Source organism: Actinomycetota bacterium, from assembly GCA_018830725.1.
Taxonomy (GTDB): Bacteria; Actinomycetota; Humimicrobiia; order JAHJRV01; family JAHJRV01; genus JAHJRV01.
On record JAHJRV010000094.1, the window covers coordinates 1 to 57,671 of the forward strand.

General features: G+C 31.0%; 46 protein-coding genes, 3 tRNA genes and 2 rRNA genes (1 of these 51 running past the window's edge). 5 read left to right on the top strand and 46 right to left on the bottom strand.

Annotated features, from left to right (window positions below; translation table 11 throughout):
• From KKC53_04255 to KKC53_04275, 5 genes are all read right to left on the bottom strand, one after another.
• Positions 1-2,223: ribosomal RNA gene (locus KKC53_04255) — 23S ribosomal RNA — on the bottom strand; the annotation flags it as partial.
• A gap of 297 nt (positions 2,224-2,520) precedes the next feature.
• Positions 2,521-4,093: ribosomal RNA gene (locus tag KKC53_04260) — 16S ribosomal RNA — on the bottom strand.
• 427 nt (positions 4,094-4,520) lie between these two features.
• Positions 4,521-5,147 carry a DUF47 family protein gene (locus tag KKC53_04265; GenBank protein MBU2598378.1) on the bottom strand — a complete coding sequence of 209 codons (627 nt, stop codon included), beginning with the start codon at positions 5,145-5,147 and terminating at the stop codon, positions 4,521-4,523.
• An 18-nt stretch (positions 5,148-5,165) separates the two neighbouring features.
• Entirely contained in the window at positions 5,166-6,152 is a 987-nt protein-coding gene (locus KKC53_04270; GenBank protein MBU2598379.1) for an inorganic phosphate transporter, read from the bottom strand.
• A gap of 63 nt (positions 6,153-6,215) precedes the next feature.
• Complete coding sequence (locus tag KKC53_04275; protein MBU2598380.1) at positions 6,216-7,472, bottom strand: tyrosine--tRNA ligase; 1,257 nt, start codon at positions 7,470-7,472, stop codon at positions 6,216-6,218.
• Positions 7,473-8,023: 551 nt separating this feature from the next.
• Between KKC53_04275 and KKC53_04280 the strand changes: the two genes are divergently transcribed.
• On the top strand, positions 8,024-10,843 hold the full coding sequence (locus KKC53_04280; GenBank protein ID MBU2598381.1) for a PBP1A family penicillin-binding protein: 2,820 nt from the start codon (positions 8,024-8,026) through the stop codon (positions 10,841-10,843).
• Between the two features lie 50 nt (positions 10,844-10,893).
• Here KKC53_04280 and argF read toward each other — a convergent pair whose 3' ends face one another.
• The 7 genes from argF to thrS form a co-directional block, all read right to left on the bottom strand.
• The gene (gene argF / locus KKC53_04285; GenBank protein MBU2598382.1) at positions 10,894-11,820 is read right to left on the bottom strand and encodes an ornithine carbamoyltransferase; all 927 of its coding nucleotides are present in this window, start codon (positions 11,818-11,820) and stop codon (positions 10,894-10,896) included.
• 22 nt (positions 11,821-11,842) lie between these two features.
• Positions 11,843-14,251 carry a phenylalanine--tRNA ligase subunit beta gene (gene pheT / locus KKC53_04290; protein MBU2598383.1) on the bottom strand — a complete coding sequence of 803 codons (2,409 nt, stop codon included), beginning with the start codon at positions 14,249-14,251 and terminating at the stop codon, positions 11,843-11,845.
• Between the two features lie 51 nt (positions 14,252-14,302).
• Positions 14,303-15,316, bottom strand: coding sequence for a phenylalanine--tRNA ligase subunit alpha (pheS, locus tag KKC53_04295; GenBank protein MBU2598384.1), 1,014 nt, complete (start codon positions 15,314-15,316; stop codon positions 14,303-14,305).
• 242 nt (positions 15,317-15,558) lie between these two features.
• Complete coding sequence (gene rplT / locus KKC53_04300; GenBank protein ID MBU2598385.1) at positions 15,559-15,918, bottom strand: 50S ribosomal protein L20; 360 nt, start codon at positions 15,916-15,918, stop codon at positions 15,559-15,561.
• 26 nt (positions 15,919-15,944) lie between these two features.
• On the bottom strand, positions 15,945-16,139 hold the full coding sequence (gene rpmI / locus KKC53_04305; GenBank protein MBU2598386.1) for a 50S ribosomal protein L35: 195 nt from the start codon (positions 16,137-16,139) through the stop codon (positions 15,945-15,947).
• The gene (gene infC, locus KKC53_04310; GenBank protein MBU2598387.1) at positions 16,096-16,704 is read right to left on the bottom strand and encodes a translation initiation factor IF-3; all 609 of its coding nucleotides are present in this window, start codon (positions 16,702-16,704) and stop codon (positions 16,096-16,098) included. Before infC ends, rpmI begins: the two co-directional genes overlap by 44 nt.
• 259 nt (positions 16,705-16,963) lie before the next feature.
• A complete protein-coding gene (thrS, locus tag KKC53_04315) occupies positions 16,964-18,934 on the bottom strand; it encodes a threonine--tRNA ligase (protein ID MBU2598388.1) in 1,971 nt (656 codons plus the stop codon).
• Positions 18,935-19,262: 328 nt separating this feature from the next.
• On the opposite strand from thrS, the gene KKC53_04320 reads away from it, so the two are divergent.
• Entirely contained in the window at positions 19,263-20,459 is a 1,197-nt protein-coding gene (locus tag KKC53_04320; GenBank protein MBU2598389.1) for a hypothetical protein, read from the top strand.
• 37 nt (positions 20,460-20,496) lie between these two features.
• Here the strand turns inward: KKC53_04320 and KKC53_04325 are convergent, their stop codons facing one another.
• The 13 genes from KKC53_04325 to KKC53_04385 form a co-directional block, all read right to left on the bottom strand.
• Positions 20,497-21,291, bottom strand: coding sequence for an HAD-IIA family hydrolase (locus KKC53_04325; GenBank protein MBU2598390.1), 795 nt, complete (start codon positions 21,289-21,291; stop codon positions 20,497-20,499).
• Between the two features lie 23 nt (positions 21,292-21,314).
• Positions 21,315-22,070 (bottom strand): cobalamin-dependent protein, encoded by a 756-nt coding sequence (locus KKC53_04330; GenBank protein ID MBU2598391.1) that lies wholly within the window; start codon positions 22,068-22,070, stop codon positions 21,315-21,317.
• Positions 22,071-22,099: 29 nt separating this feature from the next.
• A complete protein-coding gene (locus KKC53_04335; GenBank protein MBU2598392.1) occupies positions 22,100-23,614 on the bottom strand; it encodes a lysine 5,6-aminomutase subunit alpha in 1,515 nt (504 codons plus the stop codon).
• Positions 23,615-23,756: 142 nt separating this feature from the next.
• Positions 23,757-23,830: transfer RNA gene (locus tag KKC53_04340), tRNA-Cys, on the bottom strand.
• 191 nt (positions 23,831-24,021) lie between these two features.
• Positions 24,022-24,096: transfer RNA gene (locus KKC53_04345), tRNA-Val, on the bottom strand.
• 136 nt (positions 24,097-24,232) lie between these two features.
• Positions 24,233-25,177 carry a P1 family peptidase gene (locus tag KKC53_04350; protein ID MBU2598393.1) on the bottom strand — a complete coding sequence of 315 codons (945 nt, stop codon included), beginning with the start codon at positions 25,175-25,177 and terminating at the stop codon, positions 24,233-24,235.
• A gap of 295 nt (positions 25,178-25,472) precedes the next feature.
• Complete coding sequence (locus KKC53_04355; GenBank protein MBU2598394.1) at positions 25,473-26,297, bottom strand: energy-coupling factor transporter transmembrane protein EcfT; 825 nt, start codon at positions 26,295-26,297, stop codon at positions 25,473-25,475.
• Between the two features lie 39 nt (positions 26,298-26,336).
• Positions 26,337-27,221 carry an ATP-binding cassette domain-containing protein gene (locus KKC53_04360; GenBank protein ID MBU2598395.1) on the bottom strand — a complete coding sequence of 295 codons (885 nt, stop codon included), beginning with the start codon at positions 27,219-27,221 and terminating at the stop codon, positions 26,337-26,339.
• Positions 27,203-28,030, bottom strand: coding sequence for an energy-coupling factor transporter ATPase (locus KKC53_04365; GenBank protein MBU2598396.1), 828 nt, complete (start codon positions 28,028-28,030; stop codon positions 27,203-27,205). Before KKC53_04365 ends, KKC53_04360 begins: the two co-directional genes overlap by 19 nt.
• A gap of 70 nt (positions 28,031-28,100) precedes the next feature.
• Positions 28,101-28,646 carry an ECF transporter S component gene (locus KKC53_04370; protein ID MBU2598397.1) on the bottom strand — a complete coding sequence of 182 codons (546 nt, stop codon included), beginning with the start codon at positions 28,644-28,646 and terminating at the stop codon, positions 28,101-28,103.
• A 291-nt stretch (positions 28,647-28,937) separates the two neighbouring features.
• A complete protein-coding gene (locus KKC53_04375) occupies positions 28,938-29,225 on the bottom strand; it encodes a hypothetical protein (GenBank protein ID MBU2598398.1) in 288 nt (95 codons plus the stop codon).
• 120 nt (positions 29,226-29,345) lie between these two features.
• Positions 29,346-30,461, bottom strand: coding sequence for an alanine dehydrogenase (gene ald / locus KKC53_04380; protein ID MBU2598399.1), 1,116 nt, complete (start codon positions 30,459-30,461; stop codon positions 29,346-29,348).
• Positions 30,462-30,716: 255 nt separating this feature from the next.
• The gene (locus KKC53_04385) at positions 30,717-30,932 is read right to left on the bottom strand and encodes a dodecin family protein (GenBank protein MBU2598400.1); all 216 of its coding nucleotides are present in this window, start codon (positions 30,930-30,932) and stop codon (positions 30,717-30,719) included.
• Positions 30,933-31,549: 617 nt separating this feature from the next.
• Between KKC53_04385 and KKC53_04390 the strand changes: the two genes are divergently transcribed.
• The 3 genes from KKC53_04390 to KKC53_04400 all read left to right on the top strand — a co-directional run bounded on the left by KKC53_04390 (position 31,550) and on the right by KKC53_04400 (position 34,586).
• On the top strand, positions 31,550-33,244 hold the full coding sequence (locus tag KKC53_04390) for an APC family permease (GenBank protein ID MBU2598401.1): 1,695 nt from the start codon (positions 31,550-31,552) through the stop codon (positions 33,242-33,244).
• 327 nt (positions 33,245-33,571) lie between these two features.
• On the top strand, positions 33,572-34,066 hold the full coding sequence (locus KKC53_04395) for a hypothetical protein (GenBank protein ID MBU2598402.1): 495 nt from the start codon (positions 33,572-33,574) through the stop codon (positions 34,064-34,066).
• A gap of 88 nt (positions 34,067-34,154) precedes the next feature.
• A complete protein-coding gene (locus KKC53_04400) occupies positions 34,155-34,586 on the top strand; it encodes a hypothetical protein (GenBank protein ID MBU2598403.1) in 432 nt (143 codons plus the stop codon).
• A gap of 1 nt (position 34,587) precedes the next feature.
• Here the strand turns inward: KKC53_04400 and KKC53_04405 are convergent, their stop codons facing one another.
• The 21 genes from KKC53_04405 to uvrC all read right to left on the bottom strand — a co-directional run.
• Positions 34,588-35,535, bottom strand: a complete 948-nt coding sequence (locus tag KKC53_04405; protein ID MBU2598404.1) for a metallophosphoesterase — start codon at positions 35,533-35,535, stop codon at positions 34,588-34,590.
• A 2-nt stretch (positions 35,536-35,537) separates the two neighbouring features.
• A complete protein-coding gene (locus KKC53_04410; protein ID MBU2598405.1) occupies positions 35,538-36,308 on the bottom strand; it encodes a hypothetical protein in 771 nt (256 codons plus the stop codon).
• A 197-nt stretch (positions 36,309-36,505) separates the two neighbouring features.
• The gene (locus KKC53_04415; GenBank protein ID MBU2598406.1) at positions 36,506-37,147 is read right to left on the bottom strand and encodes a class II aldolase/adducin family protein; all 642 of its coding nucleotides are present in this window, start codon (positions 37,145-37,147) and stop codon (positions 36,506-36,508) included.
• 117 nt (positions 37,148-37,264) lie between these two features.
• Positions 37,265-37,352 (bottom strand) — tRNA-Leu (locus KKC53_04420).
• A 35-nt stretch (positions 37,353-37,387) separates the two neighbouring features.
• Entirely contained in the window at positions 37,388-39,031 is a 1,644-nt protein-coding gene (locus KKC53_04425) for a peptide ABC transporter substrate-binding protein (protein ID MBU2598407.1), read from the bottom strand.
• 146 nt (positions 39,032-39,177) lie between these two features.
• A complete protein-coding gene (locus KKC53_04430) occupies positions 39,178-41,010 on the bottom strand; it encodes a peptide ABC transporter substrate-binding protein (GenBank protein ID MBU2598408.1) in 1,833 nt (610 codons plus the stop codon).
• 152 nt (positions 41,011-41,162) lie between these two features.
• A complete protein-coding gene (gene secG, locus KKC53_04435) occupies positions 41,163-41,396 on the bottom strand; it encodes a preprotein translocase subunit SecG (protein ID MBU2598409.1) in 234 nt (77 codons plus the stop codon).
• Between the two features lie 647 nt (positions 41,397-42,043).
• A complete protein-coding gene (locus tag KKC53_04440; protein MBU2598410.1) occupies positions 42,044-43,789 on the bottom strand; it encodes a hypothetical protein in 1,746 nt (581 codons plus the stop codon).
• A 130-nt stretch (positions 43,790-43,919) separates the two neighbouring features.
• The gene (locus KKC53_04445; protein ID MBU2598411.1) at positions 43,920-44,891 is read right to left on the bottom strand and encodes a dipeptide ABC transporter ATP-binding protein; all 972 of its coding nucleotides are present in this window, start codon (positions 44,889-44,891) and stop codon (positions 43,920-43,922) included.
• 16 nt (positions 44,892-44,907) lie between these two features.
• Positions 44,908-45,885 (bottom strand): ABC transporter ATP-binding protein, encoded by a 978-nt coding sequence (locus KKC53_04450; GenBank protein ID MBU2598412.1) that lies wholly within the window; start codon positions 45,883-45,885, stop codon positions 44,908-44,910.
• Between the two features lie 14 nt (positions 45,886-45,899).
• On the bottom strand, positions 45,900-46,772 hold the full coding sequence (locus KKC53_04455) for an ABC transporter permease (protein MBU2598413.1): 873 nt from the start codon (positions 46,770-46,772) through the stop codon (positions 45,900-45,902).
• A 99-nt stretch (positions 46,773-46,871) separates the two neighbouring features.
• Positions 46,872-47,825 (bottom strand): ABC transporter permease, encoded by a 954-nt coding sequence (locus tag KKC53_04460; GenBank protein ID MBU2598414.1) that lies wholly within the window; start codon positions 47,823-47,825, stop codon positions 46,872-46,874.
• Positions 47,826-48,094: 269 nt separating this feature from the next.
• The gene (locus KKC53_04465) at positions 48,095-49,876 is read right to left on the bottom strand and encodes a peptide-binding protein (GenBank protein MBU2598415.1); all 1,782 of its coding nucleotides are present in this window, start codon (positions 49,874-49,876) and stop codon (positions 48,095-48,097) included.
• Between the two features lie 348 nt (positions 49,877-50,224).
• Positions 50,225-51,856 (bottom strand): glycosyltransferase family 39 protein, encoded by a 1,632-nt coding sequence (locus tag KKC53_04470; protein ID MBU2598416.1) that lies wholly within the window; start codon positions 51,854-51,856, stop codon positions 50,225-50,227.
• Positions 51,857-52,027: 171 nt separating this feature from the next.
• A complete protein-coding gene (gene tpiA, locus KKC53_04475) occupies positions 52,028-52,819 on the bottom strand; it encodes a triose-phosphate isomerase (protein MBU2598417.1) in 792 nt (263 codons plus the stop codon).
• Between the two features lie 28 nt (positions 52,820-52,847).
• Positions 52,848-54,032 carry a phosphoglycerate kinase gene (locus KKC53_04480; protein ID MBU2598418.1) on the bottom strand — a complete coding sequence of 395 codons (1,185 nt, stop codon included), beginning with the start codon at positions 54,030-54,032 and terminating at the stop codon, positions 52,848-52,850.
• Between the two features lie 90 nt (positions 54,033-54,122).
• Complete coding sequence (gap, locus tag KKC53_04485) at positions 54,123-55,127, bottom strand: type I glyceraldehyde-3-phosphate dehydrogenase (GenBank protein MBU2598419.1); 1,005 nt, start codon at positions 55,125-55,127, stop codon at positions 54,123-54,125.
• Between the two features lie 231 nt (positions 55,128-55,358).
• Entirely contained in the window at positions 55,359-56,297 is a 939-nt protein-coding gene (gene whiA, locus KKC53_04490; GenBank protein MBU2598420.1) for a DNA-binding protein WhiA, read from the bottom strand.
• Positions 56,297-57,166, bottom strand: coding sequence for an RNase adapter RapZ (gene rapZ / locus KKC53_04495; GenBank protein ID MBU2598421.1), 870 nt, complete (start codon positions 57,164-57,166; stop codon positions 56,297-56,299). Before rapZ ends, whiA begins: the two co-directional genes overlap by 1 nt.
• Before the next feature lie 17 nt (positions 57,167-57,183).
• The gene (locus KKC53_04500; GenBank protein MBU2598422.1) at positions 57,184-57,555 is read right to left on the bottom strand and encodes a phage holin family protein; all 372 of its coding nucleotides are present in this window, start codon (positions 57,553-57,555) and stop codon (positions 57,184-57,186) included.
• A gap of 89 nt (positions 57,556-57,644) precedes the next feature.
• Positions 57,645-57,671, bottom strand: the end of a protein-coding gene (gene uvrC, locus KKC53_04505; protein MBU2598423.1) for an excinuclease ABC subunit UvrC. 1,881 nt of this gene lie beyond the right edge of the window; only the last 27 of its 1,908 coding nucleotides appear in the window; the start codon falls outside the window, past its right edge — the gene reads right to left on this strand; it ends in the stop codon at positions 57,645-57,647.

Consider the following 57,671-nt stretch of genomic DNA (forward strand, 5'->3'; position numbering starts at 1 on the left):
CCCACCTATGCTACACATGATGAACTCAGACTCAGTGCCAAGCTATAGTAAAGCTCCACGGGGTCTTTTTGTCCTGTCGCGGGTAACCCGCATCTTCACGGGTATTTCAATTTCGCCGAGCCCCTCGTTGAGACAGCGTCCAAGTCGTTACACCATTCGTGCGGGTCGGAACTTACCCGACAAGGGATTTCGCTACCTTAGGACCGTTATAGTTACGGCCGCCGTTTACCAGGGCTTAAATTCAAAGCTTCGCATCCGAAGATGCTAACCTCTCCTCTTAACCTTCTGGCACTGGGCAGGTGTCAGCCCCTATACATCGTCTTTCGACTTAGCAGAGACCTGTGTTTTTAATAAACAGTCGCTTGAACCTGTTCGCTGCAACCTCTTCGTGCTTAAGGAGCAAGTCCTTTCACACTAACGAGGCACTCCTTCTCCCGAAGTTACGGAGTTAAATTGCCGAGTTCCTTAACCAAAGTTTTCTCGATCACCTTAGCATTCTCTGCCTGCCTACCTGTGTCGGTTTTGGTACGGGCACCTAGTTACTCACTAGAGGTTTTTCTTGGCAGTATAGGGTTTACCACTTCTCCAAAAAAGGATCGACATCACATCTCGGGCTTCATGTTTCCCGGATTTACCAAAGAAACACCCTACATGCTTGTTCGCGGACAACCATCGCCGCGTAGGTATACCTTCCTGCGTCACCCCATCGCTCAAACATAACTCGGTGGTACAGGAATATTAACCTGTTATCCATCGCCTACGCCTTTCGGCCTCGGCTTAGGTCCCGACTGACCCTGAGCGGATTAGCCTTCCCCAGGAAACCTTAGGCATTCGGTGGACAAGTTTCTCGCTTGTCTTTCGTTACTCATACCGGCATTGTCTCTTCTGTGCAGTGCACCAGATTTCACAATCTGGCTTCAACCCACACAGAATGCTCCCCTACCACTTAAGATGTTAAAAAATTAATATCTTAAATCCGTAACTTTGGTAATGAGCTTGAGTCCCATACATTTTCGGCGCAAAATCACTCGACCAGTGAGCTGTTACGCACTCTTTAAATGGTTGCTGCTTCTAAGCCAACATCCTGGTTGTCTGAGCAGTTTTACTTCCTTTACCACTTAGCTCATATTTAGGGACCTTAGTTGACGGTCTGGGCTGTTTCCCTCTTGTCTAACAAGCTTATCCCTGCTAGACTGACTCCCAAGTTCTAAAGTTATGGCATTCGGAGTTTAATTGGAGTTGGTAACCTTGTAGGGCCCCTATTCCATTCAGTGCTCTACCACCATAACCAAACACTTGAGGCTAGCCCTAAAGCTATTTCGGGGAGAACCAGCTATAACTGAGTTCGATTGGTTTTTCGCCCCTACCCACAGTTCATCCTCCAGATTTTCAACTCTGGTAGGTTCGGGCCTTCACGATGTCTTACCATCGCTTCACCCTGACCATGGGTAGCTCACTCAGCTTCGGGTCTATAACATGCAACTAAATCGCCCTATTAAGACTCGCTTTCGCTACGGCTCCAGTTTCCCTTTAACCTTGCTGCACATCATAACTCGCCGGTCCGTTCTTCAATAAGTACGCCGTCACTTCCGAAGAAGCTCCGACTACTTGTAAGCATACGGTTTCAGGTTCTATTTCACTCCCCTCCCGGGGTGCTTTTCACCTTTCCCTCACGGTACTAGTTCACTATCGGTCGATAGTTAATATTTAGCCTTACGAGGTGATCCTCGTTACTTCCAACAGGGTTTCTCGTGTCCCGTTGTACTCAGGTAGTTACCAGGAGATTAGGATATTTCGCTTACAGGGCTATTACCTTCTGTGGCTGAACTTTCCAGTTCAATTCTGCTATAACCTAATTATTGTAACTCCTTGATATCCCTACAGAGATATCTGGTAACCCCTATGACCTTTATCTAACAACATCTGTAGATTATTACGTTAGATAAGTTTAGGCTATTCCCCTTTCGCTCGCCACTACTAAGGGAATCTCTGACTTGATTTCTTTTCCTCAGGTTACTGAGATGTTTCACTTCACCTGGTTCCCCTCCATATCCTATATATTCAGATATGGATATCAGTGTATTAATACTGATAGGTTTCCCCATTCGGACATCTCCGGATCAAAGGCTGTTTGACGCCTTCCCGAAGCTTATCGCAGCCAACCGCGTCCTTCATCGGTTACTATCGCCAAGGCATCCACCATATGCTCTTAATAACTTGATTATGACTATTTCCTCTACTATCACTATGAAGTTTTCAAAGTACAAATTTATGATTAATTAATAATTTTAAACAAATTAATAGATGTAAAAAAAATACCCATCTTTTTATATTTTTTAATATTCAAATTAAATATTAAAAATACATTATTTTATTCATTATAGTTATATTTTATCTATAATAAATAACCTTGATTATTTGGATATATTTTTTTATTATGGATTCTTTTTATTATTTATTCCTTCAAAACTAAATAGCGCAATAGCATAGATCGACATTTAATCTAGAGAAACTCCCTAGAAAGGAGGTGATCCAGCCGCACCTTCCGGTACGGCTACCTTGTTACGACTTCACCCCAATCATCAAGCCCACCTTCGACAGCTGCCTCCCTTACGGGTTAGCACACTGGCTTCTGGTGTTCCCAACTTTCGTGGTGTGACGGGCGGTGTGTACAAGACCCGGGAACGTATTCACCGCGGTATAGCTGATCCGCGATTACTAGCGATTCCGGCTTCATGAAGTCGAATTTCAGACTTCAATCCGAACTTAGGCTTACTTTTTGAGATTTGCTCCACTTCACAGTCTCGCATCTCATTGTATAAACCATTGTAGCACGTGTGCAGCCCAGGACATAAAGGGCATACTGACTTGACGTCATCCTCACCTTCCTCCGGTTTAACACCGGCAGTCTCCCAAGAGTCCTCAACTTAATGTTAGCAACATGGGATAAGGGTTGCGCTCGTTGCGGGACTTAACCCAACATCTTACGACACGAGCTGACGACAGCCATGCACCACCTGTTCTGGCTCCCCGAAGGGTCGTTCACCTTTCAGATCACTACCACCAGAATGTCAAGCCCTGGTAAGGTTCTTCGTGTTGCATCGAATTGAGCCACATGCTCCACCGCTTGTGCGGGTCCCCGTCAATTCCTTTGAGTTTTAACCTTGCGGTCGTACTCCCCAGGCGGGGCACTTAACGCGTTAGCTACGACACAGGAAGAGTCGATATCTCCCTACATCCAGTGCCCATCGTTTACAGCTAGGACTACCAGGGTATCTAATCCTGTTTGCTACCCTAGCTTTCGCACCTTAGTGTCAGTATCGTTCCAGAGAGCCGCCTTCGCTAATGGTGTTCTTCTCGATATCTGCGCATTTCACCGCTACACCGAGAATTCCACTCTCCTCTCCCGACCTCAAGCAATCCAGTTTCGGATGCAATTTCTTAGTTTTTCTAAGAGATTTCACACCCGACTTGAAAAGCCACCTGCGTGCGCTTTACGCCCAATAAATCCGGAAAACGCTTGCCCCCTACGTATTACCGCGGCTGCTGGCACGTAGTTAGCCGGGGCTTCCTTACAGAGTACCGTCAATATTATAAGCTATTCACCTATAATACCTTCTTCCTCTATTGACAGGAGTTTACGATTCGAAAACCTTCATCCTCCACGCGGTGTCGCTGCGTCAGGCTTTCGCCCATTGCGCAAGATTCCCTACTGCTGCCTCCCGTAGGAGTCTGGGCCGTGTCTCAGTCCCAGTGTGGCCGACCGTCCTCTCAGACCGGCTACCCGTCTTAGCTTTGGTGAGCCTTTACCTCACCAACTAGCTGATAGGACATGAGCTCATCCAAAAGCAGAGGCTTAAAAAGCTACCTTTGAAAATCAAATCATGCGATCTGATTTTATTATCCGGTATTAGACTTCCTTTCGAAAGCTTATCCCGGTCTTTAGGGCAGATTACTCATGCATTACTCACCCGTTCGCCACTATTCTTTCAACGAATCTGCCGAAGCTTCATCAAAGAAAGAACCGTTCGACTTGCATGTATTAGGCACACCGCTAGCGTTCTTCCTGAGCCAGGATCAAACTCTCCGTGGTATTTAAGTTATCGAGATCCGAAAACCTCGTTAACTTACACGTATTAGAATTTAATCATCTTATTGTTTTATTTGGAGCAAAATGCTCCATCCTAGCTATGCGCTATTTAGTTTTCAAAGAACATAAATTTCAAAAGGTTATATAGTGTAAACAATTATATATTATTTTGTCAATACTTTTTTAAAATTTTTAATAACTCAATAGAAATGATCTTTTTTTAAAATAAAAATTGCCACCAAATATAGTGGCATGAGTTCACAAGATTTTTAAATGTATTAAAAATCCCTTTTCATCGCCTCCCATATTCAGTTTTATTTCTTGCAATTATGTATTTTATCATAAACATTTTTACCTTCAGTAACTATAGTATAACAGAAATTTTAAAAATATGTCAAGAAAAAAAAATTTTTTTAAAAAATTTTTAAAATTATGTCATTTTTACTACTATATCTGCTATGATATTTGCTGCTTCATCGCCCCTATCTGCAGCATTACTTAAATGTCTATATACCTCTCTCAACTTCAACATTTCAACTATATGTTCGACATCTTTAGGACCATGAAACAGATCTGAAATAGCTTCCCTATAGACTTTTTCAACCTTATTCTCTAAAGATTTTGCTCTATATGCATGTGTAGATGCAACACCTGGATTTTTTTCTAACCTCATTACACCTAAATGTATTTCATTCGCTGCCATTTTTAATAAGGTTGCCATTTCTTGAAGATAATTATTTGGTTCTACATCGAGAATAGACATTTCATCCACTGTACTAAATGCATAATCTATAACATCATCAATTGCTCTTGATAAGGCATAAATATCCTCTCTATCAATTGGAGTTATAAAAGTTTTTAAAAGTTCATCTATTAATATCCTTCTGATTTCATCAGCTTCTTTTTCTTTTTTATTTACTTCATCAGCATTTCCCTCACCTTTTTCCGTCATGAATTTCTCAAGAGCTTGCATCCCTTGTAAAGTTGCTTCAGCCTGTTTAATTAGCAATTTTAGAAATTTATCCTCTTTTCTTTTAAATAAGTTTTTAATTCCCACTTTATTTACTCCTTCTTTTTACAGATAATTATTAATTATATAATATAAACCTGCAGCTATTAAAGATGAAAAGGGAATTGTAATTATCCATGTCATTGCAATATTTTTTACAACACCCCACCTAACTTTTGATAATCTTTCCGCAGAGCCTACGCCTAATATAGATGAACTTACAACATGGGTAGTGCTAACAGGTCCTCCTAATAAAGCTGCCCCTAAAATTATAAAAGATGAGCTTAATTGAGCAGCAAAGCTGTGTACTGGTCTAATTTTATAGAATTTACCTCCTAAAGTTTTTATTAATTTCCAACCTCCAAAGAAAGTTCCCAGTGAAATAGCTAAAGCTGAGATAAATATTACCCATCCTGGTACAATAAATTCCTGTAGTTGCTTCGCTGTAACTAAAGCCATTGTAATAATTCCCATTGTTTTTTGCGCATCATTAGTTCCATGACTTAGAGATAATGCGGTTGTTGTTACTATTTGAATTTTTTTAAAGAATATGTTTATCTTAGAAGATGCTCCCTTTGATAAAAGGAGTATAATTCTCATGAAAAGATAACCAAAGATCAAGCCTAAAATTGGTGAAATCATTAGGAAAATCAAAATTTTTATAATACCTTCTGTTTTGATCATATCAAATCCATATTTAATTATCACAGAGCCTAAAAAACCTCCCACTAAAGCATGTGATGAACTTGATGGAATTCCAAAATACCATGTTATTAAATTCCAAATAATTGCTCCAAGCAATGCAGCTAATATTATCTTTAAAGTAATAGTTTTAGGATCAACAATATCTTCTCCAATAGTCTTTGCAACAGATACTCCAAAAATAAACGGTGCAACAAAATTAGCAATTGAAGCCAAAAATAGAGCACTTTTAGGACTCATTGCTCTTGATGATATCGTCGTTGCAACCAGATTGCTACTATCATGAATGCCATTTGATAAGTCAAATATTATTGCTAATATTATTAATACATATAATAGATTTTGATCCATAAATTTATCCAATCTTAAAAGCTAATTATAAAAATTATATTTAATCATCTTCAATTACTTATTTTAAATAAATATAATATATTCCCTTTTTCCTCGCTGCAATATTTTACCTTTTATTTCGTCAATGCTAAATTCTAAATCTATATTAGAGAGAATCTCGCCATCCAATCTAATACCACTTTGTTGGACTAACCTCCTCGCCTCACCATTTGTTTTTGCAAAACCAACTTCTCGAATTAATTTTATTAACCAGATTTTTTCATTTTTAAACAAGCTTGTTTTTAATTTAAAAGGTCGAGAAATTTTAGTTATCATTTCTTTGTCGAAAAAGTCAGATTTGAATTTTAAATTAAAAATTTTTTCAGCTTCCTGTCCTGAACCTTTTCCATGATAAATTTCAACTATATCTCTTGCCAACTTTCTTTTAACATTGCTGGGGTTTACCTTTCTTTCATTCACTTCTTTTTCTATTTTTTCTATCTCACTAATATCAAAAGTTGAAACTAATCTGAAATAGTCAAACATTATATCATCTGAAATTGACATAATTTTAGCAAACATAATATCTTTTTCCTCTGTAATTCCAATATAATTACCCAAACTCTTACTCATTTTTTCAATCCCATCCATTCCTACTAATAAAGGATATGTTATTACAACCTGTGGTTCCTGATTAAACTCCCTCTGAATATCCCTTCCAATTAATAAATTGAAGGTCTGGTCTGTTCCTCCTAATTCAATATCAGCTTTTATTGCAACTGAATCATATGCCTGCATCAATGGGTATAGTAGTTCCATTATGCTTAAGGGTAAATTATTTTTAAACCTATTAGAAAAATCTTCCCTTTCTAACAGTTGAGCTAAAGTATATCTTGAGGTTATATTTATTATGTCTTCTAATTTCATCGGTTCAAGCCATTTACTATTATTTACCATTTTAGTTTTTTTAATATCCAATATTCTAAAAGCCTGCTCACGGAATGTTTCAGCATTTCTTTCAATTTCCTCAATAGGAAGTTTAGGTCTCACTTTTGTTCTCCCACTTGGGTCCCCTATCCTTGTTGTGTAGTCACCAAGAATTAATATTGCAATATGACCTAAGTCTTGAAATTGCCTTAATTTATTTAAAACAACAGTATGACCTAAATGAATATCTGGGGCTGTTAAATCAATTCCCAATTTGACTCTTAAAGGTTCTTTTTTATTTATTGATCTGCGAAGTTTTTCTTTCAGTTCCTCTTTTGTAATTACATCAACAGATTTATCTATTACAATATTAAACTGTTTCTCTACCTCTTTTTTTAAAATATTATCTATCATTAAGAATCCCCTTACTCTAAGAATTATTTTTAAGAATGAAAATGGTTACTTCATTATATATAAAAAATATTTTGATTTTTTATTTTACAACTAATTTTTGCTTTTATAAAATGTACTATAAGCAAGACAAGTTTTCAGTTCACCCTTTTAAAAATAATATTATAAAATTTCCTCCCCCTCGATAGTGAAGGTTAAGGTTGTGGGTGATTAATTAAAAAATAATATTAAAAGTGTTAACCTAACTCGTTTATAATACATATAAAATATATAAAAATGAACAAAAAAGTAATATTTTTCGTCTAATAGGAAATATTATTAAGAATTGATATTGAAATTCCATAAAAATTAACACAATTTAATATAAAAAAGATTAATCAAGAATTTCATGTATAAAAAAGAGTGAAATCTCTTGTAAATAAATTATAAAATTATTTCTTAAATGCCATATTCACTCATTTTTAGAAAAATTTTTATAAATATATTATATTTAAAGCAAAATGTAAATTCTAAACAAGCTTAATGCTGATATAATATAACAAAAGGATGAAAAAATGACAAAACATAGAAAGAAAGTTGTAAATAGAAGAAGAAAAATCGCAAATTTTCTTAGAACTTTTAGTATAACAGCGTTATTACTTCTATTTGTTTCTCTCATCGCTAGTATAGTTATAATTGCTGGTTGCATGACCGACTTACCAAAATATGAAGACTTACAACCATCTATTCCAGATCAAACATCTAAAATATATGATATTAATAATAGGCTTATTACAACACTTTATGCTGAAGAAAACAGAGAACTAATACAATTTGAAGATATGCCAGTGAATCTTAGAAATGCTATTGTAGCAACAGAGGATAAAAGATTCTATCAACATCACGGAATAGATATAAGATCGATACTTAGAGCAATGTGGGCAAATATAAGACATAGAAGTATTGTTGAAGGAGGAAGCACCATAACTCAACAGTATGCTAAGAATGTATATTTTTCCCCCGAAAGAAAATTGGATAGAAAAATAAAAGAAGCAGCAATAGCTTATCAATTAGAAAAACATTTTACAAAAGACAAAATATTGGAAATGTATCTTAATACCATATATTTTGGAGGTAATGCTTATGGAGTAGAAGTAGCATCCCAAAACTATTTTGGTAAAAGTGCAAAAGATTTAAATTTGCAGGAATGTGCAATGCTTGCTGGTCTGATAAATTCACCAAATTTAAGTTCACCATTTGGAAATATTGAGCTTGCAAAAGAAAAAAGGGATATTGTCTTACAATTAATGTATGACCAGGGTTATATAACTAACCAGCAGATGATAGATGCAAAAACAACTCCTATTGAACTTAATCCTGCAACAAAACCCATTACAGATGCACCCTATTTTGTCGAATATGTAAAAGAATATTTAATAGATAAATATACATACGAACAGATTTTTAAGGGTGGATTTGAGATTTATACGACCTTAGATTTAGACATGCAAAGAGCTGCAGAAGAAGCTATAAATGAAGTTCTATTTGAGCCTACTGATCCATCTGCTGCATTAGTAGCAATTGATCCAAAAACTGGTTATATAAAAGCTATGGTTGGTGGAAGTGATTTTTCTAAAAACAAATTTAATATTGCAGCCCACGGAAAAAGACAGCCAGGATCAACCTTTAAACCTTTTGTTTTAACTACTGCAATTGAACAAAATATAACTCCAAGCAAAACTTTTAATCCAAATGGTCCCATTATATTGAAGAATCCGGGTGGACCTGATTGGCAGGTAGATAACTATGGAAATGCAAAATATGGAGAAAAAATGAGTGTTATTGATGCAACTATTCATTCTGTGAATGTTGTTTATGCTCAGTTGACTATGGAGGTTGGTCCTGAAAATGTAGCAAGAACTGCAAATAATATGGGTGTTTTAACTCCTCTTGAGTCAAATCCAGCAATAGGTTTAGGTGGTATAGGTGGCGTTTCTCCACTTGATATGGCGAGCTCCTTCTCAACTTTAGCTAATAATGGAACTTACTATAAACCAGTTTCTATTTTAAAGGTAAAAGATTCCGATGAAAATATTATTGAAGAGTATCAACAAGAACTCAAAAGACCTATAAGAGATTCTACTGCACATATGGTAACTGAAATTTTAAAGAGAGTTATTACAAGTGGGACTGGAAAAAGAGCAGATATCGGTAGACCAGCTGCTGGAAAGACAGGGACAACACAAGAATATACAGATGCATGGTTCGTTGGATATACCCCAGATCTTACAGCTTCTGTTTGGGTAGGTTTACCAGAAGAAACAAAACCTATGAGTAGAATAAGAGATACAATTGTAGTAGGTGGAACCTTCCCAGCTGATATATGGAGAGTATTTATGACTGAGGCATTAAAAGATATACCTGTAAGCGATTTTCCAAAACCCGAAAAACAACTTATTGAAGTTGAAGTTTGCAGCAGTTCTGGATTAATGCCAGGACCATTCTGTCCAGATAGTGAAAGACAATTTTTCTTATTTTTAGAAGGTACGAAACCAAAAATCTATTGTGATAAACATGATAAAATTACTATGCCCAATCTAATAGGTTTAGGTAAAGATGAAGCTATAAAAATCTTAGAATCCCTAAAATTAACAAATATTGAGATAATTGAGGAATTCAATTCAGATTATCCTAAAGGAAAAGTCTTCAAACACGAGCCAGCACAAAACGAATTGGCAGTTTCTGTTAATGGAGAGATACCAAAAGTTATGATTTTTATAAGCAAAGGTCCAGAAGAAAAGATGATGCCAGGCATTATTGGATTATTAGAAGCTAGCGCTTTAGAAAAACTTCAATCTTTAGGTTTTACAAATATAATTTCTACTTATGAATATAACAATGAAGTAGAAAATGGAATTGTTTTTGGTCAAACACCAAATCCAGGAGAAGTAATTAAATTAGGACAGGAGATTAATATAATAGTCAGTCAAGGTCCAAATCCTAACCAAGGACAAGTTCCAAATGTAATTGGTGAAAATATTGAAGACGCAAAAATTATTCTGCAAGAAACAGGATTTTTAAATATAGTAATAAATAAGATTCCAAGTCAGCAAAAAATTGGAACTATAATTACACAGAATCCAGCACCTGAACAATGGGTAAACTATGAAAGTGAGATATACCTGGAAGTAAGCAAGGGAGTTGAAGTTCCTAATGTAATCGGATTAAAGGAAAATAAAGCTATAAAAACACTTGAAGGACAAGGATTTGTTGTATATATCCAATATGGTAATTCAACTGAACCTGTTGATCAATCTTTAGTATATACACAAAAGCCTGATCCATTGACTTATGTAGAATACAACTCAACTGTTATTATATATGTCCAGGAATAGACTTAAAGTGTCCTCCTAAGAATTTTAAATGAGATTCTTTGTCTTGAAGTTTATGACCACATGTAGATAAGAAGAGCTATTTGAGTATGAAGTCTATTTTCTGCTTGATCAAAAACAACTGAACTTTCACCATCAATGACCTCAGAGATAACCTCTTCTCCCCTATGGGCAGGTAGGCAGTGCATAAAAATAGCATCATTTTTGGCAATAGACATTATATTGTGATTTACTTGAAATGGTGAAAAGGCTCTTTCTTTTTCTTCTCTACTCTCTTCCTGACCCATACTTACCCATACATCTGTATATATTACATCGCTATCTAATGCTGCAATTTTTGGATCATAAGTTATAGTTATTTTGCATTTATTATTAGCAGCAATTTCTTTTGCAGCTTCATAAACTTCTGTTTCTGGCTCATAACCGTGAGGACATGCTATATCTATATCAGCTCCAGACATTACTGCACCAATCATTAAAGAATGACAAACATTATTACCATCTCCTAAATAACCAATTTTCACATTTTTAATTTCTCCCTTCTTCTCCTTTATAGTAAATAGGTCAGCAAGGGCTTGGCACGGATGATACATATCTGTTAGTGCATTTATAACTGGAATAGAAGCATTATTTGCTAATTCTTCGACATCAGAATGAGAGTATGCTCTTATAACGATACCATCCAGATACCTTGAAAGAGTTTTTGCTGTATCAGATATGGTCTCTCCTCTTTTAAGCTGTAAATCTCTTGAACTAAGATATAATGATTTTCCATTTAACTTACTGATTGCTACCTCAAAAGAAACTCTGGTTCTTGTAGATGGTTTCTCAAAGATCATTCCAATATTTTTTCCAGAAAGAATATTCTTATATTGAGAGATATCTTTCTTCTTCACTTTTTCAGTTAAATGCAATATTTTACCTAATTCTTCACTATCAATATCAAGTAAAGTAAGAAAATCTTTGCCTTTCTTTAACATATTCTCTCCCTTTAATGATTTTTTATTCTCTTATTTTTGCACCTATTTTTTCTTTTAAAGCTTTTATAATTCTATTTGTAATTATATTTACCTCTCTATCAGTTAATGAACCTTTTGGGTCTCTGAAAGATAGGTTAAATGCCATGCTCTTCTTCCCTTTTTCTATCTGCTCGCCTCTATATATATCAAATAATCTTAATTCCTCAAGTTTTTTCTCACCTTCCTCTTTTACTATACCTGATATTTGAGACCAACTAACCTGTTCATCAACTACAATGGCTAAATCAATTACACTTTTAGGATGTTTTATGTTCTCTTGAAAGTACATACATTTCTGACTTTCTTCTATCAAAATATTACAATCCAGTTCCATTATATATATAGGCTTATCTAAATGAAAATTATTTTGAACCTCTGGATGAATTTGACCCAGTATTCCTAACTCTTTATTACCAATTAATATCTTTGCACTCTTCCCAGGATGAAAACTTGGATGAGTAAGTGGTAAAAATTTCAAATCCTTAATATAGAGTGATTCACATATCTTTTCCAATAATCCTTTTATTAAATAAAAATCTACTTCTTCAGCTTTTTCTAACCAATGAGATTGTTTTATTAAACCACACGCTACTACCCCTAAATATAAAGGTTCATCAGGAAGAAATTGACCTTCTTTTGGACGGAATTTCTTTGCTAACTCAAATATATAAATACTTGTCTCACCCCTAAAAAGATTTATCCTTACAGTATTTAAAAGACTTGGAATAAGTGTAGTTCTCATTATTGTATGTTCCTTAGTAATTGGATTCTGAAGTTCTATGGCATTTCTCAATTGATCTTTTTCATCTAAACGAAGTAGATCAAAACTTTTTGGATGGTCAAATGAAAAATTCCAAACTTCATAAAAACCCTGTGATATCATTACACTTTTTAAGTTTCTAACTATGTTTTGCTCTCTATTTAATCCGCCTTTTTGACTATGTACTGGTAAAATAGCTTGAATATTATCAAAATTATGCATTCTGGCAACTTCCTCTATTAAGTCTATTTCACTTCTTAAATCAGTTCTAAATGTAGGTATCTGAACTTCTATCACTTTCCTATTAACTTCTTTTAATTTTTTCACCTTTAATTCAAGAGAGTTAAGTATCTCCTCCATTCTTTCTTGTTTAATATCTATTCCAATAATTTTATTAGCTCTTTCAGGTCTGAGTTTAACAGACCACTGAGAAACTGGATCGGGATAGATATCTATCACTCCTTTAATAATATTCCCATCTGTATAATTATTTATTAATTGAGCACATCTATTTAATGCAAATATTGTTGAATTCGGATCCAGTCCCTTCTCAAATCTATTTGAAGCTTCAGTTCTAAGTCTTAACTTTTTGGAAGTTCTCATAATATTAGCTTGATTAAAATTGGCAGATTCTATTAATACTCTTTTAGTTGAATAAGTAACTTCAGATTCAAGTCCTCCCATTACTCCAGCAATAGCTATGGGATATTCTTTATCAGCAATTACCAGCATCGATGAATCCAGATTTCTCAAATTGCCATCTAAATTTAATATCTTTTCTCCTTCTTTAGCTTTTCTAATTACAACCTTTTTCCCACCAATTTTTTCAAAATTGAATATATGTAAAGGTTGACCCATTTCCCACATCACAAAATTAGAAATATCAGCTACACAATTTATTGGTCTTATTCCAATTGATTTTAGAAGAACTTGCATCCAGAGAGGTGTCTTCTTCATTTTAATATCATCAACTATCTTAGTACTATATCTTGAACAAAGTTTTTTGTCTTCAACTATAACCTCAACAATATCATCAATTTTTGGTCCTTTTTCCTCCAAGATAACCTCTGGAATTTTTAACGAACTATTAGAGAATGCAGCAACTTCTCGAGCAATACCAATTACTCCTAAACAATCAGGTCTAATAGGTGTTATTTCCAAATCATAGATATAATCGTTTATCTCTAATATATCTGCTAAATCCTGACCTATTTTAAATGTATTATCTAAAATTAGTATAATGTCTTCTTCCTCACCTAAGTCTAATTCTATCGAGGAACATAGCATTCCTTGTGAATTTATACCTTTTACCTCTCTTTTGTTGATATTTTGGTTCTTTATTTTTGAACCTACAACTGCAACTGGTACAAGATCTCCTTCCTTTATATTATGCGCTCCACAAACAATGGATAGCTTCTCTTTCCCAATATCTACTTCACATAAAAGTAATTTTTCACTATTGGGATGCAGCTTTATTTTTAGAATCTTTCCAACCAATACATTATTAAAAGTCGCTTTACGTAAAGTTACTGTTTCAACTCTTGTTCCTGATACATTTAATGCCTCTGAAAGTTTTTGAGGTGATAAATCAAAATCTACATATTTTTTTAACCATTTATAAGGTATCTTCAATTCAAACTCCCATTTTATATTTAACTAACTTTTAAATATTTATATTTATTATTAAAATTGCTTTAAAAATCTTATGTCATTTTCAAAAAATAGTCTCACATCATTTATTTTATATTTAAGCATAGCAATTCTTTCCACACCCATTCCAAATGCAAAACCGGTAAACTCTTCTGAATCAATCCCTACATTCTCTAAAACATATGGATGAACCATTCCTGAACCTAAGATCTCAATCCATCCAGTTTTTTTACAAACTGAACAACCTTTTCCAATACATTCTTGACACTGTACTAATACTTCAGCACTCGGTTCCGTATAGGGAAAATAGCTCGGAAGTAGCCTTACTTTAGTACCCTCTCCAAATACTTTTTCAGCAAAAACTTGTAATGTGGCTCTTAGATGAGACATAGAGATACCTTTATCAACTGCAAGTCCCTCAATTTGTGTAAACATTGAAGAATGGGTTGGGTCAATATCATCTCTCCTGAAAACCCTGCCTGGTGAAATAATATATAAAGGAGGTTTATGTTTTTCCATAAATCTAACCTGAACTGGTGATGTATGGGTTCTTAAAGGCATTTTTTCTGTAATAAAAAGTGTATCCTGTAATGTCCTTGCTGGATGATCTGGTGGTATATTTAATGCTTCAAAATTATAATAATCCGACTCGACTTCTGGACCCTCTACTACTGTATAACCCATTCCAATAAAAATATCGATTATTTCATTAATTGTTTTAGTTATTAAATGAAGTTTTCCTAATTGTAATTGCCTTCCAGGAAGAGTTATATCTATTTCTTCTTTAAGAATCTTTTCCACTACTTTTTTCTTTAAGTTATTTTTTTTCTCTTTAACAATTTCTTCTATCCTTTTACTTGCTTCATTTGCCTTTTTCCCAACTAATGGTCTTTTATCTTTGGGCAGAGAACTGAGTGATCTTAAAATGTATGTTATTTTACCCTTTCTTCCTAAATATTGATAATATATTTTCTCAAGTTCATCAATGGTTGATGCTTTCTCTGTTTCAATTAAACTATCTTTTAAGTATTTCTCTATATCCTTTATATAATTATCATTACTTTTTTCAATCATAAATTACCCCCTAAATCTTTAAATCTATATCCCTTTGCAAGTTTCAGTATCTTTTTTTCTTCTTATGTTTAAGTATACCTCTTTTTACTCTGACCATTTATTTTATTTATTATTAAAAAACCCCTCGCCTTAGGACGAAGGGTATTTCTCCGTAGTACCAACCTAAATTGGTTATTGAATAACCCACTCAGTGCTAAGTACTTAACTGTAAAAAATTATGCTGAAATTTTTTCCTTTGCAATATCTACAAGTTTAGAAAAAGCTTTTGGATCATTTATTGCAATCTCAGACAAAACCTTTCTATTTATATCTATTTCAGCAAGTCTAAGGCCATTTATAAATCTTGAATAACTCAACCCATGTTCTCTAACAGCTGCATTAATTCTCATTATCCATAATCTTCTAAAATCCCTTTTTCTTCTTTTTCTATCCCGATATGCATATTTCATAGATCTTAAAACTTGAGTCTTCGCTACCCTATAATTCTTACTTTTTGAACCTCTATATCCCTTTGCAAGTTTCAGTATCTTTTTTTTCTTCTTATGTTTAAGTACGCCTCTTTTTACTCTAGTCATGTTAACTCCATTAAATATATAAAAAGTCAAATACCTAATTTTTGTCTTGTTACTTTAGTGTCACACTTATTTAGGGTTTTTTCCGTTTTTAAACGCCTTTTTCTTACAGATGACTTTTTCATCAACTTTTTACTCATTGTTGGACTTTTATGCACAATTTTTCCACTACCACTAATTTTAAATCTCTTTGCTGACCCCTTGTGAGTCTTCATCTTTGGCAATTTCTTTCTCTCCTTTGCTTTTTTTTCTGGTGGGAGCTAATAACATTACCATATTCTTTCTATCTATAGCCGGAGAAGATTCTATCTCCCCTAATTCTTCAACTTCAAGAGCCACTCTATTTAATAATTCCCAACCTATATCAGTATGAGCTAACTCTCTTCCCCTAAATATCACACTTATCTTTACTTTAGCCCCTTTATTTAAAAATCTTTTAACATGTTTTATCTTTGTTTTTAAGTCATGATCATTAATTTTAGGTTTTAACTTGATCTCTTTAATTACTATCTGTGTCTGCTTCTTCTTAGCCTTCTTCTTCATCAAATCCTGTTTGTATTTATACTTTCCAAAATTCATTATTTTACAAACTGGTGGTTTTGCATCTGATGCTACTTCTATTAAATCTAAACCCATCTCATGTGCTGTAACCAGAGCTTGTTTTAATGAAACTATTCCCATCTGCTCTTTATCTGGTCCTATTAACCTAACAACATCAGCTCTTATTTCATCATTTATTTTTGGGAGCTTTATAATGTCTTTACCTCCATAATTTACGAATTTAATTATTTAAGTTTTAGTACTAATTACGATTAGTAATTTTTATTCCTTCTGAACTTTTTTTGTTTTTACCTTTATCCTTTTTAATTTTAATATTAAAAATGGCGGCAGAAGCCGCCCTTTAACTTAACTACCAAACTAATAACAATTATGCATTGTTTGGTGAGAAGATTTTTAGCTCCTGCTTAACAAATATAAAATTGTAGGTATTATACATATATTTTTTATTTTTGTCTACTAAAAAAAATTAATTGTTGTTACTACTTATTTAATCATCTTTATGACATACTTTACTTTTTGTAGATCTGTTTTTTAGTTCTAAGTCAATTTCTTCTAAAAATTTCTCAACTGGAATTGGTCCCAGATCTAATTCTGATCTGCATCTTACCGCTACACAATTTGTGCTAACCTCTTTATCTCCAATAACCAACATATATGGAATTTTCATAACCTGTGCATCTCTAATTTTTTTACTAACAGTTTCCATCCTGTCGTCTAAATCCACTCTTACACCTGTTTTTTGTAAATAATCCATTACTTTTAAAGAAAAGTTTTTATGTTCATCAGTAATTGGAATTAATATAACTTGAACAGGTGCAAGCCAGGTTGGAAAAGCTCCCTCATAGTGTTCAACTAATATACCTAAAAATCTTTCAATACTTCCTAATATAGTTCGATGAATCATAACTGGGCGATGTTTTGCGTTATCCTCTCCAGTATAATGTAGATCAAAAGCTTCAGGCATAGCGAAATCCAATTGTATAGTTGCACACTGCCAGGTTCTTCCTAAATTATCAAATATGTGAAAATCTATCTTTGGACCATAGAATGCACCTTCACCAGTATTTATTGTATATTCAACATCTTTATGGTCTAATGCATCTTTTAATGCAGCCTCTGCTCTTTCCCATATATCCAAAGAACCCATATAATCATCTGGGCGAGTTGAAAGCTCTATTTTATATTCCTTAAATCCAAATTTATCGTAAATATAAATTACAAAATCTATTGTCTCTATTAATTGCTGTTCAATTTGAGAAGGTAAACAAAAAATGTGAGCATCATCCTGAGTAAAACCTCTTACTCTAAATAGACCATGAAGAACTCCTGACAATTCATATCTATGAACTATCCCCAACTCAGCCCATTTTAAAGGCATATCTTTGTATGAACGGGGTTTAGTTCTGTAAATTAATACACCCCCTGGACAATTCATTGGTTTTACAGCAAATTCTCTACCACTTTTCTCTAAAAAATACATAAGTTCTTTGTAATGATCCCAGTGACCTGACATCTGCCAAAGATTTTTATCTAAAAGTATTGGAGTTCCTACTTGCTCATATCCCCTTTTTAAAAGTTCTTCTTTCAAAAAATCTAAAATACTGTTTATTACAATCATTCCTTTAGGATGAAAAAATGGAAAACCGGGTCCCTCTTTATGAAAACTATATAAATCAAGTTCCCTACCCAATTTTCTGTGATCTCTCTTTGCTGCTTCTCTAAATTTTTGCAAATATTCTTCCAGTTCTTCTCGAGTAGTAAATGCAGTTCCGTATATTCTCTGAAGCATAGGATTTCTTTCGTTACCTCTCCAATATGCTCCAGCTATACTTAATAGTTTAAAAATTTTAACCTTTCCTGTTGATGGTAGATGTGGTCCCCTACAGAGGTCTATAAAATCACCCTGTTCATATAAACTAACAATATCTTCCTCAATATCATTTATTAAATGCTGTTTATAAGTTTCACCGGAAAAAATATTTTTTGCTTCCTCCTTGTTGACTTGTTTTCTTATTATTGAGATATCTTTTTTTACAATCTCCCTCATTCTTTTTTCAATTTTTTCTAAATCTTCAGGTATAAAAGGTTTTTGGGGATCAAAATCATAGTAGAAACCATTTTTTATTGTTGGACCTATAGCTATTTTAACTCCAGGAAAAAGTTCATATACTGCATTCGCCATAACATGAGCTGTAGTATGTCTTAAAATGTTTAATCCATCCTCATCTTTATATGTAACTGGTTCTAAGACTGCATTTTCTGTTATTATGTGAGATAAATCCAATAATTTATCATTTATCCTTATAGCTACAACCTCCTCAAGATTTGCTATATCAAATGACTTTAAAACCTCAATTGCACTCACATTCTTATGAAATTTTTTAACATTGTCTGGAGAAATTTTTATTTCTATTAACTCATTATTATCTCTTCTATCTTGTTTATTTCCTGTTCTCATAATTTATCTTCCTTAAACTTTAATTTAATTTATATATTTTAATTATAAATAATACCAAATTAGTTGAATTATAAACAAGTTAAATTAACACTTTGTTTATTGTTCTTTATTTTTTCAACCTAACCTTAGCTTCACTAAGAGTAAGTTTTACCTTCTCCCCATTAAGAGGAAGGAAAGGAAATTTTAAAATTAATAATTCACCAAGAGAAGATGAAAATTTTAATTAACAATCTATTATAATATACTCAGATTTTTTTATATTATAATGTATTAAATTATTACTAAAAAAATACTAATTAACTAGATTAAAAAATATTGTGAAACTAAATTGGAAAATAATTATTATGTTTTAGGTATAGATGAGGCAGGATATGGACCAGATATTGGTCCACTTGTTGTAACATCTTCACTTTTTAAACTTAGTGAAAAATACCATTCAGAGAAATTTTGGGAGACTCTTTCTGAAATAGTCTCAAAAAAAACAAAAGAGTTTCCAGAAAAAGTAATAGTTTCAGATAGTAAAGATATATTTAAAAATCATCCAAAAAACTATTTAATAGGTGAAATTACTGCTTTGTGTTCTTACTGTCTCTTATATCCTGTGCCACTTAATTTTCAAGAATTCCTACAAAATATATTCTTAGATAACTTAGATTTATTTCAAAAAAGATGCAAAACTTTTAGCAAATACGCATATAGAATGTGTTGGGGTAATAACAATTTTTTTTCTGAAGATCCTTTAAATTCTAAAAATTTAAATCCAAAACCCTATATTAATGATTTATTCCCAAAACTAAAAAAAGTTATAAAAAGTTCAGGAATTGATTTAATAGATATAAAAAGTATAGTTTTATGTCCACATTTATGTAATGAATCAATTACTAAAAAGGGGAAACTTTTTTTAAATTACTTACAATTTGAGAGATTAATAGAAAATGCTTTAAAAATGATTTTGATAGAAAATATTTCAGTTAAAGATAAAGAAGAGACAGTAAAGTTAGAAAAAAAATATAAAAAAGAAACTATAAATTTTAAAAAGAATGAGCAAAAGAATAATTTAAATTCAATTTTTGTAATTGCTGATAAGCTTGGATCAAAAAAATATTATATTAATTATCTTAAAAGTGGATTGCTTGGAAATTTCAAAATAAAAATTTTGGAACAAGACAAAAATATATCAAATTATAGAATATTAAAAGATAGTAAATTATCAAGTAATCTATTAAATAGTTTAGATAGAATATTAAATAATTTAGAAATAAGAATATCATTCATAAAGGAAGGCGACAAAACCCACTTCCCCATTGCTTTATCTTCTGTTTTTTCAAAATACATTCGTGAGAGATTCATTAAAAATATAAATGAATTCTTTGCAACAAAAATTCAAAATTTAAAACCAACAAAGGGGTATGCATATAAAATAGAAAAATTTATTGAAGTTACAAATGATGTAAGAAAAAAATATGATATTGCTACAAATTGTTTTTTAAGAAAAAGGGATAGTCTCTTGCGCTTATTTGATTAATTAGACTCTTCCACTCCACTTAGATTGACAATCTGATTTATTCTTTAAGGAAGGACCAGATTCCATCTAAAATCCAATCAGGTTTTATTTCTGATTTACTTACTTCTTCCCTGCTAACTACTCCTGTAAGTACTAATGCAGTAGAAATACCTGCTATTTTACCTGCTAAAATATCTGTTTCTAATCTATCTCCAATAATTAATGTTCGTTCTTTATTACTATTAAATTTGGAAATAGCAATTTCCATAATATAAATATTTGGTTTTCCAATAACTTTTGCTTTTACTTCAGATGCGGTTTCAATAGATGAAACTATTGCTCCTGCTCCTGGAATTTCTCCTTCTGGGGTTGGAAATGTAGCATCATAATTTGTAGCAATAAAAATTGCGCCATTTCTAACGGCAAAATTGGCAATTTTCATCATTTCATAATTAAAGTTTGGGTCTTTTCCTACAATAACAAAATCAGCTAAATGTGCATCCTTACCATCGATTAAATTCAACCCTATTTTTCTAATCTCATCCTTTAAAGCTCTGGCTCCAATAACATATGCTTTTTTACCTTCGATATTGTAGTTTTCATAAAGGTATTTTGCTGTAGCTGTTGATGATGTTATTATTTTGTCATCATCCACTATTATATTCATAGACTTTAATTTCTTCCTATAACCTTTGCTATTTCTTCCAGAGTTATTAGTTAAAAAAATAAAATCTTTATCTCTTTTTTTTAACTCATTAATAAATTCCTTGGCTTTATGGATAGGTTCATCTTGAATATATATAACTCCGTCTAAATCTATTATAAAATTTTGAAATTTTTCTATTAATTTCATCCTTAATAATCCTTTTATATGCATTACAAATCAGATAGAAATTTTCTTTTTTTCTTCTTTCTATTTAGAAATTCATTAACTATATAACTGGCAACCATTGTTGGGGTTGTGCCAGAACCAAATCCAGAATCATATCCTAATTCTTTTGCAAGAGCATTAGAAATTCTTGGACCACCACAAATTAAGATAATCCTGTCCCTTACACCCTCTTCTTCAAGTAATTCCAGAAGTTTTGATAAATTATATATATGAATATTTTTTTGAGTGATAATCTGAGAAATCCCAACTACATCTGCTTTTATGCTCAATGCTTTCTTTATAAGCTCCTCTGATGGAACCTGGGAGCCTAAATTGATTGCATTGAAGAAATTATAACTTTCCAGACCATGGTCTCCTGCAAAACCTTTTGCACTTAAAATAGCGTCTAATCCAACTGTATGAGCATCAGATTCAATTGCAGCTCCTACTATAGTTATCTTTCTTCCTATTTCATTTTTAACAATTTTCTCCATCTCTTCATGACTTAATATTTTGTGTTCTTTAGCTTTAATCTTTATTTGGTCTATTTCTATCTTATGTTTGCAACTTCCATATATAACAAAAAAAGTAAAATCGGGATCAAGACTTTCCTGCTTAACAATTTTTGGTTTTATTATCCCCATTTTCTCACAATATTGAGTAGCTATAGCTGTAGCTCTATCATCATTCTTTATCGGAAGCGTAAAACTAATTTGGACCATTCCATCATTCAAACTATCACCATATGGCCTTATCTCCATAACAGATTACCCCCAGATTTAATAGCTAATTAAACATTTTTAAGCTCTTTGAAGAAAGGATTAAAGTAGTCTTCTTTCTTTTTTATAACGCCATCTAATCCTCTCCCGGAATTTGTATCCCTTTTTATATCTGCAAAAATACCCTTTTCTATTGCTTTAAAAAGTCCAATATCATCAATCTCTTCAAGAAGATTAACTGCATTTTTCAATACCTGATTTGCTCTTTTAACAATCTTGCTATCTTTATTAAAACTTATTTGTTCTCCAAGATTTTTAGCACAGTTAAAAATGTATTTTGCATTTTTTATACTAATAAATCTATCCTGTAAAAATGGTGTATGAATAGCTTCAGTAGACATACCTAATAACTGAATTTCCTGATTAGTTAAAATACCTGTAAAATTGAACATTCCATCTAAAAGATTTGAGAAGAATATATCACCTGTTTTATAAACTGTTGGTGGCATATATTTTATTGGATAATCTGGAAACAAGTCTCTTACAAGTTGCGCATGAGCTATTTCATAAATAAGAGAATCCTCTAAATGTGGATTTATCTGAAATGCATGACCTAATCCTATCTGTTCAGCTTTCAATCCGGAGAAAATAGCAAATTGTTCATTTATTAATTGTGATGCAATTACAGTATGAGCAGCTTTATAAGCATTGGCTGTTGTCAAATAGTTGTCTTCACCTGTATTAATAATCACACCTGCAGCTGCATTTATCATTCTTGAAAAATATTGGTCTATAAATGTTCTTTTTGTATTTATCCCTCTAAAAATGATTCCGTATAGACTATCGTTTAGCATCATGTCTAATCTCTCAAATGCTCCCATCACTGCAATCTCTGGCATAGCCAACCCTGAACAATAATTTACCTGTCTTATATACCTTCCTACCTCATCAGCTACTTCATCAAGAGCTTCTCTCATTACCTTAAAGTTTGCTTGAGTTGCATATGTTCCACCGTAGCCAGTTGTTGTTATACCATATGGAACATAATCTAATAAGCTCTGAGCTGTGGAGCGAATTACTGCTATAACATCTGCTCCCTCTCTAACTGCTGCTTTTGCCTGTACTACATCCTCATATATATTTCCAGTGGCTACAATGACATACAACCAGGGTTTTTTAGGATCTCCTAATTTTTTAATGAGTTCAGTTCGCTCATCTCTTTTCTTTTTGATTAACAAACATGAATTTTTCACTACTTTGTTAATTTCAGGAATTACCTTTTCCTTCTCAAGCTTTGATACTTTTTCTAAATCAATTTCTTTTTGTGAAATCATCTCAGATAATATTTGAGCATTCACATCATAAAAACACATAGCATTAACAAAGGGATATAATATTCCAGAGCCAAGCTCGTTTATAAAACTATCTACCACTACATTTAGTAATGGAACATCATCTTTATTAACTCCATCAACACCTAAAAGTCTAATTGTTGCTCTTTCAATTGTAGTTGTAGTATTTTTATCAATAAAATTCTGAACTTTAGAAGCTATTCTGTTTGCATAATCCCTAGCTTTTTTCACCATATTTTTGTCCAAAATTAATTTAGCCAATTTAAACTCCTGATTTATGATAGATATTGAATTTAGAATTTAAACTTATGTAATTTTTATTTTAAAAGAATAACAATAGCATTGTTAAGAAAATAAAGAATATTTTGAGCAAAAATGGAGGCGGCACCCAGATTCGAACTGGGGATGGAGGTTTTGCAGACCTCTGCCTTACCACTTGGCGATGCCGCCTTCAAAAATATCAATTTTTTTCATATATTAAAATTATTTTAACATTTTAATACTAAATTTGCTATTTTTGTCTTTAGTAAGAGAAATTAATTTCCTATATTTTAATCAATTTCAATTGTTAATCAAATCGTAGTTACAAAATTTAAATCTATCTCATTAATAGTATTATTTAAAAGTTTCACTCATAAAAATGGTGGGCGTTAGAAGATTTGAACCTCTGACCCCTTCCGTGTCAAGGAAGTGCTCTCCCCCTGAGCTAAACGCCCACATATATTCCAAAATATTTTAGCACTAATTTATAAGACAATTCAACTAATATAACTATCATTCTAAACTAATTTCTATTGTGTCGTTCTGAATGAAGCGAAGCAAAATGAAAAATCTTAATAAAAAATATTTTTGTTATTTTTTTAGAATTTGGTGTATGTCTTTTACTCCCCCTAAGCTTTTTGCTTCCTTAACAGCATTTCTAATAGCTCTTGCTGTAACTTCTGCTGCTGCTGTTCCTATAACAACTGTAGGAGCTTTCTTTTTGCCAACAGACAATACAAAGGTTGTATCTCCGTCATATTCAGTATGGACAGGCGAAATTGCTCTTGCAAAACCATCATGTGCCATCTGTGCAACTTTTGTTGCAGATGCTTTGTCAAGAGAAACATTTGTAGTTATTACAACAATAGTTGTGTTTTCGCCAAATTTTGATACTATTTCTTCTCCCTCTAATACAATAGACTTACTATTTAAAAAGCCTTTTTCTGGATGATAAGCACCTGCTAATATTGAACCATTTTCTCTTATTATATCCCCAAAAGAATTTACAACAGCTATTGCAAAGATTTCGATACCACCTGATAAATTAAGTATAGCCTTTCCAACTCCGGATTTCATCATAAATGAATTTCCTAAAATTTTTCCTACAGTGGCACCAGTACCAGCACCAACACTTCCAACTTCAAATCCTGATGATGATGCATTTTGACAGGCAAAATAACCTTCTTTTTTTCCAGGACGAACTTTTTTATTACCTATGTTTAGATCAAATAATATAGCAGTTGGAACAATGGGAACTTTTCCATAGGGTGTTTCAAACCCAATATTCTTCTCTTCTAAATATTTCATAACCCCATCAGCAGTAGAGAGACCAAAAGCACTCCCTCCAGAGATGCAAATAGCATTTATTTTTTCAACCATACATGTTGGTTTTAAAAGATCAGTTTCCCTGGTTCCAGGAGCTCCTCCTCTTACATCTACTCCGCAAACTGCACCAGCTTCTGGAAGTAAGACTACAGTACAACCCGTAATTGCATTTTTATCTGTATAATGCCCCACTTTGATTTTAGATAGCATTTTTCCTCCTCTCCTAACATATTGTAAAGCTCTTTTTAGTGATAAATATCTTGATAAAGATTTAAGAAAATTTCTAAGCTTTAACAATTTAGAGTATCTAATTATAAAAAAATCTAAAAATTTTATTTTTAAAAATTCAAATTCCATTAAATTCTTTAATATATTTAATGAGATTGCTTCGGGACTTTGTCCCTCGCAATGACATTTTAAAAATTACTTACAATGATAATTTAAATCTATCTTCTCACAATAATAATTTATTAGCTCAATATCTATATAAATAATATTAAAAAAGTTACGGGAGCCTAAAATATCTGATTGTTAAAAATGTTAGAGAAAAAAATAATACCGTAAAAATAAAAGAAGTAAAATCGAGAATTTTTAATTTTTTTGCAATTCTTCTTGTTCTACCTTTTCCTCCTCTATAACATCTTGACTCCATTGCTAAAACTAAGTCTTCTGCTCTTCCATAAGCACTTATAAATAATGGAATTAATAAACCTGACAGTTTTATTGCTCTAACTATAAAATTACCTTTATCTAAATCAGCTCCTCTTGCTATTTGAGCTTTCATTAACCTTTCTAGTTCCTCTACTAACGTTGGAACGAACCTAAAAGCTATTACTCCAACCATAATAATTTCATGAGATGCAAACTTTATTTTTTGTAAGGGAAGAATTAACCTTTCAATTGCATCAGTAAAGCTTACTATCTCTGTAGTAAGGAAAAAGATAGATGAAATAAAATATATTAATATCGCTTTAAGCATCATAAAACAAGAAACCTTAATACCTAAAACAGAAATCTTTATAAAATTCCATTGAAAAAGCATTTTACCTGGCTCACCTATATAAAAAATAACTTGAAAAATCCAGATTAAAATTATTATTGGAAGAACTGGTTTTAATCCCTTTAAAATGTAAAAAAATGAGCTATTAGATAATTTTATAATAAGAAGCAAAAATAAACTTATAAAAAATATACCTGAGAAAGTTTTTATAAATGATATAAAAACTATGATCATAATTAATAATATTACTTTTATTCTAGGATCAATTTTATGGATTAAGGAATCACCTTCTCTATAAAATCCAAAAATTGTGTTTTTATGCAACTCCAATTTTTATACTCCAATATAAAAAATTATTTATTTTGATTATTAATCAATTTCTTTCTCGCTATTTTTATTTTTAAATATCTCAAATAGTGATTCTTCAAGCTGATTAATATTAATTATCTTTTCATCTACATTGATTCCTGATTTAATTAATTCATCCACTACCTCAACTACTGAAGGTAGGGTTAAACCGTAACTTAATAACTTCTCTCTTTTTATAAAAATATTTTCTGGTATATCAATCATTTCAATTTTCCCATCAACAAGAACCATTACTCTATCTGCAAGTTCTACAACATCATTCATATTACTGGAAACAAAAATTGTAGTTAATCCTAATCTGTCATGTAAAAATTTAATGGAATTTAGAAAATCCACTCTCCCTTTAGGATCCAAACCAGCTGTAGGGTCATCTAATATTAAAATTTCTGGATCAAGAGCTAAAATTCCAGCAATTGCTACTTTCTTCTTCTCTCCCCCACTTAAACTGAAAATATATCTATAAAAAAATTCATTCGGGTCTAAGCCAACAGTTGCTAATGCTTTTTTAATAGTTATCTCTATCACTTTCTCAGGAAAATTCATATTTTTTAAGCCAAATGCGATGTCATCTGAAACAGTCTCTTTAAAAAGTTGGCTATCAGGATGTTGAAATAACATGGCTACTTTCCTTCTCAATTCTTTTAAATTCAATCTACTATCTTTTGTGTCCCGTTCATCTACTATCACTCTACCTTTTTTGGGAATAAATATTGCATTAAAATACTGAAGTAATGTAGATTTTCCCGATTGTGTTGGGCCAACAATGGCTAACTTTTCACCATGATATACCTCAAAGCTTAAACCATGGAGAACTTCTTTTTCAAAAGGAGTTCCTTGCATATATGAATGAAATAGATTCTCAACCTTTATAATTGCTTTAGACAATTTACAAGCTCCTGAGTAGTTATTATTTGTGATGGAATAGAAATCCCTCTTTTATTTAATCTGGAAGAGATATCAGGGATTATAGGAACATCTAAAGAAAGGCTTCTTAATATTTTTAATTTAGAAAAAATCTTTTTTGGTGAATCATCCAATACTATTTTTCCTTCAGACATAACAATTGCTCTATCAGATTTCAATACTTCTTCCATCAAATGGGTTATGTATATTATTGTGACTTCTCTTTTTTTTCTAAGATTTAGTATCACCTCGAAAACTTCCTTTTTTCCTAATGGATCAAGCATTGAAGTGGGCTCATCAAAAATAATATACTTAGTTCCCATTGCCAATACTCCTGCAATTGTAACTTTTTGCTTTAGACCTATAGAAAGCATATGAGGAGGATAATCTTGATACTTGCTTAAACCCATAAGTTCAATAGCCTCATCTACTCTTTTTTCTATCTCCACTCTATCAATACCTAAATTTTCTGGTCCAAAAGATATATCACTTCTAACTGTTGAGCAGATTATTTGATTTTCTGGATTCTGAAAAACCATTCCCACCCTTTTTCTAATATCCCATAAATTTTCCTTATTTCGAGTATCGATCCCATCAATTAATACTGAACCCTTTGTGGGTATTAAAATAGTATTTAGATGTTTAGCCAAAGTTGTTTTTCCAGAACCATTTTGTCCTATTATGCTAACAAGCTCACCTTCCTTTATGGAAAGTGATACTGCTGTTAATGCTTTTTTAGGATTCTCAGATTCCTTATGATAGGTAAAATGAAGATTGTTGATTTTTATCATATTATTAAAAAATAGATAACATAAAAAATATTATTATATTTCCCTCTCATTGGAATGATAATATTATTTATTATTCAGAAGTTTTTGCTTTAACTCCTCGTGAACCTCTATAGACATCAATTGCATTTCCTATAATAAGTGTTATAATAGCTGCAACAATCGCTTCTATTATAGCTTGTGGTAATACTAAAATTAGAAAAACCCAGAAATTACCTTTTCCAGTTAAATGAATCATGCCAAGTACAAAAAAGGTATTGGTAAGTGAACCCATTATACCTGCTAACACTAATGCCAAACTTTTATTTATTTTCTTTGTAGTTGAATAAATTAAATATGCCACTAATCCAATAAATAATCTTGGTAAAATAGCTACGAATAGATCACTAAAATAAGGATTTGGAGAAATTGTTGTCGCCATATAAAAACTAGCAAACCCAAAGATTCCGCCAACCAATATTCCGACAATTGGACCTTCAAGTACACCACCTAATATAGCGGGTATGTGCATAATTGTAGCGTGACCAGAAATATTTGGTACAGGAATGAAGCCAATGGGTAATGAACCAAATATGGGCCATCCAAGTAATATTGCTATTGCTCCTAAAATTCCTGCCATTACAATCTTTCTTACTGTTAACTTCAAAAAAATCACCCTTTCTATTAAATATTTCTGAAAATGATAATATTTTATATTAAACGAATCTAAAATGTAAAAACAACTTTATATTATCTTAATAATTACTTAAAATTTATACAAACCAACTAATAAAATTTTTTAATGAAAAAATAAAAGAGCGGAAGATCCGCTCATTCTAAAAGTATATTTAAAAGTATTTCCTTCTAATTTAAATGTATAATTGATCGATTTTAATAAATAGTTAATTAACTTTTTCTGAAGTAAAAAATATTATTTTTCTTCTCTATCTTCGTAAAAAGAGATTATTTTCTCAATTCTTCTCTTTTCTTCATCAGTAAATATTGAATCAAAATCAAAGTCTTTCATTTTATCTTTATCTTGTAATACTTTCTTGATATGAACTATCATAACCCCACTTGGATTCCATTTGCTTTCAGATATTAAATTATACTTATCTAAATCAAATTTCAATGTTTCATCAATTTTAAACAATTGTTCAATTAATTTCCTAAAGAGTTCTGTATTAAATTCTGGTTTGTTTTCGTTTTCTCTTTTCATATTAATTCACTAATATATTATTATCAATAATAGTTTATCACAATATAATTCTTTTTAGAAATAAACTTTTTAACAATACATATTATTTTATTGTACATTAGATTATTTAAAATCCCAGATTTATTCTAAAACTTCATCTATTGGTGTATAGGCAAGTCCATGCGCATCAGCTACTGGTTTGTATGTAATCTTTCCTTTACAAACATTTAATCCTTTTTTCAATACATGATCTTCTTTTAATGCTTTCTGCCATCCTTTGTTTGCAATCTGTAGTGCATATGATAAAGTTTCATTTGTTAATGCAAATGTTGAAGTTCTTGAGAAAGCACCTGGCATATTTGTAACACAATAATGAACAACTCCCTCCTCAACATAGATTGGATCAGAATGTGAGGTTGGTCTTGCAGTTTCGACACTTCCACCCTGGTCGATATCCACACATACTATAACAGAGCCTGGTTTCATAGATTTTACCATTTCCCTTGTTACCAGTTTTGGAGCTTCTGCACCAATAATATAAACACCTGTAATCAAAATATCAGCTCCTTTTACAGCTTCTGCAATATTAAAAGAATTTGATTTTAGCGTTGAAACGTTTTCTGGCATTGTATCTTCTAAATAACGTAATTTTCTTGCACTTCTGGTTAAAATAGTAACTTTTGCACCTAAACCAGCAGCAACTTTTGCTGCATTACAACCTACTGTACCACCACCTAATATAACTATATGTGCAGGTTCAACTCCAGGTACACCAGTAGTTAGAATTCCTCTTCCACCTTGTGCTCTACTTAAATAAAAAGCTCCTATAAATGGTGCCATTCTTCCTGATACCTCACTCATAGGTGTTAAGAGTGGAGTTTCTCCATCATCAGTTTCTACGGTTTCATAAGCAATACAAATGGCTTTTCTATCAATCATAGCTTTAGTAAGTTCTTCACCTGAAGCAAAATGAAAATATGTAAAAACTATTTGGTTTTCTTTAATCAATTCAAACTCCTGAGGAAGAGGTTCTTTTATCTTCATTATCATATCCGCTTTGTCAAAAACCTCATTAGCAGTATCTAATATTTCAGCTCCTACTTCTTTATATTCATCATCACTAATACCGCTTCCCACACCAGCATTCTTTTGAATAATTACTTTGTGCCCTGTTTTAATTAACTCAGTCGCACCAGCTGGTGTCAACGCTACTCTATATTCATTATCTTTAATTTCTTTAGGAACACCTATGATCATTATTTAACCTGCCTTTCTAATTAATTATTATAATTTTAATAATTATAAATCTAAAAAATTTCACCTCCCATCTTGAATTGTTTATTGAACTAATTCATAATTTTCAAAAATCTAATTTAAAATAAATTTCAGTTAATCAATTACTTATATCATATAAATAAAATATCTAACTTTAAAAATTTAATTTTAAAAAGCTGAATGTTAAAAGAAACAGTTAGTTCTTTTTGGAGTTTTTTCAAAAACTTTTTGTAACTATTATTCGGTAACTTCCCGCTTAACATCAAAAGATATTTGAACTTTTACTCTATATTCAATAATTTTTCCCTCTTCAACCTTTGCCCAGGAATTTATCACATCTACTCTGTCAATACCCCTGATTGTATGTGATGCATCTGTAATTGCATTTCTCGCAGCGTCACTCCAACTTCTAAAAGAGGAGCCTTCAAGTGTAATAAATTTTTTTACTGCCATTTTCATACCTCCTTGCATATTAAAATGATTAAGTTATTTAAAGATATTTTTACATAATTATTAATTTTATTTAAATATAATTATTATTAAATATTTAAAAAAAAGCAATTTTTATTAATTAAAAATAATAAAATAATTTAGTTTAATATTGACCTTAAAATAAAAATCTTATAAAATTCCAAATAAGCTTATATATAACAGAAAAATATTTTAAAAATAAAAACAAAAAACAGATAAAATAATTATTAAAAATTTACTTGTATTACAGAAATATTTTTTTATTATTCTTTATTATTTGTGTATAATATTAATTAAACTAAGATAAAATTCATGTTGAACTATAATTTAAATTGTTCTTTATTAATTTAAAAACAAAAATCTCGTATTAAGCAACAAATTCAAATACATATTCGTCAAAAACTAAAATATGAACTCAAATATTGAGCAGGAATCTACTAAAGTAAGATTATCAAAATCAATATAATACTCAATAATAAAATAATTAATAATCTACTAAAGAAAGGAGGATCTATAGAGAATTAACTCTTTATTTGAAAGAGTAATCTTTCAAATCACCTCTTGTATAAATATTTTATTAATGTTAGGAGGTTATTTTTATGCAAGAAGAAAAAAAGTTATTTACTAGAAAAGCTACAGGATTGGTACGAGAAATAGGAGTTGGAACTGCAGTTATTATAGCTATTGCTAATGTTGTTGGACTTGGATGGCAGAAAAGAGTATTTCAAGCAACAGGTTGGACTCCAGTCGGTGAGAGTAAATTTCTTTTTGGAATTCATCCAGTTGTAATGGCTTTTGCTCTTGCTGGATTAATTATTTTGGTATCATTGTACTGTTTTTCAATGTTATCAGCTGCTATGCCAAGATCAGGTGGTGGATACATATTCATTTCCAGAATTCTAAATCCTGCTTTAGGATTTGTAGCCACATGGCTTCAGTTCTTTGCTGTTGCTGTTTCTTATGGATTAATAGCTGTTGCAGTAATGGAAGCAGTCTGGATCTTTGGTGGACTCGCTGGTATTTCACTTCCAGGTTGGCTTACTAGCCCTGTTGGTTTGTTTCTATCAGGTGTAGTAATACTTATAATCTTTAGTGGTATTGCATTCTATGGAATAAAGATGACAGGAAAATTGCTTCAATGGTTATTCTGGATCCCAGCAGCAGTACTGGTAATTGTGTATATACTATTTATTGTAGCAAATCCTCAAACTATGGAGGCAGGTGTTCAAAATCTATTTGGTTCAAGTGCAGCTGAGTATACACAAGCAGCTATTGACCAGGGAATGGCAGATGTAGCAGCAGGAAATACTTATTGGAAAGCGGTTGGAAGTGCAATGTTAGCGGCTTATTGGGCTTATATTGGTTATGCCGCTGCCTCATTTATAGCTGGTGAAGTAAAGGAAGCACACAAAGCTCTACCAAGAGCTATGTTCACATCTGGATTAGTAATCATTGGTATATACATGACCATTTCAACTCTTATGGCAAGAGCTGCAATGATGGCTGGAAAGGTTGGAGATTTCTCATTGATGTCAGCTATTGGATTTCTTAATTTTGGAGGAGGAGATTTTGCAGCTGCTGGATTAGAAAAAATTGGCGGATGGATGCCAGTTGTTGCTGCAATTTCAGCTTCTGGATTTGGACTTCCAAGAGCATTCATGTTCCTATTGGTATTATTTGCTGCTTTATGGGTTGCTAATGATATTCCACCATTTATCTTGACTTCTTCAAGAATGATATTTGCTATGGCTTTTGATAGAGTTCTACCTGATAAATTAGCAAAAGTTAATGAGAAATGGCATTCACCAGTAAACGCTATAATCTTTGTTTCACTTGTTTCTTTGTTTGGTTGTGCTGCTGAGGCTGACTTTTTTGGAGAAAAGGGGTTGTATTTAGGCAAATTCATTCACAGTATTATAAATCCAGGTGGAGCTATTGCAGCAACTGACTTATGGGATACAATATTCTTCTTAGTTGTGTGCATTGCAGCATTCATGTTCCCCATAAGAAAGCCCGATATATTTGAGAGGTCACCATTCAGAGCAAGTAAAACAGTTACACAAATAATTGCAGGACTGGCAATAATAGGAAATCTTATTGCGTTCTGGATATTCGCTACTGATCCTCATGGATGGAACCTTTTTGGAATTAAGAATCTGGCTTCTGCAATGCCATTCTTATTCTCTATTTTCCTAATTCTTTTGGGCTTGGGAATTTATCTTTACTACAGTAATAAAGCCAAGGCAACAGGTGTTGATCTAACCACAATATTTACAGAAATTCCTCCAGACTAAAATTTCTGGATTTTGTTAATGTAGTATTGCCATAGATTGATATATCAGCTCCTGCTCTAAGTAGGAGCTGATTATCATTTAACTCCATAGCCAAGAAGTCCCTTTGCGATAACTGGGGGATGAAAGGCATTATTAATAGAAGATAGATACTCACAGGAAGCCCTCTGCGTTAGCTGAGGGTAGTTTACATATTATAATAAATAGATAAATAGGAATAAAATAACATATTTAATATATAAAGTAAGGTCGTGTTAAACAGTTTTCTCTCGTTATACTCAGGACAAGATCTAAATGAAGCGAAGGAACTACAAAAAAAATGGAAAATATATGAAAAGAGTAATTGATTTGAGAGACTTTATAGATAAAATAGAAAATCAATTGATTAAAGGAAGGGGGAAGTGGATTGCTGAGTTCAATGAATCATTTATAAACTATCCACTTGATAATTTTGTTTTTCCATTAGTTGTTAGAGGGCAAACAAGAAGTAAAGGATTTTTACTCTCGAGATTATTTGCTTACTTGGCCATGCCAAACTATTTGGTGTCATGTTTTGTATATCCTTCAGAAATAAATTCATATATTAAAAAAGAGAAACTAGAAATATTACTTAGAGAAATATCCAAAATGATGAAGAAGAACAATGTAAAATGGTCCTGGCTTATCATCCCAAAAGAGGGTGAATTTAATCAAAGAATAATAAAGTGGGTTGAAAAAAATGACCTTTCTAATATTGGTATTGCTTTAGTAGACTTAAATACTAAAAATATTTTAACTAATAATTCAGTTATAGGAAGAAAAATTAAAACTATTTTAAAATTTTAGCGATTATTTATAATATATCCTTTTAAACATATTGTACAAAAAAAATTAAAAACTTCTTATAAAGAAATAAAACTATTTCGAAATTCTAATGAAGAAAATATCAAAAATAAATTTTGGAGATTTAGGAAAATCATTCTCTATCTTTTTTATTCTTATAGTGACATTACGAATTATTACAAATTTCTTATTCACAAAGATTATAATTGTAGAGTGGTGGATTTTAACAATAGAGCTAATTTTAGCTGCTATTGTGTCCTATTTGTATTATAGACTTAAATATCATCCCACCTTTAGTTATGACAAAGAAAGTTTTATTTTAGAAATTGGTAAGGAAAAAATATCCTCAAAATGGAAAGATTTTAAATTTATCTCTTTGTATTATAGTGGTTTAGGAAAAACTTCTTTAAGATTATATATAAATGATATCTATAAAGATGATTATATTGAAATCTCAGTCTCTGATTTAAGACTTAATCCAAAAGATTTTAGAAGTGAAGTTTCAAAATTAATTTCAAACTAAATTAACCTTCTACTCTCTGAAGTCTAAGTATTTTACCACCTTCAATTTCTACTAGATAACCTTTAAATATACCCTCTCCATATTCACTCCCTGGATTGAAACATACAGTTTTACCAATTTTTATATATCCTGGGCTTTCATGAATGTGTCCATGAAGTCCTACTAATGGTTGGTATTTTTTAATAATTTTTCTAACAGTATGACTTCCTACTGGTATCTCGCGAGGTTTACCACCTACAATTATTATATTTAAATCTTTATCTACCATTGGTGCATAATCAAGATAAGAATCATATGGTGGGCAGTGGATGCAAAATACAGCAGTCTTTATATTCTTAACTTTAGCTACTACTTTCTCCAATTTCTCCTCCATCTCTTCCTCTGAGCATTCTCTTGGAGAATCAAATGGGGTGGGATTTGTCCAGCCAAAACATAGAACCTCATGTTCCCCATCTAAATCAACAACTTCTTCCTCACCAAATGTTATTCTTGGATCTTTCTTGATTACTTCATCAATAGCAAACTTATCATCATTTCCAGGACTTATAATAACTTTGCACTTATCAGGTACTCTATCTGATACTAATGTAAGCCAGTGTTCAACAATATCACATTCTAATTTCTCAAATAGATTTTCCCTGTATTCTTCATCGTTCCCTATCCTGATACTTTCTTCACTTGTAGTTCTATATGGAAGATAAGAAGTCATTCTTACTTTTTTTTCGTATTCAGGTAATTCCTCTTCTGATAAAACATACTCTCTTCCTAAAAGATGTGAGGTATATTTCCCATGATCCCTTTTCATTATTGGTACCATTATTTTACCAGTCATATCTCCACTAAGTATTAAAGCATCCAGGTCATAAATCTTTGCTGTATTCAGAAACTTTCTCCAAACAGTTTCTGAACCATGTAAGTCTGTTGCAAACATAAATTTAGTTCTTGCCATTTTTAACCCCTCCCTACTTCCTCAACTTCTTTATACCATTTTTTCTTTGTACCAACCTTAGACCTTATTTTCCATTTCAAGCTTTTAGGTTCATCTTCTATTCTTTCAAGTATTTTATCAATTCTATCTGTAACTATTTTGCTATTTTCATCCGTCAAAGATTCGAATTCACCCAGAAAATTTTTAACTTTTTTAAGGTTAGTTGTCACTGTATAATAATATCCCCAATCTTTTGCCAGAAGCTTAGATATATAGTTCATGTTTATTGTTTCTTCTTCCTTATCCCCAACATCGTGCTCAAGTAACATTATACTAGTATCTTTGATATCCTTTGGATTTATCTCTACTATCTGCATCTTTTCTAATAATATATCAGTTAAAGTGATAGTAGGGTCATCTAATTCCAATCTGTTTCTAAAATCAACCTTGTGACACATATCTAACTCATCAAAAAAGATATCTACTTGCCATTTTTTCTCATCACTCCAGTAGATTTGTCTTTTTTTACCATACAATGCAAAAAATATCGGGCTTATTGGTTCATAACCTAAATCCTTAAAAAATTTTTTCATTCCTTCTCTAAATTTTCCATATGTCATTAAGTCTATATCTGTAAGTGGTCTCTTCATTTCATCATATAGATACCTATATTTTGGACTATGATTTTTTACTGCAATTGAACCCAATAATCTAAAAATTATCCCTTTTTCTTTGCCTTTTTCAATTATTTTAAATGCTTCTTCAACAAAAGCTTTATCTCTTTCAGGATCCATAACTCCTCCTATTTTAATTAATTATCGATAAAATAAATTATATATAATTTATTTTATTTTATTAATTAATTTATTAATTATATCAGTAAAATTTAAAGAATCAATATATTGTATTATCTTTTGTCACAATTACAAAATGTTAAAAATAATAAATTTAAATGAGATTGCACAGCCTGTTCCGAGCAAGCTCCTGGTTGTCATTCAGAAGAGCTTTCCTTTAATATCTTTTCTAAAGCTCTTACTTGCTTATCTGATAGAATTTTAGGTTCACCTACCTGAAGAGCTTTATGATAAATTTTTGCTGATTCTTCTACTAATATCGCAATTAAAACTGCATTCGATAATGAAGAGCCTATTGTTAAAACTCCATGACTTTCTAAAAGAACTGCTGATCTATTAGAAAGTTTTTTAAGTGATTTTTTTGCCAATTCTTCTGAACCAGGAAGTGCAAAATCAACAACTGGAATATCTCCTCCTACTGAAAAGAATGTCTCAATATGTATAAGAGGAATACTCTTTTTAAGTACAGCAAAGCATGCAGCATATGGAGAATGCGTATGAGCAATTCCAAAGATATCCTCCCTATTTTTATAAATTTTTAAATGAATGGGAGTCTCATATGATGGTTTATTTTTACCCTCAATCTTATTTCCATTTATATCTAAAACTACAATATCCTGTAGATTTAAAAATTCCCTGAGTACTCCATGAGGAGTAACAAAAATATATCCTGTTTCTCTATCCCTTAAACTAAAATTACCAGTTGTTGGGACAACCAAACCTAATTTCTCAGCTTTTTGAGCCCAGAAAATAACCTCATTTTTATAATCTTCATACATATTTATTCTAAGTTATCCTTTCTATATTTAATAGAAAATTTATTTATTAAATAATTTTTCTATCGAATATTTAACAAAAATTTTTTTAATGTTTATTAAAAAGTTTCATTATAAAAGTGGTGTCGGAGGGGGGACTTGAACCCCCACGAGCTACTCACTCACAAGGTCCTCAACCTTGAGCGTCTACCAATTCCGCCACTCCGACACAAATTAATTATATCAAAATAATTTTGTATTGATTTATTTTTCAATCCAGACTGTGTAAAAATATGGACCTGTAAAAGGATTGGATTGATAACCTTTCACCCATGGTCTAATTAAAATATTTCTTGAGCCATAATATAATGGAATTATTGGGAACTCACCTGGATACTTATCTTCATCACTTTTATCACCAAAAGCAATTTTTGAAGCTTTTTTATATAATTCGACCTGTTTGTCCAAATCACTAAATATCACAGCATTTGTTACCAATTCATCAAATTCATCATTTTTCCACCCAGTATAATTGTTAGGTGATCTACTATGCAATTCTGTAAATAACCAATTACTTACATGAGGATAATCAGGTATCTTTTCCATTAGATACATATCAATAACTATAGTACTTCCATATATGTCATGGATTGTATCAAAATATGTTTCAGAATCCATTTCAATTAAATCAACTTCTAAATTTAAATTTTTAGATAACATACTCTTTATAGATTTAACTAATATCTCATTCTCCTCTGACTCCTCATAAACAAATTTTAAAGGTCTAATCCCTTTATTATTTGAGCTTTCATCAGCTGGTTGAAGAGCTTCAACAAGAATTTTTTTTGCTTTCTCAACATCAAAATCAATTCCTATTGTTTCATCATGTCCTAAAACTTGAGGTGGGATAAATTGATTTGCTACTGTCTGATTTTTCCAAAATATATTATTTTTCAATTCATTCTTATTTATAGCTAATGCTATTGCTTTTCTAATTAGTGGATTATTACCTGGTTCATGCTTAGTATTAAAACCTAAGTAATAAGTTGAAAGTCTTGGTTCAGTTAATAACTGACTTTTAATTAAAGGGGTAGAAATAATTTCCTCCAACTTATCGGATGGAATTCCAGATTGCCATCCCCAAGTTCCATCTATCTTCCCCTCCTCATAAACAGATAATTCTGTATATTTATCCTTGCTTAAAAATATATTGATAGTGTTAAGTTTTGGTGAACCTTCAAAATAATTAGGATTTGCTTTCAAAACAATCTTTTCATCAGGTTCCCAATTTTTTAAAATAAAAGGACCATTTGTTACTAAATTCTTAATATTTGTCCAATTTTCCTTATATTTTTCAACTACAGATTCAGGAACTGGCTTTGTTATCCAGGTAGAGGTTATATAAGTAAAATAATTAACAGGACCTCTCAATTTAACTTCTAATACATTATCACCTTTAGCCTCGATGCCAAGAGCAGCTGAATCTAATTCACCTTTACGAAATTCTTTAGCACCTTCTATATCAAAAAATAGGTAAGCATAGGGAGAGTTAATTTCTGTGGAAAGCGTTCTTTTCCATGAATAAACAAAATCATGTGCTGTAATATGATCACCATTAGTCCAATAAGCATCCTCTCTTATTGTAAATGTAATAATAGTTCCATCATCTGAAATTTCCCAATTTTCAGCAATACAGGGTGAAACAGACAAATCTGGCTCAAGCTTTGTAAGACCAACAAAAATTTGATTAATTATATTAATAGAAGCTCTGCTATTAGCTAAATTTGGATCAATTGTTATTGGTTCTTCATTAAAACATAAATTTAGAATTTGCTCAGACTCAAGCTTTAATTCTTCAGATATTTTTGTTGATTCCAAAGGAATTTCTGTAATTTTTTTTTCTTCCAAATAAATTTTTTTTCTTATTCTCTCTATTTGGTTGCATCCAATAGAAGAAAAACTATAAGTGATTAAAAGTATAGGCATAAATATTATAAAAAATCTTCTTAAATTATTCATAACTCTTTTGAATATTTTTATTTTAAAGCAATCAATCATTCCTCTATGATTTTTCTCTTTGTATCCAAATCAATATTCCATAGATAAAAATCTTGTTGGCCTACAGTCTTAATGGTACGATTTACCCAAGGTTTAGTTAAAGTTACTATCGTGTCAAAGTAAATTGGTACAATTGCAGTCTCAACATTATTTAGCTGATATTCTGCCTGTTTATAAAGTTCTTTTCTTTTCTTAGGATCTTGTTCTATACTAGCTTCCCTGGTTAATTTGTCAAATTCTAACTCTTTTACCTCAGTGCAAATTGGATCTGAACATCCTCTTCTTAACCTATTAGTTCCAGCTTCATTGTTAAATATTTCATGTACCCAGTTATTTTGATCAGGATAATCAGCAAACCAAAATAGTCTCCAAATATGTGGCATATCTTCTAAGGGAGTATCCTTCTGTAGAGTTTTAAGATATTCCATCAATTCCTGAGTTTCTATTTTAACATCAACATTTAATACTTCCTTCCACATAACTACTATCGCTTCAGCTATTTTTTTATGATGCTCACTTTCATTGTGCATTAGGATTACCTCAGGGAAACCTTCACCATCTAGATATCCAGCTTCAGCTAAATATGCTTTTGCTTTTTCTGGATCATATGTTATTCCCACATCTGGATCGCCAGCAACATTGCCAAAAATACCTGTAGGAGCAAAAGAGTTTGCTGGTATATGTTTACCGTCTAATACTGTATCTATAAGAGTTTGTCTGTCAATTGCTGCTGAAAATGCCTTTCTGATTAAATGATTATCAAATGGAGGTTTGTTATTAGTAAATCCATAGTAATAAGTATCAGGTACTGGGATAATAGTTAATTCCTCCTTTAGAACTTTATCTGATTTTATTTTATTTATTTCTGAAATAGGAACATTGCAGATGTCCAACTGATTATTCTTATACATGTCAAATGCTGAATATTCGTCCTCAACCATATATGCGATTATCTTTTCAATCTGTACTTTATCTGCATCAGGATAATATGGATTTTTTACTAATGTATAATGGTTACCATGAACCCATTCAGTCATTACATAAGGACCATTTGAATATATATAACATGGCTCAATCCATTTCTCTTTGCGATATTCAATAACTTCTTGAGGTAATGGTTTACAAATTGACATACTTACAATTCCTGGGAAGTAAGGAGCTTTATGCTCCAAAGTGAATTTCACAGTATAATCATCAACTGCTTCAACACCAATGGTTTCTAAAAGTTCAGGTATTATTTCCTCTTCAGTAGTATTAACTGCTTCTCCATTTTTTAATGCATACAAAACATAAGCATAATCTGAACCAGTTACTGGGTTTAGAGTTCTTCTTACTCCATATACAACATCATTAGCTGTAACTGGAATTGGATTTCCATATTCATCCAAAACTTGCTCTACCTGATTTGTTGAACAATTATATCTAACCCATGTAATATCATCCCTTATACTAAAGGTCCATGTAAAACCATCATTAGATAGCTCCCATTCAGTAGCTAATTCAGTAATTACATTACTATCCTCATCCAAACCTGTTAGACCCAGAAAAATACTCTCGACTAATTGTAATGAAGTGGTATCTGTTACAAATGCAGGATCTGCAGTTTCAGGCTCTTTACCCACATTAAGCATGAGAGTTACTGGTCCCTCTTCCAGTACAGGAGTTGTTTCTTCTACTTCCATTTCTTCTTCACTTGCTGTCATTTCCTCAATTTTAGTTTCTTCAACTAATGATTGTTTTAAGTAAGGACATCCTATAATTGAGATAGAGAGAAATATTATTAGAAAAATTATTGATGCGGTAAATATATTTTTTTTTAATAAATTCATAAATTTATTACTTTTTTTTACAATTAGAATATACTTCACAATTAAAATTGCTTAAATATTTCTTAAAATTTAAAACAACAATTCCTCTTATATTATCTAATTTTTATCTGAGTATAATATTGAATAATATTATTTTGAATAATAATATTTTTTTATCTTAATATTACATTCAATAGTATTGTGGTAATGGCGAATATTATTGATGTGGCAACTGTTATCCTATTTAAATTCTTTTCGACAATACTTGAGCTAGTAACTGGGCCTAAAATCTCACCAAATGTAGCTGACATTCCTCCACCCTTTCCAGCATGAAGAAGAATCAGAAGAATTAAAGCTAAACAAATTACAGAATGAATTATGATTATTACAGTTGACAAAGTAGTCATTTTTTAGTAACTCCTTATTGATTATAAATTATATATTCACATTGATTATAAATTATTATTTTGACTTTAAAATAATCTAATTAAGTATTATAATTCTAATTTTAAAAACAATCTCAACAAAAACATTTTACAATTGTAAACTATTTTTAAAAATTTTAAAATATAAAACATTAAAAAAATTATTCAATAAAATATTCTCTGTATTAGATTTTTTAATCTTTTTATATCATTCAGACACCGTCCTGGGTAAAATGAAGGAATGACATAAAGTAAATATCTTAAAATTGTAAAATTTTACAAAATTTTTTGATTAATTTGCATTAGTTCCAAATTTAACATTAGTAACTATTTTCTTTGTAATAAGACAAGCTTTAATGAATATGTCAGGCCCAATATATAGCAACTTTGTTATGGAGACTGTCCCAGGTGAAGAAAGGGGTATTGCAAGTGGATATGTTTCTTTTTTTACCTAATTTCTGCAATAGCATTTGTTTCATTCTTTAAAAGATCCGAAAAAGTGACCCTTCAATAAACAATGACAACCACAACCTCTTCAGAATTATAAAAAATATAATTACTATCATCATAAGTAAAACAAGGGAATGACAAAAAAGAAGAGAGTTTAGAATAGCAGAAAGAAGGTTTTTTTACATAAAGATTCTTAAAATTGCTGGAAAGGTTGAGAAGATTCCTTCAAAAACAAACCATAAAAATACTATTATAATAATTTCTGCTACAATTTGATTTTTAAAATCTAAAAATTTATAAAATAGAAAAGTAAAAATGGATGCAATTATGTATCCAATGATTGTATAAGAAGGTAAAAATTCTACATTAAGGAGATTTTTAATACCAGGAAAAAAGAATCTACTAAATGAAGCTATCATAGATACAATTAAAATAATTAACAGAATATGTAAGCTACTTTTAGCCATTTTAGAAACTAAGTAATTTACAATTATTAAAGATAAAATTAAAGTTAAAATAACTGCTCCAATGTTTAGAATGGAAATCATGGAAGATAGAATAAGAGAAAAAAGATATCCTCCCATTCCAAAAAAATACTCTTTTTTACTTCCAATTCCCAATTTATTAAATAAATTAGTTCTAACTACATCTTTATTATCTTTATAAACAACTTTACTGGTTTGATCGGGATTAAATCCTATCCAAAAGAATTGAGCGTAATCATCTTCGTAAGGAAAAACTTTTGGCAGATATGTGTCTTCACCCCTGTCATTTACTCTCATCTCATCTTTAACAATAGTACCATCTTTATTTATTAGTTTATAGTAAGTTTCAAGTCTATCTCTTCTGTTATCCATCCAGACTAAGTGTATTTTATCCTTGTTGGAAGAGATGTATGGATTGTAAGACCATTTCAATGTTCTTGTTATAAATTCACCTCTTGTAATATCTTTTCCGTCCAAATCAAATATATCCATAATTATGTCTTTGTGCCCACCTATTTCAAGACTTAAATCTTCTTCAGTTATAAGACCTGATCTAAAAATATAAATTCTATTTTCATTAACAAAATGAACTGCTTGAATATTAGTTGTGTACAATATTGTTCTGCCAACTTTTTTTTCAAAAATCTTTTCAAAGTCTTGAGTAAATACTCCTAAATATATAAATGGTCTCTTAGGGTCTTCTCTAATGTCTCGCCAAATTATATATAATCTATCATTAAAAAATTGCAACTTTGGTTGCTTTGCTTTTCCTTGAGGTATCTCTGATAGTTTGTAAGTATCTGAAATATTTCCATCTGAACTAACTTTTATACCAGATAGACCTGTTACACCCTCCTTTATATCTGAAAATACTAAATAGATATTATTTTGAGAGTCAAAACATACATTAATATCATCAATGTATTTTCCCTCATAAATTGTTTCTGGGCTTGAAATGTTTTTTCCATCCTTATTAATTGTAATGTTATTTAAATTATTTCTCCTATTTTCATTATTAATTGATGAGTAGAAAATGTTAATTTTTCCAGCATCATCAACAAGAATTTTATAATCTATATAAGAGCTTTTTTTAGAATCTAGAATTGTTTCAGGTATAAGAGTTTTAAGATTCTCATTGAATTTAGTAAATTTTAGACAAAGATTTTCATTAACTCTATCTATCCATACAATCTCGTAATTTTTTAATTTATCTTTATATACAGAATATGAAGTTGATTTAAAACTATCAATTATGGTTTTTGAAACAGAGAATCCCTCATCCACCTCAACTAAAAATTTTCCCGATAATTCAGGATTACCAAAGATTTTCTCATAAACTGGTGGTAGCAAAGAGCAGATTATAAGTAGAAATAAGAATAAAACTACTTTTAAGAAAATGGGAAAATACTTTATTAATATAGATTTATTATGTGTGTTCATTCATGTAATCTGAGCTATTTAAGATATGTATTTGTATTATTATTTCTATTTATAATTTTTAAAAGGAGAAAAATTATTTTGTTTTGTCTTGAAGTATATTTTTTTATGATGATTTATTAATTGGATTTATTTATAATTCTCCAGCAAAGTGACATGCTACAATGTGTCCCTCACTTATATCTCTTAATTCTGGAATATCTTTTGTACATATATCTTTGCGATACATACATCTTGGATGAAAATTACAACCTGGTGGAACATTAACTGGACTTGGGACATCACCTTTTAAAATTATCCTTTTAGTTTTCACTCTTGGATCTGGAACAGGAACAGCAGAAAGTAGTGCCTGAGTATAAGGATGAATAGGATTTTCATAAAGTTCATCCCTAAAGGTTATTTCTACAATTTTACCTAAATACATTACTGCTACTCTATCACTTACATGTTCTACTACACTTAAATCATGAGCGACAAAAAGATAAGTTAAATCAAATTCTTCTTGAAGTCTGTCTAATAAATTAAGAATTTGGGACTGAATTGAAACATCAAGAGCAGATACAGGTTCATCACAAACAATAAATTTCGAATTTACCGCTAAAGCCCTTGCAATTCCTATTCTTTGTCTCTGACCCCCACTAAATTCATGAGGATATCTTTTAATATGGTCAACTTCCAAACCAACTTTTTTCAATAAATCAACTACTCTATCTTGGATTTCAGACTTACTATATTTTTTCTGAATTGCAAGTCCTTCACCAATTATTCTCCCCACATTCATTCTCGGATTAAGAGAAGCAAATGGGTCTTGGAAAATAATTTGCATTTCCTTTCTCAATTTTAACAATCTTTCTGTAGTAGCAGTGAGTAAATCTTCTCCATTATACATAATTTTTCCTGAAGTAGGCTCAATTAATCTTATAATGCATCTTCCTGTGGTCGTTTTTCCACAGCCACTCTCCCCCACTAAACCAAGTGTTTCTCCTCTTTTTATATTAAATGTAATTCCATCTACTGCTTTTACCCATGCAGATATTCTACTAAAGACACCTGTTCTTACAGGAAAATATTTAACCAAATCTTCAACTTCAATTAAATTATCCATATAACTCCTTTAAATATTATTGTTTTACCCAACATCTTACAAAATGACCTGGTTTAATTTCCAGGAGTTCTGGCTCCTCTTTTTCACATTTATCAATCTTGTATTTACATCTTGGATGAAATTTACAACCTGGTGGAAAATTAATAGGGTCAGGAACACTTCCCTCAATGACATCTAACTTTTTCTTTCTCACATTTAACATTGGAATAGATTTAAGTAAACCTTCTGTATAAGGATGAATATGTTCTATAAATATCTCTTCAGATGTACCTGACTCTTGTATTTTACCAGCATACATCACTGCAACTCTATCTGAAACTTCAGCAATTACTCCTAAATCATGAGTAATAAATAAAACTGCCATTCCAATACTTTCTTGAAGACCTTTTATCAGTTCAAGAATCTGGGCTTGAATAGTTACATCCAACGCAGTTGTTGGTTCATCTGCTATTAAGAGTCCAGGTTTACATGAAAGAGCCATAGCTATCATTACTCTTTGTCTCATTCCCCCACTTAATTCATGAGGATATCCTTTAAGAATTTCTCTCGGTCTTGGAATGCCTACAAGTTTTATCATTTCTTCAGACTTATCTAAAGCTTCTTTTTCAGTCATATTTTGATGAAGTATTAAAACCTCTGAAAGCTGTTTTCCTATTGTAAAAACTGGATTAAGTGAAGTCATTGGTTCCTGAAATATCATGCTTATTTCATTTCCTCTTACTTTCCTCATTTTTTCTTGAGAAATTTTTAATAAATTCTCTCCTTTATATAAGACTTCCCCTTCTTCTATTTTTCCAGGTGGAGATTCAACTAATCTCATTATGGAGAAAGAGGTCACTGTTTTTCCACAGGCGGATTCACCTACAAGTCCCATTGTTTCACCTTTTCTAATATCAAAATCAACACCATCTACAGCTTTAACTACTCCATCATCGGTATGAAAATAAGTTTTTAATCCTTTTATTTTTATTATTTCATCATTTCCTATAATCATTAATTCTCCTTAATCTATCGAATTAATTTTGGGTCTAATGCATCTCTTAATCCATCACCAATAAAATTAATACACAAAACAGCAATTGAAATTAGAATTCCTGGTGGCAACCACAACCAAGGCATTCTACTTAATACTGTTAACGATTGAGCTGCATGCATCATCTGACCCCAACTTGTATCAGGAAAAACAACTCCTAAACCTAAAAAACTTAATGCTGCTTCAATTATAATAGCATCAGCTACTCCCATAGTTGCTGCTACTAAAACTGGAGCAAATGCATTTGGTAATAGATGAGTAAATATTATTCTAAAGTTATTTGCACCTAAACCTCTTGCAGCCAAAGTATATTCCATCTCTTTTAGCTTTAGAAATTCACCCCTTACAAGTCTTGCCACAGTACTCCAACCTGTTAATCCAATAATTAACATAACATTATATATACTTGGACCTAAAATTGCAGCCACAAGAATAACTAATACTAACCAAGGGAATGAGATAATAACATCTGTAAATCTCATAAGAATAGCATCTATCCAGCCACCAAAAAAACCTGAAATAGCACCTATTAATATTCCAATAGAAACATATAAACAAACAGCAACCAATCCTATAGATAATGAAATTCTTGCACCATAAATGAGTCTTGATAATACATCACAGCCTAATTCATCAGTTCCTAAGATATGTTCTTTAGAAGGTGGTAATTTTTTATTAGCATAATCAACTGTTGTTGCTGGATATGGTGCAATAAAGTTAGCGAAAATTGCAACAATTACAAGAATAGATATTAATATCAATCCTACTAAAGCTAATTTATTTTTCTTAAATCTTTTCCATATTATAGAACGAAGAGTTACAGGTTTTTTTGCAACAGTATAATCAATTTTCTCTTCAATTCCTTCTAATACATTATTATTTCCCAAATTTTCACACTCCTAATTATTAAATAAACTTATAATTTTTAAATAAATTTATTTTTAATATCATTTATATCTTATTCTTGGGTCAACTACAGCATATAATATATCCGCAATAAGATTTCCTAATAAAACCAGTATGGCAGTAACAAGAGTAGTTCCCATAAGTATTGGATAATCTCTTTGAAATACAGCTCCTACTGCTAATCTACCCATACCAGGCCAAGCAAAAATGGTTTCTGTTATAAAAGCTCCATTAAAAATGAAAGGTATGCTTAACCCAAAAATAGTTACAATAGGAATTAAAGCATTTCTTAATGCATGTTTGTAAATAACATCTCTTTCCGAGATACCTTTTGCCCTTGCTGTTCTTACATAATCTTCTCTTATTACCTCCAACATGCTTGACCTTACATATCTTACAACAGGTGCAATTTGATAGAATGTTAAAACAGATACGGGTAGTATGAGATGTCTAATTCTGTCCCAAATGCTAAAAGGTATTCCTAATGTTTTCATTCCAGATGTTGGTAAAATACCAAATCTCACAGCAAAAATGTAAATAACTACTAAACCAAGGAAAAATATTGGTAAAGACATCCCAAAGAAAATGATTACAGTACTGGAGTAATCTAAAAGTGAATACTGTTTTGTTGCTGATAAAATACCAAAGGGTATAGCAATTAAAAAACTTAAAAATAGAGTTGTTCCTGCTAAAAGAGCTGTTGGACCAATTCTCTCTAATATATGTTTTGTAACAGGTCTTTTTGTATATAAAGACCAACCTAAATCTCCTTTTAGTAATCTAGTTAACCATTTAAAATATTGTACATAAACAGGATCATCAAAACCATATAATCTTTCCAATCTTGCTCTTTCTTCAGGTTTAATATCTGGGTTAAAAAGCATAGCTTTAAGAGGATTACCGGGGCACATTTTAATCAAAAAGAAGGTTACAATTGTTATACCAATAACTATTGGTATAATCTGTATAAATCTTCGAATAATATACTGTCTCAAATGAAATCACTCTCCTAGAAAATAATTATATAAAAAAATAAGATTTTTCAAACTATAAATTCAATTCAAAAACAGTATAATTAAAAGAATAATTTTTTTCAATAAATTTAAAAATTATCTTTTTATTTAATATTTTCAAAAATGAAAAGAATTATATCATGATAAACTTAATTAAAGAATAAAAATGTAGAGTATTCTTTAATAAACAACATGCAGCCTACTTAGGCTGCATGTTGTTACTTTTTACTTTTTGAACAGGATAATTGGTATTATTCTTCTATCCAAACATTGTATATATCGAAGAACACTTTTGCTGCATAATCCCATAGACCTGATACTATTTTAACACCTTTAACTCTATCATTTACTGCAACAATTTCATTATCGTTATATAGGAAGATGGTTGGTAGTTCCTCTGCCAATATCTTTTCCAATTCGTAGTAGATTTCTTTTCTCTTTTCAGGATCCACATACTTTACACCTTCCTCCCACAACGCATCAGTTTCCTCATTTTTGTATCCGTAACCGTTATATCCATCTGGATGTTCACCTTTGCTGCTCCATATAACTGCTGCGTCAGGATCAATAGAAAGACTCCAACCCATTAGATATGTATCATAGTCATCTGGTTCGATTTTTCTATCGTCAGGAAATACATGGCCCAAAAGTGTTGGCCAATCCTGAAGTTCTCCTCTTACTTGAATTCCAACAGCTGCTAAGTTATTCCAGATAAGAGGCATTGAAGCCATTCTCACCATGTTTCCAGTTGGGTAGAATAGATCAAATATCATTGGCTCTCCATTATACTCTCTAATACCATCCTCATCTGTATCTAAATACCCTGCTTCATCTAAGAGTTCCTTAGCTTTTTCAGGATCATATGGGAACGGTTCTACTTCAGGATTATGAGCCCACGATTCTGACCAGATTGGTGAAGCCTGAATAATTCCATGACCATCAAGGATATCATCTATTATGCTCTGTCTGTTAATTGCATAACAAACTGCTTGTCTGAACTTCACATCATTAAATGGAGCTTTATACTGATTTAGACTAAAGTGCTGGAATCCACCTCCTGTAACTTCATACATTTGAGCAAATTCAACTTCAGCTATCATATCATATTCAGCAATAGGAACAGAAACTGCATCAACTTCACCAGCCAAGAAGGCAGCAAGACCTGTATCTTGATCCATTATCTTACAAAAAATGGTATCTACAAAAGGACCTTTGCCTGTACCCTCTCCACTTGCACCCATACCATATTCATATCCCCACCAATCCTCATTTCTGGCAAGTTCTACATATTGGTCTGTTTCATAAGCTACCCATTTGTAAGGACCAGTTCCTATTGGTACAAAATCAGCAGAAGTTGTGAAGTCTCTCTGAGCTGCTCCAGTATTACCTTCATATATATGTTTTGGAATTACTGAAGCTCCACAGGACTCTATTGCAGGTGCAAAAACTTCCTCAAATGTGAACTTTATTGTAAGAGGATCAATCACTTCTATACCCTCTATTTTATCTGCTGTACCTTCCTTATATGCTGGTGCTCCAAGAATAGGTTCTACAACTTCACCATATCTAACACCTAAATAATCAGGATTTCCCATCACATGGAATGTAAAGGATACATCTTCAGCAGTAAAGTCTTCACCATCATGCCACTTAATACCCTCTCTTATATGGAATGTAATTTCCTTCTGATCTTCTGAGATTTCCCAGCTTTCAGCTAACCATGGAATCAATTCTAGATTTTCATTATAAGTGGTTAATCCTTCATTTATTAAACTCAATGACATTGATGTATAAGCATCTGTATAAAGAGTTGGATCAAATGGACCATCAGGAGAACTCCATTGTGCCATGATTAAACTTCCACCAGGTTTTGGTCCTACTACAACCTCTTCAGGAGTAGTTTCCTCTTCAGGAGTAGTTTCCTCAACTTCCTCAGCAGGTGGGGCTGGAGGGCAACCAATAAGTGTGAGCGACAGTGATGTAACAATTGTAAGAGCTACAACCGTCAAAATTATTTTTTTAAGAAAATTCATTAAAAACCTCCTTATCAATTTTATACACGAATAACATTAACTTTCTATAGAATCACCTCCTGTTTATTTTTTAAATGCTACTTCTAATTTAAGATATGCAACTTCTATTATTTATAAGATTACAATTAATAAAATCTATTAAAATAATAAAGATTAAAAGTCCATTTGTCAATAGAATAAAATATTTTGATAGATTTTAATTCAATACAATATTTAATAAATTTAATTTTATGAAATATTAAATAAAAAAATAGCTTTTGTCAATACCTCTTTAGTCAATTCAAGTTTTTAATCTTTAATATATTATACAACATTCTTTATTAAATAAATTTTTTAAATAATTTTTGGTTAGTCAAGTTTTTTCAGTCTTTCATAAACAACAGTGCCACCATTACCTGCTTCATAAACTGTTTTGAAATTTTCCTTATATTTTTCAATTATCGGGTACACATATTTCATAAAGCGCTCATTTGTTTTATCCTGTATTATAAAATTAGATTTATTCAAATACTTCTTTTGTTTTTGTTCATCATCACTATACGGAAATGCTATTGTTTCCCTCCCGGTTAAAATATAAACTAAGAAATTACTCCTGCTAAGTATTGAACTACCATCATAAGAATTTTCCTTTAACCAATACATTGCATCATAGAAATTCTCCCATTGTTTGCTATATATAAAAATTCCCTTATTTTTGTAATCAAGGCTTTTTTTTATCACAAAATATCCACTATATGTACTTCCAACTAAAAATATAATAAAAGTTAATATTAAAACTGTTGATGCAAATATTTTAATTATTTTTTTTGTTGAAATTTTTAGTATTATCTTTTTAAAAAACAAGACCCCGCTTGAAAAAAGAATGATTAAAATAGGAATTACGCAAATTGTAAGTCTTTCTGATTGCCATGGCCACATAAGAAGTCCTACAAAGTAGAAAATAAAATATAATATATAAATATATTTTCTCCTTTTTAAAAAATATATAATTCCTAAAATGACAAATATTATTACTACTAAAATTGCAATAAAATGTAAATCTTTAATTTTTAAAATTTCAAAAATATTTGAATTTTTAATTACAAAAATATTTCTTCTTAAAATATTTGAAATATTGCCTTTTAAAATATCTTTTAAGCCATTTGTCAGCTGCGAAAAAACTGCTTTAAAATAATAATCAAAATTTGATTTTGCTCTTTCAAAAAATTTTATAAAATCTATATCCCCTTTAGAATAATCACTAAGATTGACTTTAAAGAACTCACTTACATAGCTAACTTTATTTGAAATTACTACTCTTAAGTTCCACAAAATAACTGGTACTAACGTAAATACAAAATAAATTCCTGATCTAATTTTGTTCTCACTTAAAAAGATTTGTATAAAGATTGCAAGGATGATGAAAATACCAATTGGTCTAATTAAAAAAGTAAAGATTGAAAAAAATATCAATAATAAAAAATTTTTATCTCTTAAATACTCACCAATAATATCATTGATTTTATAGATGTTTTTTTTCTTCTTCTTATTGCTATCATTGTTTTTATTTTCACTACTTCCCCTATCATCAATGTTGGTATTATAATTATTATCTTTATTAATTTTCTTTTCTGTTAGACTAAAGAAATATAAAGTGATAAGAATAAAAAGATTATATACAGTCTCTGTCATTACCTTAGATGAGAAGCTTAAAAGTTCAGGATGAGTTATAAAAAAAATTGTTGCCAGCAATAAAGTTAATCTATCCAGATCCTTTTTTGCTACAAGGTAGAAAAATAAAACAGAGAGAATAAAACATGTAAAAACAATTATTTTGGAAACTATTAAGATGTTTACTTCAATAAATTTAGAACCTAAAATAAAATAAAAAAATGATAATATAAGTGGAAAACCTGGATATGCCTTGTAATCAGGAGAATTTTCTGGATAATTTATCAGTCTAAATCCAGATCCTAAAGAAATGGATTTTCCAAGTATCATATATCTTGCATTATCACCAAAACAAGACAACACTGGATTAAATGCTAAAATAGCTAAGAATAATGCTAAAAGAAGTATAAATATTAACTCAAGGTTTATTCTTTTAATTTATAGCTCACCTTTTTAAATAATCAAAATCTTTTTAAGTACTGATTAATATTATTTAAGTTTTTATAATTTTTTTAATCTTTTTTTATAATTTATAATATCAATAAAGTCCTGTGCATTTAAACTTGCACCACCGACTAATACTCCATCTATCTCAGGTTGAACCATAATCGGTACAATATTAAAAGGTTTTACGCTCCCACCGTATTGGATTCTTATTTTTTCGGAAATTATTGGAGAAAATAGTCTACTTATTCTTTGTCTTATGAATGAAATCATGAAATTAGCATCTTCAGGAGTTGCTGTTTTTCCTGTTCCAATTGCCCATATTGGCTCATACGCAATAACAATATTTTGAATATAATCTTTATTTAAACCCTTCAAACAATTGTTCAATTGTTCCCTAACATATTGCTTCTGTCTTCCTAGTTCTCTAATTTTAAGAGGTTCTCCAACACAAAGGATGGGGTTTATATTAACATCGAGTGCTTTTTTTAATTTTTTATTTATTAATTCATCAGTTTCATCAAAATATTGCCTTCTCTCAGAGTGACCAATTATGACATATTCAACATTAAGTGCTTTCAACATAACTGGTGATATCTCACCTGTAAATGGACCTTCTGACATATAATGCATATTCTGAGCCCCTAATTTTATCTTCATCTTATCAGCTTCTATAACAATCTTAATGCTTCTTATTGCTGTAAAAGGAGGAATAACAACGACCTCAGCATCTAGATTTTTATCTATGCCATAATTTATTTCCTGAACAAGTTTAACTCCCTTAAGATGAGTCTTAAACATCTTCCAATTTCCTGCTATTATTGGTCTTCTAATTTTTTCATTTACCATTTATTTCCCTATTCTTAAAATTAACATTTTATTTGTTATTTAATGCTTCTACTGCTGGTAGTTTTACACCTTCAAGAAATTTTAATGATGCACCACCACCAGTTGTAATGTAACTGATTTTATCTGCAACACTATACTTTTTTACTGCTGCTATTGTATCTCCTCCACCCACTATAGTTTTTGCTTTACTTTCTATAACTGCGTAGGCAATTTCCTTTGTTCCTTTTTCAAACGATTCCCACTCAAATACTCCCATCGGACCATTCCACAAAATGGTTTTTGCTTTCAATATCTCTTCTTTATATTTATCGATTGTCCCTGGACCGATATCTAGTCCTAACCAATCCTTAGGAATCTCTTCTATATTTACTGTTTTAAAAATAGAATCATGTTTGAATTCTTTAGCCACAACAACATCCTCTGGCAACATGAATTTCTTTCCCTTATCTTTAAATTCATCTAAAACTTGCTTACAGTATTCAAGCATCTCCTCTTCCAGTAAGGAATTCCCTATTTCAAAACCTATAGATTTTAAGAATGTATAACACATTCCACCGCCTGCAATCACAGTGTCAACAACATTTAAAAGATTCCTAACAACTCCAATTTTGTCTGAGATTTTACTGCCTCCTAAAATTGCAACAAAGGGATGTTTCGGTTTTTTAAGTAGAGAAGAAAGTGTTCTTAGTTCTTTTTCCAATAAAAGACCCATCACAGATGGTATATATTTACAAATACCTACCATAGATGTGTGTTTTCTGTGTGAAGTGCCAAAAGCATCATTAACATATATATCTGCAAGTTCTGCAAGTTCCCTTGAGAAATTATCATCATTACTTTTTTCACGCGGGTCAAATCTTAGATTCTCTAAAAGTAAAATATCACCGCTTTTTAAATCTTTTACCTCATTTTTAACCTTATCAGAAATAACATAATTCATCCTCTTTATTTCTTTATCAAGATGTTTACCTAAAGCTATTGCCACCGGATCCATTTTTAGTTTTTCTACAAATTTACCTTTAGGTCTTCCAAGATGTGATGCAAGAATAATTTTCGCATTATTTTTTATTAGATAATCAATTGTTGGTAATGATGCTATTATTCTAGTCTCATCAGTAATATTGCTATTATCATCTAAAGGAACATTAAGATCTGCCCTAACAAAAACTCTCTTATTTTTAACATCAATATCCCTTATGGATTTCTTATTCATACAACAATCCTTAAAATTTGTATTAAATTTATGCATCATATAAGAAATTAGGAGCTTTAAAAGCTCCCAATTTTTAAATATAATTTGGAATTAGTAACCTTTTTTTGCAATGTATTTGATAAGGTCATTTACTCTCTTTGAGTAAGCCATTTCATTATCATACCAACCAAGAACTTTCACCATATTACCAATTACCATAGTTGCTAATGAATCATAGACTGAAGAATACAGATTCCCTATTATATCGCATGAAACCAAGGGTTCATCACTATATTGCAAGATACCCTGAAGAGGTGGTTCTTCAGATGCTTTCTTCATGGCTTGATTTACTTCTTCAATTGTTACATCCCTTTCCAAAAAAGCAACAAAATCTACTATTGAACCATCATGAACTGGAACTCTCATAGCCATTCCATCCATTTTACCTTTAAGTTCTGGTATAACTAAAGTTGTTGCAATAGCTGCCCCTGTCGTTGTTGGAATTATATTCATTGCTGCTGATCTTGCTCTTCGTTTATCCTTATGTGGAGCATCTACCAAATTTTGGTCACTAGTGTATGCATGAATTGTTGTCATGAAACCTTTCTGAATCCCAAAATTCTCATGTAGAACTTTTGCTAATGGAGCAATACAATTTGTAGTGCAAGATGCACCAGATATAATATTATGATTTTCTGGGTTATACTTCTCATGATTAACCCCCATTACTAAAGTAATATCAGGATTTGTTGCTGGTGCACTTATAATTACCTTTTTAGCACCTGCATCCAGATGTTTTTTTGCATCCTCTCTTTTTATAAAAAGTCCTGTTGATTCTACTACAATATCTACATCTAACTCATCCCATGGTAACTGAGCAGGATCTTTGACACAAAGAGCTTTTACCTTTCTATCACAAATCGAAATTATATCATCATTAACTTCTACATTAGCTATTCTTCCATAGGTTGAATCATACTCTAACAGGAACGCTAAAACTTCAGGTGTTGTGATATCATTAACAGCCACAAAGTCGATTTCCTTATCATCTATTCCAGCTTTAAAAACACATCTTCCAATTCTTCCAAATCCATTTATACCAACCCTTATTGCCATTTTATTTTCTCCTTTCTTTAAAAAATGTTTATAAAAAAATTTAAAAATTAATATTAAGGAAAATCTTATCATTTTACCAGATTCTTTAATATATTTAATGAGATTCTTCCCCTTTCCCTTCGCTACGCTCAAGGGTCAGGGTCAGAATGACAAATAAATAATAGATATCTTCTATAGGCTTTCTATTATTTCTATAGGTTTTCTATTATTTCTATAGGTTTTCTACTATTTTTATAGGCTTTCTACTATTTTTTGTATCCTTCTTAATCTATTATTAACTGCAGATTTTGAAATTATTTTCGAACTCAGTTTCCCCAACTCTGATAAAGATGCTTGAGGATACTCAAGTCTAATATAAGAAATTTCCCTAAGAGCTTCTGGAAGCAAATCAAGACCTATAGAATTATCTATTTTTATAATATTATCAATCTGTTTATAAGATGCTTTTATAGTTTTATTAAGATTTGCTGCTTCAAAATTAACAATTCTTCTTATATAACTTTTCGCTTCTTTTAATACTTTAATGCTTTCCAAATTTAAAACTGTTCCATGAGCTACAATTAATTTAAGAAAATTAAAAATATCCTCACTCTTTTTTAGATAAACAACAAAAAATCCTCTTCTTTTGTATATCTTAGGATTAATATGAAATCCGTTAAGAATTTTTAATATATATTTTGCATCATCTTGGCTGTTAGTTAAGATCTCTAAATGATATCCACTTTCTGGTTTTGATATATAACCTCTACTATAAAAACAGCTTCTTAAAAAAGAAATCTGACAACATTTTTTGCTAATTAAATCTGAAGATATTTTATCTCTTACCTCAAATTTATCATCTAAATATTTTAACATCTTTAGCAACTTAGCTGTTTTTTTCTGAAAAGGTATCTCTATAAAATATCTCTTTCTTTTGTTCTTATAACTTTTAAATTTTGTATAAGTATTTATTTCTTCTTTAAATAGCTTTTTAATTAAAGTGATTATTTTCCGAGCAACTGAAGCATTTTCTGTTCTTATCTTCACACCAAAATTCTGTTTTTCTTTTTTTATAAGCCCGGACATTCTTATCACAACATATAGTTCTGCTTTTTGACAGCAAATCTTTTTTGGTATTTCCCGAGCTAATTCATCCTTTACGCAGGATGAGAAACTTTTAATTTTCCCCATTATTGTAAATCCCTATGATTAATTATAACCTCATAACCTTGCTCTTTCAAAAAATTAAAAATTTCTTTAGCAATCACTGCAGATCTGTGTCTTCCCCCTGTACAACCAATTGCAATTTTTAAATAATTTTTTCCCTCTAAAATATATTTGGGTATGGTATAAGATAGTAATTTTTTAAAAATATTTAGAAACTTAGTGGTCCCTTTTTTACTTATCACAAAATCATAAACTTCCTTATCTAACCCACTTTTTAACCTTAAAGATTCAACATAATTCGGATTAGGTAAAAAACGAACATCCATCACTAAATCGGCATCTTGCGGAATACCTAAACTATACCCAAAAGATACTACCTGTATTTGTATTCTTTTGCTTTCAAGACCTAAAATTATTGTGTTATTTATCCTATTTTTAAGCTCCATTGGAGTGAGATGAGATGTATCAATTACAATATCCGCTGTTTCTCTTAAAAATTTTATTCTTCCTTTTTCAATACGAATTCCTTCTAAAAAATCTGCTTTTTTTGCTAACGGGTGTGTTCTTCTCGTCTCTTTAAATCTCTTAACTAATGTTTCTTCATCTGCTGATAAAAAAAGAATTTGATAATCTATATTTTTTTTATTTAAGTCTTTTAATACATTAGGTAGTTGATCAAAAAAATCCCTACTACGAACATCTATAACAAGTGCTAATTTATCAATTTTACTTCCTGGAAGTGAACATATATTTATCAAATCTAAAATTAAGGATGATGGCAGATTATCTATACAAAAATAGCCTGCATCTTCAAAGCATCTCATAGCTAAGGTTCTACCTGCGCCAGAGAGTCCTGTTATTATTATTGTTTTTAAACCTTCACTTTTTTCCATAATTATTTCCTACAATATTATTTTTGTTTATCTTTTAATAATTTATATAAAACAGAATTTATAATACTTATTGCCAGTGCTCCAAGAAAATATCCCCAGAAGCCAAATACAGAAAATCCCTCAACGAAGTGATCCACGATCCAGAGCATTGCAGCATTTATTATTAAAGAAAAAAGACCTAATGTTAAAATATTTATAGGAAGTGTTAAAACCTTAACTATAGGTCTGATTATTAAATTTACTAATGCCAAAACAATTGCTGTGAAAAGGGCTGATAATAGTTTAGCATTACCTTCACCCTCAAGATGAATCATATTATCAGGAAATATATAAGTAATTATAATAATCGCGAGAGTTAAAGTTATTATCCTGATTAATATATTCTTCATAAGTAATCCTCCTCCCAATAACAAGTTCACTTTTTTCAAAGAATAAGTATATCATATTAATTAAAATTAAATGATAGTTAAAAATAGGATTAAAAGCGGTGAAAATGTCTGTATAT

Coding starts and splice junctions, on each gene's coding strand:
- KKC53_04270 (MBU2598379.1), bottom strand. CDS start 6,152: ATGGATCAAAATCTATTATATGTATTAATAATATTAGCAATAATATTT.
- KKC53_04275 (MBU2598380.1), bottom strand. CDS start 7,472: ATGATAGATAATATTTTAAAAAAAGAGGTAGAGAAACAGTTTAATATT.
- KKC53_04280 (MBU2598381.1), top strand. CDS start 8,024: ATGACAAAACATAGAAAGAAAGTTGTAAATAGAAGAAGAAAAATCGCA.
- argF (MBU2598382.1), bottom strand. CDS start 11,820: ATGTTAAAGAAAGGCAAAGATTTTCTTACTTTACTTGATATTGATAGT.
- rplT (MBU2598385.1), bottom strand. CDS start 15,918: ATGACTAGAGTAAAAAGAGGCGTACTTAAACATAAGAAGAAAAAAAAG.
- thrS (MBU2598388.1), bottom strand. CDS start 18,934: ATGAGAACAGGAAATAAACAAGATAGAAGAGATAATAATGAGTTAATA.
- KKC53_04325 (MBU2598390.1), bottom strand. CDS start 21,291: ATGAAATTAATAGAAAAATTTCAAAATTTTATAATAGATTTAGACGGA.
- KKC53_04330 (MBU2598391.1), bottom strand. CDS start 22,070: ATGGAGATAAGGCCATATGGTGATAGTTTGAATGATGGAATGGTCCAA.
- KKC53_04335 (MBU2598392.1), bottom strand. CDS start 23,614: ATGGTGAAAAAAGCTAGGGATTATGCAAACAGAATAGCTTCTAAAGTT.
- KKC53_04350 (MBU2598393.1), bottom strand. CDS start 25,177: ATGCTATCTAAAATCAAAGTGGGGCATTATACAGATAAAAATGCAATT.
- KKC53_04365 (MBU2598396.1), bottom strand. CDS start 28,030: ATGATAAAAATCAACAATCTTCATTTTACCTATCATAAGGAATCTGAG.
- KKC53_04370 (MBU2598397.1), bottom strand. CDS start 28,646: ATGGCAGGAATTTTAGGAGCAATAGCAATATTACTTGGATGGCCCATA.
- KKC53_04375 (MBU2598398.1), bottom strand. CDS start 29,225: ATGAAAAGAGAAAACGAAAACAAACCAGAATTTAATACAGAACTCTTT.
- ald (MBU2598399.1), bottom strand. CDS start 30,461: ATGATCATAGGTGTTCCTAAAGAAATTAAAGATAATGAATATAGAGTA.
- KKC53_04385 (MBU2598400.1), bottom strand. CDS start 30,932: ATGGCAGTAAAAAAATTTATTACACTTGAAGGCTCCTCTTTTAGAAGT.
- KKC53_04390 (MBU2598401.1), top strand. CDS start 31,550: ATGCAAGAAGAAAAAAAGTTATTTACTAGAAAAGCTACAGGATTGGTA.
- KKC53_04395 (MBU2598402.1), top strand. CDS start 33,572: ATGAAAAGAGTAATTGATTTGAGAGACTTTATAGATAAAATAGAAAAT.
- KKC53_04400 (MBU2598403.1), top strand. CDS start 34,155: ATGAAGAAAATATCAAAAATAAATTTTGGAGATTTAGGAAAATCATTC.
- KKC53_04405 (MBU2598404.1), bottom strand. CDS start 35,535: ATGGCAAGAACTAAATTTATGTTTGCAACAGACTTACATGGTTCAGAA.
- KKC53_04410 (MBU2598405.1), bottom strand. CDS start 36,308: ATGGATCCTGAAAGAGATAAAGCTTTTGTTGAAGAAGCATTTAAAATA.
- KKC53_04415 (MBU2598406.1), bottom strand. CDS start 37,147: ATGTATGAAGATTATAAAAATGAGGTTATTTTCTGGGCTCAAAAAGCT.
- KKC53_04430 (MBU2598408.1), bottom strand. CDS start 41,010: ATGAATTTATTAAAAAAAAATATATTTACCGCATCAATAATTTTTCTA.
- secG (MBU2598409.1), bottom strand. CDS start 41,396: ATGACTACTTTGTCAACTGTAATAATCATAATTCATTCTGTAATTTGT.
- KKC53_04440 (MBU2598410.1), bottom strand. CDS start 43,789: ATGAACACACATAATAAATCTATATTAATAAAGTATTTTCCCATTTTC.
- KKC53_04445 (MBU2598411.1), bottom strand. CDS start 44,891: ATGGATAATTTAATTGAAGTTGAAGATTTGGTTAAATATTTTCCTGTA.
- KKC53_04450 (MBU2598412.1), bottom strand. CDS start 45,885: ATGATTATAGGAAATGATGAAATAATAAAAATAAAAGGATTAAAAACT.
- KKC53_04465 (MBU2598415.1), bottom strand. CDS start 49,876: ATGAATTTTCTTAAAAAAATAATTTTGACGGTTGTAGCTCTTACAATT.
- KKC53_04470 (MBU2598416.1), bottom strand. CDS start 51,856: ATGATACTTGGAAAATCCATTTCTTTAGGATCTGGATTTAGACTGATA.
- tpiA (MBU2598417.1), bottom strand. CDS start 52,819: ATGGTAAATGAAAAAATTAGAAGACCAATAATAGCAGGAAATTGGAAG.
- KKC53_04480 (MBU2598418.1), bottom strand. CDS start 54,032: ATGAATAAGAAATCCATAAGGGATATTGATGTTAAAAATAAGAGAGTT.
- gap (MBU2598419.1), bottom strand. CDS start 55,127: ATGGCAATAAGGGTTGGTATAAATGGATTTGGAAGAATTGGAAGATGT.
- whiA (MBU2598420.1), bottom strand. CDS start 56,297: ATGGGGAAAATTAAAAGTTTCTCATCCTGCGTAAAGGATGAATTAGCT.
- rapZ (MBU2598421.1), bottom strand. CDS start 57,166: ATGGAAAAAAGTGAAGGTTTAAAAACAATAATAATAACAGGACTCTCT.
- KKC53_04500 (MBU2598422.1), bottom strand. CDS start 57,555: ATGAAGAATATATTAATCAGGATAATAACTTTAACTCTCGCGATTATT.